We start from the raw sequence: 56,485 nt of genomic DNA, 5'->3' as shown, positions 1-56,485 counted from the left end.
TCTACGACCGGATCACGTACAGCCCGCTCTACGGCGAGCGCATACTGCGCCTCTACGACGACGCCCAGAACGGCCGCCACGACGATCCGGGCCCTTACCAGCAGCCCGTCCCGCCGTTCGCGCTGGGCGGCACGGAACGCTGGCGGCAGGCCAGGCTCACGGCGGCGGGCGACTTCACCGCCGCCGTCCAGGACGATCTCGTGGTGGTGTGGACGGACGGCTCGGCCACCCTCTTCCAGGGGTCGGACGGGAAGGACCCGTCCGTGCCGTTCGTCGCCCAGTACCAGATCGCCAAGCCGGGCAGCGTGTGGCAGCACGCCCGGGCGATCGCCGGCGGAGGCTTCGCCGCCGGCGGCGAGGGCCTCGTGGTGCGCTGGGGCGACGGCGAGGTCAGCCAGTACACGACCGTCGACCGCAGCGGCTTCCACGGCGAGAAGATGCTCACCGCCAAGAACGCCACCTGGCAGAACGCCAAGCTCGTCACCCTCGGCCGCTTCAACGGCGGCCCCCTGCGCGACGACCTGCTCGTCGTGTGGGCGAGCGGCACCGTGTCGATCTACCCCGACCTCGGCGCCAACGCCCTGCGCAAGGAAACCCAGATCGCCAAGAGCGACAAGACGTGGACCTACGCCGGACAGATCGGCACGGGCGACTTCACCGGGGGCAAGTCCTCCGACCTGATGGTCCGCTGGATCGACGGCGAGACCACGATCTACCCGGCGGTCGACCTCAAGGGCCTGCACGGCGAGAAGACGATCCGCCCCGCCAATTCCCCCTGGAGCAACGCCACGGTCCTGACCACCGGCGCCTTCACCCAGAACAAGGCCGCCAACGACGTCCTCGTCCGCTGGAGCGACGGCCGCCTCACCCTGCACCCGAACGTGAACACCGCCGGACTGCACGAGGAGTACCCCCTGGCCTGACCCGGCCTGCGGGCTGCCCGCCGTCGTGGAACGGCCGGGGGCGACGGCATCGTGCCCGTCTCCCCCGGCCGGTCGCGTCCTGACCGTCGCTCTCAGTGTGCAGCGGCGATCTCCTCCCCTGCCTCCATGGGGTGGGTGACGTCCTGGGCCGCTCGGTCCTTGCCGATGTGGTTGAAGAGGAGGTTGAGCACCACGGCCGTCACACAGCCCGTCGAGATGCCCGAGTCCAGGACGATCTTCGCGGTCTCGGGGAAGGAGTGGTAGAACTCCGGCGCGGTGATCGGGATGATGCCGACGGCGAGGGAGACGGCCACGATCAGGACGTTGTTGTCCCGCTCCAGGCCGGCCCGCACCAGGGTCTGGATGCCGCTCGCCGCGACCGAGCCGAACAGCACCACGCCGGCGCCGCCGAGGACCGGGCGGGGCACGACCGCGATCAGCGAGGCGGCCATCGGGCACAGGCCCATCAGGACCAGGAAGCCGCCGCCGGTGGCGACGACGTACCGGCTGCGGATCCTCGTCATCGCGACCAGGCCGATGTTCTGCGCGAAGGCGCTGCACATGAAGCCGTTGAACAGCGGGCTGATCGCCGAGCCGAGGGTGTCGGCGCGCAGGCCGGCCGCGATGGTCTTCTCGTCGGCGGGACGCTCGACGATCTCACCGAGCGCCAGCATGTCGGCCGTCGACTCGGTCATCGAGACCACCATCACCACGCACAGGGAGAGGATCGCCGCGAGTTGGAACTGCGGGGCGCCGAAGTGGAACGGGGTCGGGAAGCCGACGATGTCGGCCTCGCCGACGGGGCTGAAGTCCGTGACGCCGAAGGGTATCGCGATGAGCGTGCCGATGATCAGGCCGAGCAGTACGGCGATCTGCTTGACGAAGCCGCGGGTGAAGCGGCGCAGCAGCAGCACGATCAGCAGGGTGATGCCGGCCAGGGTGAGGTAGGTCGTCGAACCGTAGTCGTCGGCTTTCGGGTTGGGGCCCTGGGCCCACCCGAAGGCGACCGGGAGCAGGGACACGCCGATCAGGGTGATCACGGAGCCCGTGACGACCGGCGGGAAGAAGCGGACCGCCTTGCAGAAGAGGGGGGCGGCGAGGAAGCCGAGCAGGCCGGCGACGATGACCGCGCCGAAGATGATCGGCAGGGCGTCGGACTTGTCGTGGGTGGAGGCGACCACCGCGGTCATGGGGGCGACACCGGCGAAGGTGACGCCGTTGACGAAGGGCAGCCGGGCACCGATCTTCCAGATGCCGAGGGTCTGCAGAAACGTGGCGAGGCCCGCGGTGAACAGGCAGGCGCCGGTGAGGAAGGTCAGGTCGGTGCCGGAGAGGCCTACGGCCGCACCGACGATCAGGGGTGGTGCGACGACTCCGGCGTACATGGCGGCCACATGCTGCAGGCCACTGGTCGCCATCTTGAGGGCGGGGAGTTTTTCGTCTACGGGATGGGCGGCCACAGCTGCTCCTCCGGGCGGCTAACACGTCGTGGGGCGACGTGGATTTCATGGAGGTGGTGCGGGGGTCGTGCGGGACCGTGACGGGGGGTGGCGCGGTGAGCGGTGACACCGTTCCGGGGCGCACGCTCTCACGCGCGCCCCGGAGACGGCTGCCGTGGATCCCGCTCGGATCCACGGTTCCCGGCCGGGAGCCGTCCCTCTCGGCCGGAGACTTGGGGGATCAGGCCTGCGCGCTGATCCGGGCGAGGCGCTGTGCCTCCTCGCGGGTGGAGCGGGCGACGGTGTCCTCGTCGACGGTGAGCAGGCGCCCGTCCTCCACGATCTGGCGGCCGTTGACGAACGAGGCGGTGACCGGGGCGGCCGCGCCGAAGACCAGCGCGGTCACCGGGTCGGCGATGGAGGCGTGGGCGAGGGTGTCCATCCTCCACAGCACCACGTCGGCCAGCTTGCCCGCCTCCAGCGAGCCGATCTGGTCGGCCCGGCCGAGCACCCGCGCTCCGCCGTGGGTGCCGAGGCGCAGTGCCTGGCGGGCGTTCAGCGCGGCCTCGCGGTGCGCGCCGAGGCGGTTGATCAGCAGGGCGTTGCGCAGCTCGGTGTGCAGTTCACCTGACTCGTTGGAGGCGGTGCCGTCGACGCCGAGACCGACCGGGACGCCCGCGGCGAGCATGTCGGGGACGCGGGCGATGCCGGCCGCGAGGCGGGCGTTGGACGACGGGCAGTGGGCGACGCCGGTCTTCGTGCGGGCGAACGCGGCGATGTCGGAGTCGGTCATGTGGACGCAGTGCGCCATCCACACGTCCTCACCGAGCCAGCCCGTCGACTCGAAGTAGTCGGTGGGGCCCATGCCGAACAGCTCGTGGCAGAACTTCTCCTCCTCCACGGTCTCCGAGCCGTGAGTGTGCAGCCGCACGCCGAGGCGGCGGGCCAACTCGGCGCCGTGCCGCATGAGTTCGGTCGACACGGAGAACGGCGAGCAGGGCGCGACGGCCACCTGGGTCATCGCGTCGAAGGAGGCGTCGTGGTGCTTGCGGACGGTGTCCTCGGTCGCCGCGAGCGCGCCTTCCAGCGTCTCCACCGCGAAGTCCGGCGGCAGCCCGCCGTCCTTGACGCTGCGGTCCATCGAGCCGCGGGCCAGCGTGAAGCGCACACCCATCTCGGCGGCGGCCTTGATGATCGCGCCGGACAGGTCACCGGAGCCGTGCGGGAAGACGTAGTGGTGGTCCATGGCTGTGGTGACACCGCCGCGGGCCATCATGGCGAGCGATCCCTGCGCGGCCGAGTAGCACATCTGCTCGTCGATGCGCGCCCACGTCGGGTACAGCGCGACCAGCCAGTCGAAAAGGTTGTGGTCGGTGGCCAGACCCCGGGTGATCCACTGGTAGAAGTGGTGGTGGGTGTTGACCAGACCGGGCGTGGCCAGGTGGCCGCTCGCGTCGATCCGGCGCACCACGTTCTGCAGGCCCTCGGGGGCCTTTCCGGCGCCGACCGACTCGATCCTGTTCCCGGCGAGGACGAGATGTCCCGACACGTACTCGGTGTCGTCCGCGTCCACGGTGGCGATCGCGCAGTTCTCGATCACGATGCGCTGGGCTGCCGATACTGCCATCGTGCTTCCTTGTCTTTCGGTGGCGGCCCGTGGACGAGGGTGAGTCCACGGGGAGGGCACGGCAGGACCCTAGGAGGATTTGAGTGCCGGGGCTGTCTGGCCGCTCCGGGTGCCGAGGTGATGGAAGAACAGGTTGAGCAGGACCGCGACGAGCGCGCCGGCGCTGATGCCGGAGCCGAGCACCGTCTGCGCCCAGGCGGGGAAGTCGGCGTAGAAGGTGGGGGCGGCCAGCGGGATGATGCCCGCGCCGAGCGCCACGGCCACCAGAATGATGTTGGAGCTGTCGTCCAGGCCGGCTTCCGACAGGGTGCGGATGCCGCTGACGGCGATCGAGCCGAACAGCACGATGCCCGCGCCGCCGAGGACCGGCATGGGGACCACGGAGACGACCGCACCGAGGACAGGGAAGGCGCCGAGGACCAGCAGGGTCGCGCCGGCGACGGCGACGACGTAGCGGCTGCGCACCCGGGTCAGCGAGACGACACCGACGTTCTGGGCGAAGGCCGAGGTGGGGAAGCCGCCGAAGACCGGCCCGATCAGGGTGGCGATGCCGTCGGTGCGCAGGCCCCGGGTGATCGTCTTCGCGTTGGCGCGGCGGTCGCAGATCTCGCCGAGGGCGAGCATGCCGGCGGACGACTCGGTCATCAGCACGAGCATCACGATGCACAGCGACAGGATCGCCGCGGGCTGGAACTCGGGCGCTCCGAAGGCGAACGGCGTGGGCAGCGCGGCCACGGGCGCCGACCTGAAGGCGCTGAAGTCGGCCATGCCGAACGGGATGGCGACCAGGGTGCCGACGAGCAGCCCGAAGAGCAGGGCGACCTGCTTGACGAAGCCCTTGCCGAAGCGCTGGATGAGCAGGATGACGGCGAGGGTGAACCCGGCCAGCGCGAGGTACTTCATGGCGCCGAAGTCGGCGGCGGTCTTGTCGCCGCCCTGCGCCCAGCTGACGGGCACGGGCATCAGGGTGACGCCGATGAGCGTGATGACGACACCGGTGACCAGCGGCGGGAAGAAGCGCAGCAGCCGCCCGAAGAAGGGCCCGACGCCCAGGCAGAAGACACCGGCGACCATCACCGCACCGTAGATCGCGGGGAGTTGGTGGCCCTTGTCGTTGGTCTCGGCGATCGCGAGGATCGGGGCGATACCGGCGGAGGAGGCGGCGTTGACGAAGGGCAGCCGGTTGCCGACGAAGCCCTTGACGCCGATGGTCTGGAGAATGGTCGCGACGCCCGCGATGAGCAGGGAGGCGGCGATCAGCCGGGTGCGGGCCGCGATGTCGAGTCCGCAGGCCTGGCCGATGATGAGCGGAGGAGTGACAACGCCTGCGTACATGGCGGCGATGTGCTGGAGCGCGGCGGGGACGAGCCGCGAGAGGTGGAGCTTCTCGTCCACCGGGTGCACGGACGTGACGGCGTCCTCGGTGTGCACCGGCGGGGTGGAACAGGAGCCCTTCACCGGCTCCCTTGCAGGCTGTGCCATTGTGTTCCCTCCGGTGTGGCGTGTCCCCGGGCCCGGCGGCCGGGTCCGGGGACACGCGCCCCGCGTCAGAGGTTGGTCATGTCGACCGGGATGAGCTGCTCGGCGCCGTCCCGCAGGATGGTGGCCTCGATCAGGCCGTAGGGGCGGTCGGCGGCGTAGTACACGGCGCCGTCCTTCGCCTCGTTGTCGATCCCGAAGGGCGACAGGTCCGAGCGGAAGTGGTGCTTGTTGGGCATCGAGAAGCGGATCTCGTCGACCTCGTCGCGCGAGTTCAGCACCCGCACACCCATCTCGAACAGGGTCTGCTGGAGCGAGTACGAGTAGGTCTCGGCGAACGCCTGCAGCGCGTGCTTGCGCACCCCGTTGTACGAGCGGTCCCAGTCCGGGGCGTGCGAGTCGATGCCGTCCCAGTTGTGCCGCCACCAGGTGGAGACGGTGGTGGCGAGGATCCGGTCGTAGTCCTCCTTCAGGGTGGTGTACTTGTCCTTCAGGTAGCCCCAGAACTCGGAGTTGGTCGTGTTCAGGACGGTCAGGTCCTTGAACCCGGAGAGCACCTGGATGCCGTGGCCGTCGTAGGTGATCTCCGCGACGCGGGTCTCCTGGCCCTTGCGGACGAAGGAGTGCGCGATCTCGTCGGAGCCGACGAAGCGGGCGCCGGACTGCGAGGTCTCGATCCGCTCCCAGCCGTACTCCTCGACGCGGATGCGGGCCCGGTGGATGGACGCGGTGTTGTCCACGAAGTGGCGGGCGAGCTTGATGCCGAAGTCCTCGGCGCTCTCGATCCCGTGCTCCTTGGCGAAGGCGTACACCGTGTTCTTGGTGGTGTCGGTGGGCAGGACGTTCGCGTTGGAACCGCTCCGGTGGACCTCCTCCATGTCGCCGGACAGGGCGACGGAGACGTTCAGGTCCTTGATGTGGTGCGTGTCGCCGTCACGCGTGATCTTGACAACGCGGTTCTCTGCCTTGCCGTACTGGTTCTGTCCCAGGACGAAACGGGTCATGGTGTCGGTCAGCTCCCTCGGTAAACGGAGTAGCCGAACGGGTTGAGCAGCAGCGGAACGTGGTAGTGCTCACCGGGCACCACCGCGAAGGCGATGGAGACCTCGGGGAAGAACACCGGCCGGCTGTTCTCGCTGTCCCGGAGCGCGGGGGCGTCCTGCTGGGCCGCGGCTTGTTTCTTGGCGAAGTACGACTCGGTGTCGAAGTCGAGCCGTACGTGGGTGGTCCCCTCCGGCAGGGCCGGGAGGTCCTTGCACCGCCCGTCCGCGTCGGTGGCCGAACCGCCGAGCGCCTGCCAGTCCGCGTCGAGCCCGGAGCGGGCCGACAGGTGGACGGCGACGGCCTCGGCGGGCCGGCCGACGGAGGTGTCCAGGATGTGCGTGGACACCGAACTTTTCGGCGAGGCCGCGGTGCTTGTGCTCATGGCTGCTGTCAGTCCTCTTCGACGAGTCGTGCCAGTCGGATGCGGTTGATCTTGCCCAGCTCGGTGCGGACGATCTCCCGCTCCTGCTCCGGCGAGTTACCGATCCGCTCCTTGACGGCATCCCGCATCTGCTCACCGGTCCGGCCGGTGGCGCAGATCAGGAAGACATGGCCGAACTTCTCCTGGTAGGCCAGGTTCAGTTCGAGCATCTCCGCCCTGAGCTCCTCGGATGCGCCGGCCATGCCGCGCTGTTCCCGGGCCGAGGTGGGATCCCCCGGCTTGGGGCGGCCGATCGGCGGGTGCCCGGCCATGGCCTCCTCGAGGTCCTGCGCGGTCAGCTCCGCCATGGCGGCGTCGCTGGCTGCGTAGAGATCCTCGGGGACGGCGTAGGGGCGGGCCGCGAGCAACCGCTTGGCCCACGCCGTGGACGAGCACGCCTCGTGGAGTGCGGCGAGAGCCGCCTGCTCCTCGAGGGTGTTGAAGCGGGCCAGGCCCGGCGGCGTGGAAGTGGACGTCACGGGAGCCTCCGTGGCCGTAAAGGCCGTCGTGCTGAACGGGCGTGGCAGTAGCTAACGCCGTCCGAAACACCACGTCAACACTTTGTTGAAAAATTGGGGGGAGGAAAACTCCCGTACGCGCGCCGGTCAGGCGTCTTTCTCGCGGTTCAGGTAGTTGTAGACCGTGAAGCGGCTGACGCCGAGCGCCCCGGCCACGGTCTCCACGCCGTGCCGCACGGAGAACGCGCCGCGGGCCTCCAGTATGCGCACGACCTCCTGCTTGGCCTTGCGGTCCAGATCGGCCAGCGGTCTGCCCTTTCTGCGCTCCATGGCGGCCAGGATGTGGTCGAGGGAGTCCGCGAGCTGCGGCAGCCGTACCGCGACCGCGTCGCTGCCCTCCCAGGACAGCACGACGTCCTCCGGAGCGGCCTCGTCCGGCGGCAGCATCTCGCCGCCGATCGCGTCGACCAGCGGCTTCACCGCCGCGATGAACGGCTCGTCGCCGGTGCCGGTCACTCGTCCTCCCCGACCACGTTGACCTGGAGGGAGACGCGGGTCGCGCCGGCCTCGAGAGTCTTGCGCAGCAGCGCGTCCACGGCCGTGAGGACGGCGTCGGCACCGCCCTCCGCGGTGTTGCCGAACGGGCCGACGTCCACGGCCTCCAGCTCGGCCGTCTCGATGACCCGGCGAGCGACCACCGCATGCGCGGGCGCCTCGTCGAGGTCGAAGGGCTCGGTCGTGAACTCCACTCTCAATCGCACGCGCACAACCTAACCCGCGTCCCGGAGGTTCGGGCAGTGCCCAGCACATCCCGCGACGGACCGGCAGCCCCGCCGCGTAGAGCAGGTGACGGCACGACCACAGGGAGGGGTCACGACGTGGCAGGGCAGAGAGTGAGACGGATGCGGGGTACGGCGCTCGCGGTGGCGGCGATGAGCGCGCTGACCGCGTCGCAGGCGCCGGGGGCGGTGCCGGTGCGGGCCGCGGCGCCCGTGCCGCGGGCGCCCGCCGCACACGGTCCGAGCGTCTCCGGCGACACCCCCTACCGCACCGGGCTGCCGCCGCTGCGCACGCGCGGGAGGTCCCGAGCCGGTGCTCCGGTGGCGGGTGGTGCGGTACCCGTGAGCGTGTTCGCCGCCTACCGGCGGGCCGAGGCGCGGCTTGCGCGGGAGGCTCCCGGCTGCCGGCTGCGCTGGCAGCTGCTGGCGGCGATCGGGCAGGTGGAGTCCGGGCAGGCGCGAGGCGGCCGGGTGACGTCCGACGGTACGACGGTGACGCCGATCCTCGGGCCCCGGCTGACCGGCGGCGCCTTCGCCCTCGTGGCGGACACCGACGGCGGTGCGTACGACGGGGACCCGGTGTACGACCGCGCGGTCGGGCCGATGCAGTTCATCCCGTCGACCTGGGCCCGCTGGGGCGCCGACGGCAACGGCGACGGCCGCCGGGACCCGGGCAACATCCATGACGCGGCCCTCGCCGCCGGGCGCTACCTGTGCGCGGGAGGACGCGACCTGTCCGTCCCGGCCCAGCGGGACCGGGCGATCCTCGGCTACAACCACTCGACGGCGTATCTGCGCACGGTGCTGGCCTGGTACGGGTACTTCCTCCAAGGGCACCGCCTGGTGCCGGACGAGGGTTTCGGGGTGGCTCCCTCGACGTCCCCGCGCCCGCCCCGGCCCCGCAGCGAACCGACGCCAAAGCCGACGCCCGAGCCGACGCACGCGCACCCGCCCGCGCCGGTCCCCTCGGCCCGCTCCGGCGCGACCCCGTCGCCCACGCCGCCGGCGTCACCCTCACCCGCCCCGCGGGGAACGGAGGAACCCGCTCCTCCCCTCCCCACTCCTGTCACGGATCTGCCCGGTGGCCTGCTGTCCAGCGGTGATCCGCTGACCGGCAACGGTGCGGACACGATGGCCTCCGCCCCCTCCACAACCGCTGCTACCGGGCGGTAATGTCGCCTCCCGCCGGACGACACCAGCCCGGCGGGTGAGTGCGAAGGGGCCCTCATGGCGACGGACATGCCTGCGGACATACGGGCGGCCCAGGACCGCTGGGAGCGCATGTGGAGCCACCGCGAGCAGCTGCTCAAGGTGGCCCGGCGCCGGTCGATGAGCCAGGAGGACGCCGAGGACGCGGTGCACGAGGCGATGCTGCGCGCCGCGGAGCGGCCGGACCTGGACGACGAGCGTCTGGGCGCCTGGCTGACGACCGTGACCATGCGGCTGTGCGTCGACCGGTACCGCCAGGTCAACCGTGAGGCCCAGGTGCGCACCAGCCCGACACTCATCGCCCCCGGACCGGTGCCGGTGGAGGAGGCGGTGTGCGACCGGGCAGAGGCCAGATGGCTGGCCGTGCGCAGCGGTGAGCTGCCGGCCCGCCAGGCGGAGGCGCTGCGGTTGAAGTCCGAGGACCTCGACGTCGGCCAGGTCGCCACCCGGATGGGGCTGAGCTACCGGACCGTGGAGTCGCTGCTGGCGCGGGCCCGCCGGACGCTGCGCAACTCGCTGGCCGGGACGCTCGGCCTGGCCCTGTTCCTGGCCGGACGGGCCCGGCCGCGGCCCGGCGCAGGCAAGGCGCAGGCCGTCGCGGCGGCGTCGACGGCGGCCACGCTGGCGGTCGCCGGGTGGTTCGTCCTGCCGCACGCGGTCGACGCCGGCGGGTCTCCGACGCCGCCGCGCCCCACCGTGTCCCTCGGCGCTCAGGTGCTGCGTTCCGCCGGCAGCACCGGCACGCCCGCCGCCTCGCAGACGGGCGCGCCGCGTCCTTCGGCGACGGAGGGCGGCCCCCGGGCGACCGGCTCCCGCACCGGAGCATCGCCCCTGTCGCCGGCCGTTCCGTCCCTGCCGTCCCTCCCGTCCGTTCCCTCGGTCCGCTCCGTGGCGCCGCTGCCCACGCTGGCGGCACCCGAGGTGCCGCAGGTACCCGGCGTCCCCGATGTCCCCGGCGTCCCCGCGCTGCCGACCGGGCCCACGCCGCCGCCGGCCCCGACGCCGTCCACGCTCCCGTCCACCCCCGCCGTCCCGTCCGCCCAGCTCCCCGCCCCCACGCCGACCTCACTGCCGTAGAGGCACGTCGCAAAAATTTCCGGTTCCCCGCGACGGACCCCCCGCCCCTCCCCGTAGAGCAGATGTCGGAGCTGCGCCGCGGGCTGAAGGGTGGACCGGATGGGTGTCGAGATCTGTGTGGAGGGGCTGACCAAGTCCTTCGGTCACCAGGTCATCTGGCAGGACGTGTCGCTGACGCTGCCCGCCGGGGAGGTCTCGGTCATGCTCGGCCCGTCCGGTACGGGCAAGTCCGTGTTCCTCAAGACGCTCGTCGGCCTGCTGAAGCCCGAGCGCGGCTCGATCACGATCCAGGGCCGGGACATCACGAAGCTGCGCGAGCACGAGCTGTACGAGGTGCGCAAGCTGTTCGGTGTGCTGTTCCAGGACGGTGCGCTGTTCGGGTCGATGAACCTGTACGACAACATCGCCTTCCCGCTGCGCGAGCACACCCGCAAACCGGAGAGCGAGATCCGGCGGATCGTCCTCGAGAAGATGGACATGGTGGGGCTGATCGGCTCCGAGGGCAAGCTGCCCGGCGAGATCTCCGGCGGCATGCGCAAACGGGCGGGGCTCGCCCGGGCCCTGGTGCTCGACCCGGAGATCATCCTGTTCGACGAGCCCGACTCGGGTCTCGACCCGGTGCGCGTGGCCTACCTCAACCAGCTCATCGTCGACCTCAACGCGCAGATCGACGCCACCTTCCTGATCGTCACCCACGACATCGCCTCGGCCCGCCAGGTGCCGGACAACATCGGCCTGCTGTTCCGCCGTGAGCTGGTGATGTTCGGTCCCCGCGAGCAGCTGCTGACCAGCGACGAGCCGGTCGTGCGGCAGTTTCTGAACGGCCGGATGCAGGGCCCGATCGGCATGGCGGAGGAGAAGGACGCGGGGCAGGTCGAGCAGGAGCTGGCCGGCCTCGTGGAGGGGCCCGTCGGCCGGGAGCTGACGCCGCGGCTGCTGCCGGGTCCGGGCATCACGCGCCCGCCCCGCTGGCAGGCGATCGCCCGGCGCGAGGCCGAGCTGCGCGGGAAGGCGGTGGCCGACGCATGAGGCTGTCCCCGACCGGGGCGCTGAGGCACTCCGGGAACCTCTTCGCGATGGCCCTGGACGTCATCCGCACGCTGCCCCGGCGGCCTTTCCAGGCGCGGGAGTTCATCCAGCAGGCGTGGTTCGTCGCGAGCGTGACGATCCTGCCGACGGCGCTGGTGTCCATCCCCTTCGGCGCGGTCATCGCGCTGCAGATCGGCAGCCTGACCCGGCAGCTGGGCGCGCAGTCCTTCTCCGGGGCCGCCTCCGTGCTGGCGGTGCTGCGGGAGGCCTCGCCGATCGTCACCGCACTGCTGATCGCGGGCGCCGGCGGCACGGCGATCTGCGCGGACCTCGGGGCGCGGAAGATCCGCGAGGAGATCGACGCGATGCAGGTGCTGGGCATCGACCCGATCCACCGGCTGGTCGTGCCCCGCGTGCTGGCGTCGATGCTGGTCGCGGTGCTGCTCAACGGTCTGGTGTCGGTGGTCGGCGTGGCGGGCGGCTACTTCTTCAACGTCGTTCTGCAGCACGGCACTCCGGGCGCCTACCTCGCCTCCTTCACCACGCTCGCCCAGTTGTCCGACCTGTGGGCGGCGGAGGTCAAGGCGCTGGTGTTCGGCGCGATCGCCGCGATCGTCGCCTCGTACAAGGGACTCACCGCGAAAGGCGGCCCGAAGGGTGTGGGTGACGCGGTGAACCAGTCGGTGGTGATCACCTTCATGTTGTTGTTCGTGACGAACTTCGTGATGACCGCGGTGTACTTCCAGGTCGTCCCGCAGAGGGGTTAGCCGATGAGCCTTCTCCAACGCCCCTTGCGCTCCCTCGAAGAGCTGGGCACCCAACTCTCCTTCTACGGGCGCTCGCTGGCCTGGACCGGGCGCACCCTGCGCCGCTACAAGAAGGAGATCCTGCGCCTGCTCGCCGAGGTGAGCTTCGGCCGCGGCGCGCTCGCCGTGGTGGGCGGCACGGTCGGCGTGATCGCCTTCCTGTCGTTCTTCACCGGCACCGAGGTGGGCCTGCAGGGCTACGCCGCCCTCAACCAGCTCGGCACCTCGAACTTCGTGGCGTTCCTGTCGGCGTACTTCAACACGCGGGAGATCGCGCCCCTGGTGGCGGGCCTCGCGCTGTCGGCGACCGTCGGCGCGGGCTTCACCGCGCAGCTCGGCGCGATGCGGATCAGCGAGGAGACCGACGCCCTGGAGGTGATGGGCGTGCCCTCGCTGCCGTTCCTGGTGACCACGCGGATGATCGCCGGGTTCGTCGCGGTGATCCCGCTGTACGTGATCGGCCTGCTGTCCTCGTACCTGGCCGCCCGCACCATCACCACCGGCTACTACGGCCAGTCCGCGGGCACCTACGACCACTACTTCCACCAGTACCTGCCGCCGGCCGACGTGCTGTGGTCCTTCGGGAAGGTGCTCGTCTTCGCCGTCCTGATCATCCTGGTGCACTGCTTCTACGGCTATCACGCGAGCGGCGGCCCGGCGGGCGTGGGCGTTGCGGTGGGGCGGGCGGTGCGCACGTCGATCGTGGCGATCAACGTCCTGGACTTCTTCCTGTCGTTGGCGATCTGGGGCGCCAACACGACCGTGCGAATCGCGGGGTGAACCGAATGAGGGTGTGGAGACTGCGGCTGTACGGCGTGGTGTTCCTCGCCGTGCTGGCGTTGTTGCTGTCGCTGTCCGTCGCCGTCTACCGGCAGGCGTTCACGCCGGTGGTGCGGATCACGCTGGAGGCCGACAGCCTCGGCAACCAGCTCGACCCGCGCGCCGACGTCAAGCTGCGGGGGCTGCTGGTCGGTGAGGTGCGCGCGGTGCACGCCGACGGGACGAAGGCGTCGCTGGACCTCGCGCTCAAGCCCGAGTACGTCGCGCACATCCCGTCCGACGTGCACGCGCGCCTGCTGCCCAAGACGCTGTTCGGCGAGAAGTACGTCGACCTGGTCGCGCCCGCCACCCCTTCCGCGCGGCCGATCCGCGCCGGGGACGTCATCACCCAGGACCGCACCCGGGTCGGCATCGAGCTGCAGCAGCTGATGAACGACCTGCTGCCGCTGCTGCGGACCGTGCAACCCGGCAAGCTCAACGCCACCCTGTCCGCGTTCGCCACCGCCCTGGACGGGCGCGGCGACCGGATCGGCGACCACCTGACCCGCGTGGAGGCCTACCTGCGCCGCCTGAACCCGCACCTGCCGTCCCTGACCGAGGACATCGCCCGCTTCGCCCAGGTCGCCGAGATCTACGGCGACGCGGCCCCCGACCTGATGAACGTCCTGCGCAACACGGTCACCACCAGCCGCACGATCGTCGAGGAGAAGGACCGGCTGGCGGCGGCGCTGAAGGCCACCGCGACCGCCGCGGGCACCGGGGAGGACTTCCTCGCCGCGAACGGCGGCCGGCTGATCACCCTGGGCCGGGTCTCCCGCCCCACGCTGGGCCTCTTCGCCCGGTACGCGCCCGAGTACCCGTGCCTGCTGGCCGGCCTGGTCCGCGAGGAGAAGGCCTCGGAGGAGGCGTTCCGCGGCGGGAAGATGCACATCACGCTCGAAGCGGTACGGCAGCAGGGGGCGTACGAACCCGGTGAGTACCCCCGGTACGCGGAGCGGTCGGGGCCCAACTGCCGTGACCTGCCCCGTCCCCCGGTCCCGGCACCCGGGTTCCCCCTGGACGACGGCTCGCGCAAGGGTGGTTCTCCCTCGCCCGCCGGGGCCACCGCGACCCGGGCCGAGCAGCAGGCGGTCGGGGCACTGGTGGCGCCGGTCATGGGGGTGCCCGCCGACGAGGTGCCGCCGGTGGCGACGCTGCTGTTCGGTCCGATGGCGCGCGGGACGGCGGTGAGCGTCATATGAGGAAGACCGCCGCTCCGCTGATCAAGTTCAGCCTGTTCGCGCTGGTCACCGTCCTGGCGACGGCTCTGCTCGCGGCCACCATCGTGAACATCTCCTTCACCCCCGAGCACACCTACCGGGCGGTGTTCAGCGACGTCACCGGGCTCGAGAAGGGCGACGACATCCGGGTGGCCGGGGTGCGGGTCGGCCAGGTCGAGGACATCCGGATCAAGGACCGGACGCTGGCGGAGGTCGCCTTCACCGTCCGGGCCGACCGGCCGCTGTTCACCGGCACGCACGCCGTGATCCGCTACCGCAACCTGGTCGGGCAGCGGTACGTCGCGCTGACCGAGGGCGCGGGCGACGGCAGCCGGCTGGCGCCCGGCACGACGATCCCGCTGCGGCACACCCAGCCGGCGCTGGACCTCAACGCGCTGCTGAACGGGTTCAAACCGCTGTTCGCCGCGCTGAGCCCGAGCGATGTCAACCAGCTCGCCACCGAGATCATCCGGACGCTGCAGGGCGAGGGCGGCACCGTCAACAGCCTGTTGGTGCACACCGCCTCGCTCACCACGACGCTTGCCGACCGGGACCAGCTCATCGGCTCGGTGATCGACAACCTCAACACCGTCCTGACGACCCTGGACCAGCGCGGCGCCCGCTTCTCCGAACTGCTGACGCAGCTGCGCCGGGTGATCTCCGGGCTGTCCGCGGACCGGGGGCCCATCGGGCAGTCGCTGGTGAACATCGGCGGCCTGACCGGGGCCACGGCGGGGCTGCTGAAGGACGCGCGTCCACCGCTGAAGGACGACATCGCCCGGCTGACCGGTCTCACCGGGACGCTGAACCGGAACGAGAAGACCGTGGAGGGCGTGCTGAAACGGCTGCCGAACAAGCTCAACGCGCTGACCGGGACGGCGTCCTACGGCTCGTGGTTCAACTTCTACCTCTGCGACTTCGACGGCCGGATCGTGCTGCCGAAGACGCGGCAGGTGTTCACTCCGGATATGCACGTGGCGAGGGCGAGGTGCGGAGCGTGAGCCGTGACAGGCGTCCCGAGCCCCTGATCAGGGTGCGCATCGAACCGCCGAGGCTGCCGAAGATACGGCTGCCCCGCCGCACGCCCCGCCCGCCCCGGCCCGAGCCGCTGGTGAAGGTCCGTATCGAACCGCCCCGGATCAGGCTCCCGCGGCTGCGCCGCCCCCGCCTGACCCCGTTCCGCGAACGCAACCCGGTCGTCGTCGGCGCCGTCGGGCTGAGCGTCCTGGCGCTGCTGGCCGTGGCCGCGTTCAACGCCGACAGCCTGCCGCTGATCGGCGACGGCCGGACCTACAGCGCGGCCTTCTCCGAGGCGGGCGGGCTGAAGCCCGGCGACGAAGTGCGCATCGCCGGCGTCAAGGTCGGCAAGGTCGAGGACGTGGACCTGGACGGCGACCACGTCAAGGTCACCTTCAAGGTCAAGGGCGACCCCGCGTTCGGCACCACGACCGGCGCGTCGATCCGGGTGAAGACGATCCTCGGCGCCAAGTACCTCGCTCTGCACCCCGAAGGCCCGGGGCAGCTCAGGCCCGGCAGTGAGATCCCCCTGGGGCGCACGGTCTCGGCGTACGACGTCGTGCAGGCGTTCAGCGATCTGACCACCACCTCGGAGCAGGTGGACACCGGCCGGCTGGCGCAGGCGCTGGACACCATCTCGACCACGTTCCAGGACTCGCCCACCGAGGTGCAGGCGTCCATCCGGGGCCTGTCCCGGATCTCGCGGACGGTGGCCTCGCGCGACAAGGCGCTCGGCGAGCTGCTCCGGCACGCCAACGGAGTCACCGGTGTGCTGGCGGCGCGCTCCAAGGACTTCGGCGCCCTGGTCAAGGACGGCGACAAGCTCTTCACGGAGATCAGCAGGCGGCGCGCCGCGATCCACACCCTGCTGACGACCTCGGCCGCGCTCGGCATCGAGCTGTCCGGCCTCGTCGACGACAACGCGAAGGAGATCGGGCCCGCGCTGAAGGGCCTGAACGGTGTGGTGCAGATGCTCGAACGAAATCAGGCAAGCCTCGATCGGAGCGTCAGACTGCTGGCGCCCTACGTGCGGCTGTTCACCAACACCCTCGGCAACGGCCGCTGGTTCGACTCCTATGTGCAGAACCTGGTCGCCGCCCCGGTGGCGCCGCGGACGGGAGGGACGCGGTGAGGCACTTCAACAAGCGGCCGGCCCTGCTCGTCGCCCTGGCCCTGGTCGCCGCCGCTGCCTTCGTGCTGTGGCCGCGGCCCGAGAACGTGCGGGTCACCGCCTACTTCCCGCGTACCGTCGGCATCTACCCGGGGTCGGACGTCCGCGTCCTCGGCGTCCGGATCGGCAAGGTCGTCTCGATCACGCCGGAGGGCAAGCGGGTGCGGGTGCTGCTGGAGTACGACGCCGGCCGCAAGGTCCCGGCGGGCGCCCGGGCCGCGATCATCAACTCCTCGGTGGTCAGCGACCGTTACGTGCAGCTGCTGCCGGTCTACCACCGGGGCCCGGTGCTGCACAGCGGCGACGTCATCCCCGAGTCCCGCACGGCCGTCCCCGTCGAACTGGACCGGATCTTCGACAGCCTGCACACCACCGCCGAGGCGCTCGGACCGCAGGGCGCCAACAAGGACGGCTCGCTGTCCCGGCTGCTCGGGGTGAGCGCCGACAACCTCGACGGACAGGGCCAGAACCTCCACCAGAGCGTCGAGGACCTGTCCCAGGCGGTCACCACGCTGTCCGACGGCCGCACCGACCTGTTCGGCACGGTGGGCCACCTGCAGGTGTTCACGGCGGCGCTGGCGGCCGACGACAAGAGCGTGCGCTCCTTCACCACCAGCCTCGCCAAGGTAGCCGACCAGCTCGCGGGCGAGCGCAAGGACCTCGCGGCGGCGCTGAAGAACCTCGGCACCGCACTCGGCGACGTGGCCGACTTCGTCAAGAACAACAAGAAGGCGCTCACCTCGGACGTGGCGGGCCTGAGCAAGGTGACGCGGGTGCTCGTCGCCCAACGTGCCGCACTGGAGGAGCTCTTGGACGTCGCCCCGACGGGCCTGTCGAACCTGAACAACGCCTACAACCCGACCGCGGGCACCCTCGACACCCGCAACAACGCGAACCAGCCGCAGGATCCGGCCTCCCTGCTGTGCTCCGTGCTGCGCACGACCGGCGAGAAGAGCGACTGCAAGGAGCTGCGGGAGCTGTTCGACTCCCTGCCCGACCTGCCGCAGGGGCCCGCGGTGACGGGCACGACCGACCGGACGCTCGGCGGGATCCTGGGGGCGAGCGCATGAGCGGGCTGCGCAGGACGGGAGCCGTGGCCTGGGCGGTGGCCGGCTCGCTGCTGCTGTCGGGCTGCGAGTTCAACGGCTGGTACGACGTCCAGCTCCCCGGCGGGGCCGCCGCCGACGGTCACGCCTACCACGTCACGGTGGAGTTCCGTGACGTCCTCGACCTCGTCCCGCAGTCGGCGGTGAAGGTCGGCAACGTCACCGTCGGGGCGGTGGAGAAGGTCGAGCTGGACGGCTGGCACGCGCGCGTGCGGCTGCGGGTCGCCGACTCGGTGAAGCTGCCCGGCAACGCGGTCGCCGACCTGCGGCAGACCAGCCTGCTCGGCGAGAAGTACGTGGCGCTCTCCGCCCCGTCCGGCACCGCGCCGGTGGGCCGGCTGCGCGACGGCGACCGCATCCCGCTGTCCCGCAGCGGCCGCAACCCGGAGGTCGAGGAGGTGCTCTCGGCGCTGTCCGCGCTGCTCAACGGCGGCGGCGTGGCCCAGCTCAAGACGATCACCGTGGAGCTGAACAAGGCCCTCGACGGCCGGGAGACCCGCGTCAGGTCCCTGCTCCGGGAGCTGAACACCTTCGTCGGCGGTCTCGACAAGCAGCGGGGGAACATCGTCCGCGCCATCGCGGCCGTCGACCGGCTCGCCCTGAGGCTCGGGGCGGAGAAGAAGACCATCGCCACGGCCGTCGACACGCTGCCGCCCGCCCTGAAGGTCCTCGCCGACCAGCGGCGCGACCTGACGAAGATGCTCACCGCGCTGTCCCGGCTGGGCAAGACCGGCACCACGGTGGTCAAGGCCTCGCACGACGACACGGTGGCCGACCTGAAGCTGCTCCAGCCCATCCTCCAGCAGCTGAACAAGGCGGGAGACGACCTGCCGGGCGCGCTGGAACTGCTCACCACCTACCCGTTCCCGCGCAACGCGGCAGATGCCGTCAAGGGCGACTACGTCAACCTCCACATCACCGCCGATCTCGACCTGGCCGGCCTGTACGGGAACCTGACCGACAAGCCCGGCGGATCCGGCGGGGGCGCCAAACCGCCCGGCACGCCCGATCTGCCGGACGTACCGGACCTGCCGGACCTCCCCGACGTGCCCGACGTCCCCGCCGTGCCGCCGCCCACCGCCCTGCCGAGCGCACCCGGCGTCCCCTCGCCCTCGGCGCCCGGTGCCGGCGGGGGCCCGCTGTGCCCGCCGGTGTGCACCAGCGCCTACACCACCCGAGGGCGGCCGCCCGAGGGCATCGACCTGGAGCTCGCCGAGCTGCTGCTGAAGGGGGTTCAACCGTGATCACACGGACGGTCAGGGTTCAGCTGCTCGCCTTCGCCACGCTCACCGCCGTCGGCGTGTCGTACGTCGGCGCCGAGTACACCGGCCTGGCGGACGACCTGCTGGACCGCGGGTACACGGTGCGCGCGGACTTCGCCGACTCCGGCGGCATCTTCCCCGGCGCCGAGGTCACCTACCGCGGGGTGCCCGTGGGCCGGGTCGGCGCGCTGCGGCTGACCGGCGCCGACGGGGTGTCCGTCGCCCTGGACATCGACGACGGGGCGCCGCGCATCCCGGCGGACACCCTGGCCGTGGTGGCCGACCGCTCCGCGGTGGGCGAGCAGTACGTCGACCTGCAGCCGCGTACGGGCGGCGGCCCCGCGCTGCGCGACGGCAGCACCATCCCGCGCGGCAGCACCCGGGTGCCGCTGCCCGCCACGGACCTGGTCCTCAGCCTGGACCGGCTGGTCAACTCCGTCGGCAAGGACGACCTGCGGGTCACCGTCGACGAGCTGGGGAAGGCGTTCGCCGGCACGGGCCCCGACCTGGGCCGGCTGGTCGACTCCGGCAACGCGCTCGTCGACTCGGCGTCCGCGTCGCTGCCCGAGACGATCTCCCTGATCGAGAACTCCCGGACGGTCCTGAAGACCCAGGCCGACCAGGGCTCGTCCATCAGGTCCTTCGCCCGCGACCTGGCCACGCTCACCGCCCAGGTGAAGACGAGCGACGGCGACCTGCGCAAGCTGATCGGCAACGCGACACCGGCCGCGCAGCAGGTCAACTCGCTGCTGAAGGACCTCTCCCCGCGGCTGTCGGTGCTGCTGGCCAACCTGATCAGCGGCGGCCAGGTCATGGTGGCCCGCCTGCCCGGCGTGGAGCAGGCCCTGGTCACCTTCCCGGCCCTGGTCGCGGGCAGTTACACCGTCGTCCCGGGCGACGGCACCACCCACTTCGGGCTGGTCGTCAACGCCGACGACCCGCCCGCGTGCACGCGCGGATACGGCACCGCGCGGCGCGACCCCGCGGACACCAGTACCCGCGCGGCGAACACCGGCGCGCACTGCGCCGCCCCGCGCGGCAGCGGCACGTCCGTGCGGGGCGCGCAGAACGCCCCCGGCGCCCGTGCCGGCGGTGCGGACCCGGCGGCGTACGTCACGCCGTACGACCCGGAGACCGGCACCGCGACCGGCCCGGACGGAACGCCCGTCGAGATCGGCTCGGCGGGCGGCCAGCAGACCGTCTTCGGAAAGGAGTCGTGGCAATGGCTGCTCGTCGGACCGATGGCATGACCCGGGCCCTCGCGGCCGGACTCGTCCTGGCGATCGCGCTCACCACCGCGGCCGCGATCTGGCTGGGCGTCGGCCTGGCCGGGCAGCGCGCCGCGGAGCAGCGGCGCCAGGACGTCCTGGCCGCGGCCCGCCAGTCGGCGCTGAACTTCACCTCGCTCGACTACCGGCACTACGACCGGGACAGCGCCACCGTCCTGAAGAGCGCCACGGGCGAGTTCAAGAAGCAGTTCTCGGCGCAGAGCGAGCAGCTGACCAAGCTCGTCGCCGAGAACCGGTCGGTGTCCGAGGGCCAGGTCCTGGACGCGGGCATCGTCCGCTCCGACGCCCGCTCGGCCCGGGTCCTGGTGGTCGCCGACAGCAAGGTCAGCAACACCGCCGCGCCCGAGGGCCAGGCGCGCACCTACCGGCTCCAGATCGACCTGGTGCACCGGGACGGCCGCTGGCTGACCTCCGATGTCGAGTTCGTCGGCTGACCGGCCCGCACCACCCGTGAGGAGAACCATCATGGCGAAGACGACGACCCGGGCCGGCGGCCCGGGAGCCGGTGCCCGGCGCACGATGACCGCGGCGGCCCGCGCGGCGGCCAAGCGCGCCGAGCGCGGCCGTCCCGAGGCGGAGGCCTGCGGCACGGCCGCGCGGGTGACCGAGCGGCCGCCCGTCGGGCGCACCCTGCTCGTCAAGGCCCCGAAGGACGGCTGGCAGGACCCGCCCGAGCCGGGGACCGTCGAGGACGGCGTGGCCGCGGTGGACGACGACGCCGGGAAGGACGGCGCTGCCGGACGGCCGGCGCGGCGTCGGAGGCTGCTCACCGTCCTGGTGTGCCTCCTGCTGGTGGCGGGCCTGGCCGCGGTCGCCGTACAGGGGTGGCGCTACCGGGAGGGAACGCGGGCCGAGCAGGCGCGCACGGAAGCCCTCACGGCCGCGCAGCGGGCGGCGCCCGTGGTGCTGTCGTACGACTACCGGCATCTGGACCGGGACTTCGCCGCCGCGCGCGCCCGGCTGACCGGGTCGTTCCGCGAGCAGTACGCCAAGACGACGGCGAGCCTGGTCGGGCCGACGGCCAGGAAGTACCACGGGGTGGTGACGGCCACCGTCGCGCACCCCGCGGACGGCGGCGCCCCGGCTGCCTCGGTGGTCCGGGCCTCGCCGGACCGGGTCGTGGTCCTGCTCTTCGTCAACCAGGTGACGCAGAGCACCCAGGTCTCGGGCTCCCGCCTGGACCTGAACCGGGTGCGGATGACGATGACCCGTACCTCCGGCGGCTGGAAGGTGAGCGGCGTCGACGCCCTGTGAAACCGCTCCCCGGCCCCTGTTGCGCCCCCGCGTCCGAAGCGCGGGGGCGCTTTTTTGCGGCCGCTCTTGACAGTCACCCCCCGCCACAGGCAATCTTCCATTACGCAGAAACGAACTTCCGTAATACGGAAACTCGACTAACGGAAGGGAGCGCGGCCCCCGATGGGATTCGCAGACCAGCGCTTCAACGTCAACCTGTCGATCCTCTTCACGGAACTCCCGCTCCTGGAGCGTCCCGCGGCCGCCGCCGCGGCCGGCTTCACCGCGGTCGAGCTGTGGTGGCCCTGGATCGAGACCCCCACCCCCGAGCAGTCCGAGCTCGACGCCCTGAAGAAGGCCGTCGAGGACGCGGGCGTCCAGCTCACGGGCCTGAACTTCTACGCCGGGCAACTGCCCGGCCCCGACCGCGGCGCCCTGTCGATCCCGGGCACGGAGTCGGAGAGGTTCCGCGCCAACATCGACGTGGCCATCGCCTTCGCCCAGTCCCTGGGCTGCACCACGTTCAACGCGCTGTACGGCAACCGCATCGACGGCGTGGACCCGGCCGAGCAGGACGCGCTCGCCCTGGAGAACCTCGTTCTCGCGGCCCAGGCCGTCGGCCGGGTCGGCGGGACGATCCTCATCGAGGCCCTCAACCAGCCCGAGTCGCCGAAGTGCCCGATCGTGAGCGCGCCCAAGGCGATCGAGATCGTCGACAAGGTGAACGAGGCGACCGGCCTCGGCAACGCGAAGTTCCTCATGGACCTGTACCACCTGTCCATGAACGGCGAGGACCTGCCGTCGGTCATCGAACAGTACGCGGCCAGGACCGGCCATGTGCAGATCGCCGACAACCCGGGCCGCGGCGCCCCCGGCACCGGCTCGCTGCCGCTGGAGGACCTCCTCGACCAGCTGACGAAGGCCGGTTACGACGGCTGGGTCGGCCTGGAGTACAAGCCGGGCGACAAGCCCAGCGCCGCGGCCTTCGAGTGGCTGCCGCGCGAGGCGCGCGCCGCCCGCTGAACCCCGGGGCGCCCGTGAAGCCGGCGCCACCTCACAGACGCAGTACAGCAGTTAGAGAGGCACCCCCGCATGAGCAACCTTGCAGATTCTTCCCACCCGACCCGCCCGGCGATTGCCTGGATCGGCCTCGGCATCATGGGCTCCCCCATGTCCGAGAACCTGATCAAGGCGGGTTACCAGGTCACCGGCTTCACCCTCGAGCAGGACAAGCTCGACCGCCTGTCCGCCGCCGGCGGCACCGCGGCCTCCTCGATCGCCGAGGCGGTCAAGGACGCCGACGTCGTCATCACGATGGTGCCCGCGTCCCCGCAGGTCGAGGCCATCGCCTACGGCCCGGACGGCATCCTGGAGAACGCCAGGTCCGGCGCCCTGCTGATCGACATGTCCTCGATCACCCCGCAGACCTCCGTCGACCTGGCCAAGGCCGCCAAGGACAAGGGCGTCCGCGTCCTGGACGCCCCGGTCTCCGGTGGCGAGGCCGGCGCCATCGAGGCCGTACTGTCGATCATGGTCGGTGGCGAGCAGGCCGACTTCGACGAGGCCAAGCCGATCTTCGACGCCCTCGGCAAGACCATCGTGCTGTGCGGCCCGCACGGCTCGGGTCAGACCGTGAAGGCCGCCAACCAGCTGATCGTCGCCGTGAACATCCAGGCGTGCGCCGAGGCCGTGGTCTTCCTCGAGAAGTCCGGCGTGAACCTGCAGGCCGCGCTCGACGTCCTCAACGGCGGTCTGGCCGGCTCGACCGTGCTGACGCGCAAGAAGGACAACTTCCTCAACCGCGACTTCAAGCCCGGCTTCCGGATCGACCTGCACCACAAGGACATGGGCATCGTGACCGACGCCGCCCGCAACGTCGGCGCGGCCCTGCCGGTCGGCGCCGTGGTCGCCCAGCTGGTCGCCTCGCTGCGCGCCCAGGGTGACGGCGGTCTGGACCACTCGGCCCTGCTGCGGGCCGTGGAGCGCCTCTCCGGCGCCCAGGTCTGACCCTCCCGGATCTTCCGGGCCGTGGCGGCGTTCGACACCTGTCCCGTCGCGCCCACGCGCCGCCACGGCCCGGAACCACGCATGCCCACCAGTTCAACAAAACGTTGAAATCGACTTCAACAAACTGTTGACGCCCCTGGTCAGGCGTCCTTACGCTCACTGCACCGTCACCAGGCTTCAGCAGTCCCGTTCGGAAGGTCCCCATGTCGAAGCGCGTGCTCACGACCGAGTCCGGCGCCCCCGTCGCCGACAACCAGAACTCCGCCTCCGCCGGCGTCGGCGGTCCGCTCCTGATCCAGGACCAGCAGCTCCTGGAGAAGCTCGCGCGCTTCAACCGCGAGCGCATCCCGGAGCGCGTGGTGCACGCCCGAGGCTCCGGCGCCTACGGCCGCTTCGAGGTCACCGACGACGTCACCGGCTTCACGCACGCCGACTTCCTCAGCGAGATCGGCAAGCGCACCGAGGTGTTCCTGCGCTTCTCCACCGTGGCCGACTCGCTCGGCGGCGCGGACGCCGTCCGTGACCCGCGCGGCTTCGCGGTGAAGTTCTACACCGAAGAGGGCAACTACGACCTCGTCGGCAACAACACCCCGGTGTTCTTCATCAAGGACCCGATCAAGTTCCCCGACTTCATCCACTCGCAGAAGCGCGACCCGTTCACCGGGAGGCAGGAGCCGGACAACGTCTGGGACTTCTGGGCCCACTCCCCCGAGGCCACGCACCAGATCACCTGGCTGATGGGTGACCGCGGCATCCCGGCGTCGTACCGCCACATGGACGGTTTCGGCTCGCACACCTACCAGTGGACGAACGCCAAGGGCGAGGCCTTCTTCGTCAAGTACCACTTCAAGACGGACCAGGGCATCCGCTGCCTGACCGGCGAGCAGGCCGCCGAGCTCGCGGGCAAGGACCCCAACTCGCACCAGACGGACCTGCTCCAGGCCATCGAGCGCGGCGTGCACCCGTCCTGGACCCTCTACGTCCAGCTCATGCCGGCGGCCGAGGCGGCGAACTACCGCTTCAACCCGTTCGACCTGACCAAGGTGTGGCCGCACCGGGACTACCCGCTGCAGCGCGTGGGCCGTCTGGTGCTGGACCGCAACCCGGACAACGTCTTCGCCGAGGTCGAGCAGGCCGCGTTCTCCCCGAACAACTTCGTGCCGGGCATCGGTCCGTCGCCGGACAAGATGCTCCAGGGCCGTCTGTTCGCCTACGCGGACGCCCACCGCTACCGCCTCGGTGTGAACCACACCCTGCTGCCGGTCAACTCGCCGAAGGCCGTTCCGGGCGGCGCCCGGAACTACGGCCGCGACGGCTTCATGGCGCTCAACGCCCAGGGCCGCGACGCGAAGAACTACGAGCCGAACTCCTACGACGGCCCGGTCGAGACCGGCCGCCCCCTGTCGGCGCCCCTCGCGGTCTCCGGTCACACCGGCACCCACGAGGCTCCGCTGCACACCAAGGACGACGACTTCTTCCAGGCCGGTGAGCTGTACCGGCTGATGTCTCAGGAGGAGAAGTCCCGCCTGATCGCGAACATCGCCGGCGGCCTGTCGCAGGTCTCGCGCAACGACGTGATCGAGAAGAACCTGGCCCACTTCCACGCCGCCGACCTCGAGTACGGCAAGCGCGTGGAGGAGGCGGTCCGCGCCCTGCGCGAGGACTGATCCTCCAGGCCATGAGGCTGCGTCCGGACCCGGCGGGGAGGCCGGGATCCGGACGCGCAGGACCCGCCGCCACGCGATCCGGATGAGGGGTGATCGCGGGGCACGGCGGGCAGGGCGAGGACCGCGGCGGCGTGCGAGCCAGTGCGGTGGTGAAGGAAACGTGACGTCCCTGCCGACGTGAGGCAGGTACGCGCGGCTCCGTCGCATCCGCCGCGGTCCCAGCCACTCCCCTCCGGGAGCGCATGGTCCAACGGGGGCGCTTGCTCCAACGGGAGCCGTCGGCACCGGCGGGGCGCTTGCTCCGACGGGAGCCTTTGGCCACCGGTGGGAGCACTTGCCCCCCGGCTGCCAGACGCTCCAACGGCCCCTCCCCCGCGGGCCACAGAGCCCCTTGGGGGCCCATCAGACTCCGTCCGGCGGCGCGAATGTCCTGTCGCGCCCAGTCTCGCGCCGTCGGGCGGCCACAACCCAAGAAGCCTCACCGGCCGAGGGGGGGGGGGGGGGGGGGGGGGGGCCCCCCGGGGCCCCCGGGGGGGGGGGGGGGGGGGGGGGGGGGCGGGGGGGGGGGGGGGGGGGGGGGGGGGGGCCGCCCCCGGCCCCCCCCCCCCCCCCCCCCCCCCCGGGGGGGGGGGGGGGGCGGCCCCCCCCCCCCCCCCCGCCGCTCGGCGTTTTCCGGGGTGCGGCGGCACCGGGGCGGCAGCAGCCTGGAGACATGACGGACGCAACGCAGCACCCGCATGTCGTGGTGCACCCGCCGGCGCTGGACGGCTCGCGGCGGGTCACCGAGGGCGATCGGACCCTGGGCGTCGCCACGCACATCGACGACGTCGCCGAGATCCTGCGGCTGGCCGACCTGTATGTGACGGACGTGGCGCAGAGCGACTTCATCGAATGGCAGGGCGGCGGCCCCGACGACTGGCCCGGCCTGTCGGAACACCACGAGGCCCAGCAGGACGTACACAAGGCGACGTAGGGGCCCTGCGCAAACCCTCAAAACCACCTCTGAACCGGCCCCGCGCAGGCTTCGGCACCCCCTGCCGGCGGGCACATACGGCTCACACGGCGGTCCACCGGCACCGGGGCGGTGGACCGCCCTCCGCGGGGGGTGGTGGGGATGAACGAGCCGGGTGTTCCCCTGGGGCCGTACGAGGCCGCCCTGGTGCGTGCCGGGCCGCGGGCCGCGGTCACGGTCTCCGTGGTCGCCCTGCACCTGCGGGGCATCGTCGATGCCGGACGGCCGGGGACCGTGCGCAGGAACGGGCGCGCGGGGGACGCCGCGGCCGTCCGGCATCCTCTGGAGAAGGCCGTACGCACCGCCCTGTACCGGCCCGCCGGACCGCGGGAGTTGCCCGGCCGGGTCACGGTGCGCCGTGCCCTGGCCCGGATGCGGGCCGATCTCATCACGGCCGGGCTGCTGCGCCCGCTGCCGCCGCGCCGCACCCGGGCCGTGGGCCGGCTGCTCGCGGAGCTGCGCGAGCGTCATCCGCTCCCCGCGGACCCCGAGGGGCTGACCGAGGAGGAGACGCTGTTCGCCGTGGCCCTGTACGGCACGCGGGCGCTGACCGCGCTGTTGCCGCGGTTCTCGCACGCGGCGGGGCTGACGGGCCGCGGCGCCCTCGCGGACGAGGGGCTCTTTCCGTTCGGCGCGGGCAGCGTCCTGCGGGGCATCACCGGCGGTGAGGCCGTCGTCGACGGGGACGCCGGAAGCGAGAACGACCGCGGCGGCGGTACGTCGTACGGCCATCACGGCGGGCACGAACACGGCGGCGGCTTCGGCTGCGGAGGCGGCGGTGGCTTCGACTGACGGCCGCCACGGCCCCTGGGCACACAGAAGGGCGGCCCGTCCCCCCACGGAACGGGCCGCCCTCGCTCGGGCCGGTGTCAGACCGGTGTGTCAGGCCGTGGTCGTCAGACCTTCAGCGGCTTGATGGACGTCGGCGCGTGGGCCGGCTCGGTGGCCAGGTCCTCGAACTCGGTGATGTCGCTGATGTCCATCGTCTTGCTCATCGAGATGTTGGTGATCCGCTCCAGGATCGCCTCGACGACGACCGGCACCTGGTACTCCGCGGCCAGCTTCTTCGCCTGCTCCAGGGCCGCGCCCAGCTGGTCCGGCTCGGTGACCCGGATCGCCTTGCAGCCCAGGCCCTCGGCGACCTTGACGTGGTCCACGCCGTAGACGCCGATCTCGGGCGAGTTGATGTTCTCGAACTCCAGGTTGACCTGGAAGTTGATGTCCAGGCCGATCTGCGCCTGACGGATCAGGCCCAGGTAGGAGTTGTTCACCAGCACGTGGACGTAGGGGACCTTGTGCTGCGCGGCGACCGCCAGTTCCTCGATCATGAACTGGAAGTCGTAGTCGCCCGAGAGCGCGACGACCGGGGACTCCGGATCGGCCTTGGCGACGCCGATCGCGGCCGGGATGGTCCAGCCGAGCGGACCGGCCTGGCCGCAGTTGATCCAGTGGCGCGGCTTGAAGACGTGCAGCATCTGCGCGCCGGCGATCTGGGAGAGGCCGATGGTGGTGACGTAACGCGTCTCGGGGCCGAAGGCCTTGTTCATCTCCTCGTACACGCGCTGCGGCTTCATCGGCACGTTGTCGAAGTGCGTACGGCGCAGCAGCGTGGCCTTGCGCTCCTGCGTCGAGGCGACCCACGCGCCGCGGTCGGGGAGCTTGCCCTCGGCCTTCAGCTCCTTCGCCACCTCGACGAACAGCTCCAGCGCGGCCTTGGCGTCGGAGACGACACCGTAGTCCGGCGGGAAGATCTTGCCGATCTGGGTGGGCTCGATGTCGACGTGGACGAACTTGCGCTCGCCGCGGTAGACGTCGAGCTTGTAGCCGGTGTGACGGTTGGCCCAGCGGTTGCCGATGCCGAGGACGAAGTCCGACTCCAGGAAGTTCGCGTTGCCGTAGCGGTGCGAGGTCTGCACGCCGACCATGCCGGCGTTCAGTTCGTGGTCGTCGGGCAGCGTGCCCCAGCCCATCAGGGTCGGGATGACCGGGGTGTCGGTGAGCTCGGCGAACTCGACCAGCAGGTCGGCGGCGTCGGCGCCGATGACGCCGCCGCCGGCGACGATCACCGGGCGCTCGGAGGCCAGCAGGAAGGAGATCGCCTTCTCGATCTGCGCGCGGGTCGCGGTCGGCTTGTAGACCGGCAGCGGCTCGTACGTCTCGGGGTCGAACTCGATCTCGGTGAGCTGGACGTCTATCGGCAGGTCGATGAGGACCGGGCCGGGACGGCCGGAGCGCATCAGGTGGAAGGCCTGCTGGAAGACGCCGGGGACTTGCGCGGCCTCCAGGACGGTCACCGCCATCTTGGTGACCGGCTTGGCGATCGAGGCGATGTCGACGGCCTGGAAGTCCTCCTTGTGGATCACGTGGGTGGGCGCCTGGCCCGTGATGCACAGGATCGGGATGGAGTCACCGATCGCGGAGTACAGACCGGTGATCATGTCGGTGCCGGCGGGGCCGGAGGTACCGATGCAGACACCGATGTTCCCGGGCCGGGTCCGGGTGTAGCCCTCGGCCATGTGGGAGGCGCCCTCGACGTGGCGGGCGAGGGTGTGGTCGATCCCGCCACCCTGCTGCAGCGCCTTGTAGAAGGGGTTGATCGCTGCGCCCGGCACACCGAACGCCTGGGTGACACCCTCGCGCTTGAGGATCTCGACTGCCGCACGGGCAGCGGTCATACGAGCCATGGAGTTACTCCTGCTTCGGCTGTCGGATTCGCTCTCCCCGTCGCGCCCTGCGGTGAGTTCGTGTCCGCGTCCAGTCCAGCTCCGCCGTCCGGCGTCCGAGCCTTGCCGGACTTTCCGTATTGCGGAAATTAATTTCTACTACGTGGAAGCAATGTAAGGCGCGGGGCGAAGACCGTCAAGAGACGGACAGACGGTGGACAGGTGGAGCACCATGGGAGCGCCGAGCCGACGCGACGCCTGGGGAGGGGGCCATGCCCGAGAGCGTGCCGGTGCGCTGCCCGGCCTGCCGACGCGAGCGGCGCTTCACCGTGCCTGTGTATCCCTGCGCGTGCGGCGCGCCGGTCGTACCGCCGCTGGACCCGCGCGGGGCGCCCATGGCCGTGACGCATCCGGTGTGGGACGAGCAGTGGGTGTCGCTGCGGTGCGGGGCGTGCGGGCGCGAGGGCGAGTGGCCGCAGCCGGAGCTGGGGTGCCCGTGCGGCACGGTGGTGCGTGTTCCGGTGGCGCGGGGAGAGCCCGGGCCGTGGGACGCGGTCGTCGCGGCCGCGCGGCTGCTGCACCGGCTCGGTCACCACGACGTCCGCCGGGCCCGCCGGCGCCCGGCGCACGGCATCGGCCTGGTCGCGCCCGGCCTGGTGGCGCACGTCGACCCGGGCGAGCGGCCGGCCTGTCTGCGGGACGTGGAGTGCCTGTGGCTGACGGCGATGATCCGCTCGGCGCGGGGCGTCCACTTCTCCCGGGCCGGTTACACCGCCGACGCCCGCGCCCGCGCGGACGGCCTGGACATCCCGCTGTTCAGCCTGGACGCGGCGCACGCACCCCGCCCGGTCAACGACGCGGCCCGCGCCTTCACCGCACCGGATACGGCGTCCTGAGCGCGCTCGGCACCGGCCGGTCGCCGGCGCCCGGTGCGCTCAGGCGCCGGCCCGGAGCCGGCGCCGGCAGGGCACGGTGACCGCGCCCGGCAGCGGACGCCAAGCCGGGGAGCGTCATGGCCCCAGGGGTACGCCGAGCACGACGGCGAGGAGCCACAGCCCGGAGGGTCTCCTTCGCGTCGGGTGCGTGCCGTGCCGCACCCGATGCTGTCGTCCACGGCCGCCCCGCCGGTCCGGACGCGGAGCGAACTCCGCTCCCGCGGGCGGAGCCCGGTTCAGCCGGCGTACTTCTGCCGGAGTTCCACCTTGCGGACCTTGCCGGACACCGTCATCGGGAAGGTGTCCAGGAGCTGGAGCCGGCTGGGGATCTTGTAGTGGGCCAACTGCCCCTCGCAGAAGCCGCGGACGTCCTCGAGGGTCGGCGGCTCGGCGGGGTCGCGCGGGATGACGCAGGCCAGTACCTCCTCGCCGTACTTCTCGTGCGGGACGCCGACGACCTGGACGTCGCGGATCTTCGGGTGGCCGTAGAGGAACTCCTCGATCTCGCGCGGGTAGATGTTCTCCCCGCCCCGGATGATCATGTCCTTGATGCGGCCGACGATCTCGACGTACCCGTCCTCGCGCATCACCGCGAGGTCCCCGGTGTGCATCCAGCGTCCGGCGTCGATCGCCTCGGCGGTCTTGTCGGGCTCCTGCCAGTAGCCGAGCATCACGCTGTAGCCGCGCGTGCACAACTCCCCTGCCTCACCCCGGGGTTGGGTGACGCCGGTGGCCGGGTCGACGATCTTCACCTCGATGTGCGGCAGCACGCGGCCGACGGTGCCGGTGCGGTGCTCCAGGTCGTCGTCCATCCGGGTCTGCAGGGACACCGGGGAGGTCTCGGTCATGCCGTAGCAGATGGAGACCTGCTCCATGTGCATCTCGGCGACCACCCGCTTCATCACCTCCACCGGGCAGGGCGAGCCGGCCATGATGCCGGTGCGCAGCGAGGTGAGGTCGTACGCGGCGAAGTCGGGCAGGTTCAGCTCCGCGATGAACATGGTCGGCACGCCGTAGAGCGAGGTGCAGCGCTCCTGCTGGACGGCCTCCAGGGTGGCCTTCGGGTCGAAGGAGGGGGCCGGGATCACCATGCAGGCGCCGTGCGAGGTGGCCGCCAGGTTGCCCATGACCATGCCGAAGCAGTGGTAGAAGGGGACCGGGATGCAGATCCTGTCCTGCTCGCCGTAGGTGATCAACTCGCCCACGAAGTAACCGTTGTTGAGGATGTTGTGGTGGGAGAGGGTGGCCCCCTTGGGGAAGCCCGTCGTGCCCGAGGTGTACTGGATGTTGATGGGGTCGTCGCAGGACAGGGCCTCGTACGTCACGTCCGCGGTGGCGCGGGAGAGCAGCGCGTCCCAGCTCGGGTCGCCGATGTACACGACCTCGCGCAGCTCTGGGCATCTGCCGCGCACTTGGTCGACCATCGCCCGGTAGTCGCTGGTCTTGTGGCTGACGGAGGCGACGAGCAGACGGACACCGGACTGGTTGAGGACGTACTCGACCTCGTGGGTGCGGTAGGCCGGGTTGATGTTCACCATGATCGCGCCGATGCGGGCGGTGGCGTACTGGACCAGGACCCACTCCGGGCAGTTGATCGCCCAGATGCCGACCCGGTCCCCCTTGGCGATGCCGCCGGCGACGAGCGCCCGCGCCAGCGTGTCGACCTCGGCACCGAACCGGGCGTACGTCCAGCGCCGGCCGGAGGGTACGTCGACGAGCGCCTCGCGCTCCGGCCAGGCCGCGACGGCCCGGTCGAGGTTGGCGCCGATGGTGTCGCCGAGCAGGACGGTCCCGCTGGTGCCGTGCGTGTAGGACAGTGCGGTCACCGGAAGTCCTCCTCGCGGCACTCGTCGTCCGACCCCGCGGCCGTGGCCTCGCGCAGCTCGATACGGCGGATCTTGCCGGACACCGTCTTCGGCAGCGCACCGAACTCCAGCCGCCGGATGCGCTTGTACGGTGCCAGCACCTGACGGGAGTGCTCGAAGAGCATCTTGGCGGTGTCCGGGCCGGGCTCGTAGCCCTCGGCGAGGACGACGTACGCCTTCGGCACGGCCAGGCGCAGCTCGTCCGGCGCGGGCACGACCGCCGCCTCGGCGACCGCCTCGTGCTCCAGCAGGGCGCTCTCCAGCTCGAACGGGCTGATCTTGTAGTCGGACGCCTTGAAGACGTCGTCGGCCCGGCCCACGTAGGTCAGGTACCCGTCCTCGTCCCGGGCGGCGATGTCGCCGGTGCGGTAGTAGCCGCCGGCCATCGCCTCCGCCGTACGGTCGGCGTCGCCGTGGTAGCCGGTCATCAGGCCCACCGGGCGTTCGGACAGGTCGAGCGCGATCTCGCCCTCGGTGGCGCCGGGCGCGCCGGAGACGGGGTCGAGCAGCTCGACGCGGTAGCCGGGGCTGGGACGGCCCATGGACCCGGTCTTGAGGTCCTGGCCCGGTGTGTTGGCGACCTGCACGGCCGTCTCGGTCTGCCCGAAGCCGTCCCGGATGGTGCGGCCCCAGGCGCGCCGCACCTGCTCGATGACCTCGGGGTTCAGCGGCTCGCCGGCGGCGACGACCTCGCGGGGCCGGTTGCGCAGCTGGGACAGGTCGGCCTGGATGAGCATGCGCCACACGGTCGGCGGGGCGCAGAACGTGGTCACGCCGGCCCGGTCCATCTCGGACATCAGGCGGGCCGGGTCGAAGCGGCTGTAGTTGTGGATGAAGACGGTCGCCTCGGCGTTCCACGGCGCGAAGAGATTGGACCAGGCGTGCTTGGCCCAGCCCGGCGAGGAGATGTTGAGATGCACGTCGCCGGGGATGAGGCCGACCCAGTACATGGTCGCCAGGTGCCCGATCGGGTACGAGGTGTGGGTGTGCTCGACCAGCTTGGGCCGGGCGGTGGTGCCGGAGGTGAAGTACAGCATCAGCGGGTCGTCGGCGCGGGTCGGACCGTCCGGGACGTACCCGGCCGGGGCCGCGTAGCCGTCCTCGTACGGCTCCCAGCCCTCCGTGGGCAGGCCGCCGACGCTGATCCGGGTGTAGGCCCCGGGCACCTCGGCGAACTTCTCCGTGTCCTCCGCGCGCACGATCACATGCTTGACCCGGCCCCGCTCCACGCGGTCGCGCAGGTCGGCGGGGCCGAGCAGCGGGGTGGCCGGGATGACCACCGCGCGCAGCTTCATCGCGGCGAGCGCGGTCTCCCACAGCTCGGCCTGGTTGCCGAGCATGACCAGCACCCGGTCCTCGGCGGCCACGCCTCGGTCGCGCAGCCAGTTCGCCACGCGGTCGGAGCGGTCGGACAGCTCGGCGAAGGACAGCCGGGTCTCGCTGCCGTCCTCCTCGACGATGTGCAGCGCCGTGCGGTCGTTGCCGTCGGCGATGACGTCGAACCAGTCGAGCGCCCAGTTGAAGTACTCGGGCCGGGGCCAGCGGAAACCGGCGTAGGCGCCTGCGTAGTCCTCGCGGTGCTCCAGCAGGAAGTCCCGTGCCCTGCGGAAGTCGTCCGTCGCCGTCATCTGTCCTCCTGTTGTGCCGGACCATTGCCGGGCGGCTCGGGTACATCGTCTAATCCGTGATGCAGGTCTCACTACCCCCGAAAGGGGGTGGGGGGCCGCGAAACAGCCGCAGTGAGGGGTCGAGCAGGTGACAGCGGACGCGTCCGACGTGGTGGAGATACGCGGTGCGCTGGCGCGGCTGCGCCGCGGCACCGGGCTACCGGTGGCCTTCGGCGGGCTGGTGGACGCCGGGCACCGCCGGATCCGGATCAGCGAGCTGAGCGGCAACGACACCTCGGCGCTGCGCTCCCTCGCGGTGACCTCCGGCAACGGGCTGGGCGGCAAGGCGGTGGCGCTCGCCCTGCCGTGCGCGGTGGCGGACTACTCCTCGTCACGGCAGATCAGCCACGAGTACGACGCGGCCGTCGCCGAGGAGGGTCTGCGCTCGGTGCTCGCGGTGCCGGTGGTGGTACGGCGGCGGGTGCGGGGGGTGCTGTACGGGGCCCTGCGGAGCGCTCAGCCGCTGGGGGACCGGGCGCTGAGCGAGGCGGTGGCGACGGCGCGGGACGTGGAGCAGGCGCTGGTGGTGCGGGAGGAGGCGCGCGAGCTGCTGGCGGCGGCGCGGCCCCAGCGGGCGCGTTCCGCCGGGGGCTGGGAGCAGGTGCGGGAGGCGCACGCCGCCCTGCGGGCGCTGGCTCCGCGGATCGGGGATCCGGCGCTGCGGGCGGAGCTGCTGGGGGTGTGCGGGCTGCTGGCGCCGGCGGGTGGGACGGTGGGGGTGAGCCTGGCGCCCCGGGAGCTGGATGTGCTGTCGTGGGTGGCTTCCGGGGCGACCAATGCGGTGATCGGTGAGCGGCTCCGGCTGCGTCCGGAGACGGTGAAGGCGTATTTGCGGTCGGCCATGCGGAAGCTTGGGGCGCACACCCGCGGGGAGGCGGTGGCGGCCGCGCGGCGGGTGGGGCTTCTGCCGTAGTCGTGCGGCTGCGGGTGCGTCGTGGTTCCTCACGCAGTTCCCCGCGCCCCGTTCTGTGCCTGCGGCGGCCCGTTGCGGTGCGTGGGTGGCTGGTGTCGCGCCTTCGGTCCGTTTGTGGTCGGCGCCGGGGCGGGCGGGCGCGGCACCGGCGTGGCGCGGGGTCCTTGTGGGCAGGGGAAAGAGTGGTCGGCAGCGTTGTCATTCAGGCAGACGGCGCTGTGAATTTTTCGTTGCGCAAGGATGTTGTTATATCCCTCACGACATCGTCCGTCCGAATTTCCTGCGCGGTTGCCTAGAATTTGGCCCGGACACGACACACGGAGGGGAGCGGTAACCGTGCGACGGGACTTCCAGGAGCCTGCCCGATGCCGCCCCGACCTGGTCATCGGCCGGGAGGAGCTGTTCAGCGCGGCGCGTGAGCGGCTCGTGTCCGGAGGCAGCGTGCTGCTGCACGGCCCGGCCGGAATAGGAAAGTCGACCGTGCTGCGGGCATTGGCCGCGGAAAACTGCTTCCAGTCCGGCACCGTGTTGCGCTGCTCGGCCACCGAGTCCGAATCCCATCTGCCCTTCCTCGCCCTCGCCGACCTGTTCGGGCTGGTCCTCGACCGGATCGCCGACCGGCTGCCCGGCGCGCAGCGCACCGCTCTGGAGTCCGCGCTGACCGGGCGGGGCGAGTCGACCCTGCAGCGTGACGGTCTCGCGCTGCGGCTGGCCGTTCTGTCGGCGCTGCGGGCGCTGGCCGAGGACGGGCCGGTGCTGGTGGTGGCCGACGACTTCCAGTGGCTGGACTCGGCCAGCGCCGAGCTGCTCGGCTTCGCCGCCCGGCGGCTCGGCGACACACCCGTGCGCATGCTGTGCGCCGTGCGCACCGAGGCGCAGGAGTACGACCGGTATCTGCGTGCCTGTCCGCCCGACACGCTCGCCGTGCGGCTCGGTCCGCTCACCCGCGGCCAGGTGTCCGCGCTGCTCGACCACCGCGGGTACACCGGGCTGCCGAGATCCACGGTGCGGGACATCCACCGGACCAGTGGCGGCAATCCCCTCTTCGCTCTGGAGCTGGGCCGGGCGCTGGCCGAGAATCCGACGCCGCCGCGGCCGGGCGAGCCGTTGCCGGTGCCGACCTCGCTGCGGGCGCTGGTGCTCAGCCGGCTGGACCTGCTGTCCGACGAGGCCCGCCGCACCCTGCTGGTGGCCAGCGCCGGCGCCCGGCCGACGGCGGCGCTGCTGCACGCGGCCGGGCGGGACCACGCCGAGGCCGAGTGCGCGCGCGCCGCGGAGCTGGGGCTGCTCACGACCGAGCCGGAGGCGCCGGCGGTGCGGTTCGCGCATCCGCTGATCTCGGCCGCCCTGTACGCGGAGGCGCCCGCCCACGAGCGGCGCGCCGCGCACGCCGCGCTGTCCACGGCCGCCTCGGACCCGATCGAGCGGGCCCGGCACCTGGCGCTGGCCACCATCGGCACCGACCCGGACGTCGCCGCCTCGCTGGCCGAGGCCGCGGCGCTCGCCCGGGACCGCGGGGCGCCGTCGGTGGCCGCCTCGCTGGGGCTGCTCGCGGCCCGGCACACACCGGCCGACGGCTCGCCCGCGCCGGACGAGCGGCGGCTGCAGGCCGCGGAGGACGCGATCACGGCCGGCGAGGCGGACCTCGCCCGGGACATCGCCCGCGAGGTGCTGACCCGGGCGGCCGTGCCCGCGGAGCGGGTGCGGGCCTGGATGGTGGTGATCGAGGCGGCCGGGCAGGCCCTCGGTGACGTGGACGCCGTCTTCCCGCAGGCGCTGGCCGACGCCGGTGACGACCCCCGGCTGCTGGCCCTGGTCCACTACCAGCTGGCCTGGCGCGCCCTGGTCGTCGAGGGCGACTTCGCCGAGGCCCGCCAGGAGGCCGCGCACGCCGCGGAGCTGGCCGCGCGGGCCGGGAACCGGCGCACCGAGCTGATGGCACTGTCCTTCCAGGCGTCCACCGAGACCCTGATGGGCCACCCGGACGCCCCGGTCACCGTCAAGCGGGCGTTGCAGGAGCCGCAGGACCCGTATGTGGCGTGCCATCACAACGGCGCCGGCGCGGCCCGCTTCCGCTGGCTGCTGATGAGCGATCAGCTGCCGGAGGCCCGTACGACGATCAGCGCGCTGCTGCGCGAGGTGCGCCGGCGCGGCATGGTCGAGAGCGAGGTGCACTTCCTGCGCGCCCTCGCCGAGACCGAGTTGCTGTCCGGGCACTGCGGGCGGGCCCTGGACCTGGCCCGCGAGAGCCTCAGACTGGCCCGCGACTCCGGCATCGGTGAGGGCGCCTCCGCGATGCTGGCCTCGCTCGCCGAGGCGTCCGCCGGGGACGTGGAGCGGGCGGAGGCGCTGGCCCGGGAGGCCGCCGCGCACGCCGAGGAGGACGGCGACCAGATGTACCTCTCGCGGGCGCTGGCCGCCCTCGGCCACGCGCAGTTGGTCGCCGGGGACGCGCGCGGGGCCGTGGTGTCGCTGCGCCGGGTGCGGGAGCTGGAGGCGGGCCTCGGCATCACCGACCCGGCCCGCGGCCGCTGGCACGGCGACCTCGCCGAGGCACTGGTGCGCATCGGCGAGGTGGGCGAGGCGCAGGAGGTCATCGACACCGCCCGCGAGCACGCGCTGCGGCTGCGCCGGGAGAGCGTGCTCGCGGTGCTCGACCGGGCCGGGGCGCTGGTGCGGGCGGCCCGGGGAGACACGGAGGCCGCGCTCGCGCAGCTGACGTCCGCTCAGGACCGGTTGGCCAAGCTGGGTTACGGCCTGGAGGAGGCGCGGGCCGCGTACGCGCTGGCCCGGCTGCGCGCCGGACGGCCCGGACCGACGTCGTACGACGAGGCGGCACGGCTGTTCCGGCGCTGCCGTGCGCTGCCGTGGCTGCGGCAGGTGGAGGCAGCCGCTCAGGCGGCCACCGCCGCCGCGGCGCAGCGGCCGGCCCCGGCACCGGCCGGGCTGCACACCGCGCTGGACTCGCTGGCCTCGATGGAGCGTCAGGTGGCGGGCCTGGTCATGGAGGGCGCCACCAACCGGGAGATCGCCGCCCGTCTGTTCATCAGCGTCAAGACGGTGGAGGCGACCCTGACCCGGGTCTACCGCAAGCTGGGGATCCGCTCCCGGGTGGACATCGTGCGGCTGGCGGCGGGGCGTCACGCGAAGTGAGGCCCGCGCGGGTTTACTGCCGTCGTGGGTGAACAGCGGGGCGATCGAGGGTTTTCCCTGCCCGACTCCCTTAGGGGGTTCCCTCATTGGGAGGGCGGTGGCACGGGTTCTAGCGTGAGGGACGTGCCGCTCGCCCGGGCACACGGGGGCCGGTCCCGCGTCCCCCGCACACCCGTGCGATACCCCCCACCGGCAACCCCACCGAGGAGACTGATGTTCGGGCTCACCCGTGCGAGATCGACGGCGGGCAGGACCGCCGCCGTCGCCGTCGCGGCCGTCGCCGCGGCAGTCTTCAGCGCTCCCGCCGCCGTCGCCGCGCCGCAGCCCGTCGTGGGCGGCACGACCACCACGACGACGGCGTACCCGTTCATGATGCAGATCACCGACGCCTCGCAGAACCAGTTCTGCGGCGGCACCCTCGTCGCCCCGACCAAGGTGGTCACGGCCGCGCACTGCATGGCCGGCGAGACCCCGTCCGGCGTGCGGGTCGTGGGCGGCCGCACCTACCTCAACGGCACCAACGGCACGGTCGGCCGGGTCAGCAGGATCTGGGTCGACCCGGACTACACGGACGCCTCGAACGGCGACGACGTGGCCGTGCTGACGCTGTCGGCGCCGATGCCGTACACGGCGGCGAAGTACGTCGCGCCGTCCGACACCTCGGTGTACGCGGCGGGCACCACGGCCCGCATCCTCGGCTGGGGCACGACCGCGGAGAACGGCAGCTCCTCCAACCAGCTGCGCACCGCCACGGTCCCGATCGTGTCCGACGCGAGCTGCAAGACTTCCTACGGCTCTGACTTCGTGCAGAGCGACATGGTGTGCGCCGGGTACTCATCCGGTGGCGTGGACACCTGCCAGGGCGACAGCGGCGGTCCCCTGCTCATCGGGGGCGTCCTGGCAGGGATCACTTCCTGGGGGGAGGGTTGCGCTGAGGCGGGTTACCCGGGTGTGTACACCCGGCTGACCACCTTCTCCAGCCTCGTGACCGCGCAGGTCACGTCATGACACGCTCATGACCCCAGAAGACTCCTGAGTATCCCTCAGGTGATTACCAGGGGGGCGTTGCGGGCTTCCACGAGCAGCCCGCACCGCCCCCCTTTCCAATGCCCGACGCGGGCGCAGGGCGTAGGGTCGGCGCATGGTGTCCACCGATCGTGTGCTCGCCTTCGCGGTGATGTCGTTGCTGGTGATCGTGATCCCGGGGCCGAGCGTGCTGTTCGTCATCGGGCGGGCGCTGGCGCACGGGCGCCGCACCGCGGTGGCGACGGCGCTGGGCAACGTCCTCGGGTCGTATCTGCTCGTCGTGGCCGTCGCGGTGGGCGTCGGCTCGCTGGTCGAGCGGTCGGTGACGGTGTATCTGGCGGTGAAGCTGGCCGGTGCCGCGTATCTGGTGTACCTGGGGGTGCAGGCGTTCCGGCACCGCCGGGAGCTGACGGCGTCGGCGATCCGGGCGGCGCCCGGCGGGCCCGCGCGCGGTGATCTGCGCACCGTGCTGGACGGCGCCCTGGTCGGGGTGACCAACCCCAAGGGCGTGGTGTTCTTCGCGGCCGTGCTGCCGCAGTTCGTGGACCACGCGGCCGGCCGGGTGCCGGCGCAGATGCTGCTGCTCGGGCTGGTTCCGATCTCCATCGGCCTGGTCACCGACACGCTGTGGGGCCTGACCGCGTCGGCCGCCCGTGCCTGGTTCGCGCGCTCGGACCGGCGGCTGTCGCTGATCGGCGGTGCGGGCGGGTTCACGATGATCGGCCTGGGGCTGACGGTGGCGGTGACGGGCCGGGCGGACTGAGCGCTCAGCGCCGTACCGTGCCGAAGCGGATGTCGTACGACGACTCCGGGTGCAGCGTCGCGAGCATGTGTTCCGCCTCGGCCGTGATCTGCGCGCGCAGGGTTCTGCCCGGCGCGGTGAACGGCTCGATGACCAGCGCCTGCTGATCCAGCGCCCACAGGCCCGCGAGGAAGCCGTCGAGGAGGAGGGTGCGGTAGGCCTGGTTGCCCTGCCAGCTGCGGCCCCGGTGCTCGGTCGGGACGACCCGGCTGCGGTCGGCGTGGGAGAGCAGCAGGTTGTCGAACTCGGGCAGGAAGCGGGGCGGAGCCGGGGTGTCCGGGTCGGGACGCGGCGCGTCGGGCAGGTCGAACAGCTCGACGCCCCGCTCGTCGCGGAAGGTGAGCAATCGGGGCCTGAGCCGTTCGAAGGCGTCGCGCAGCCGGGTGAGACCGGCCCAGATCTGCATGTCCTTGACCGAGGCGGGGCCGAAGGCGGCGAGGTAGCGCAGGACGGTCGCGTCCGGGCCGGCGGGCGGCTCGGTGGGCCGGCCCAGCCAGTGCTCGGCGGTGGTGAGCGCGACCTGACCGCTCGCGCCCCACAGTCCGCGCGGGGTGACCTGGACGAGCGGCAGGGTGCAGCGGGCGGCGATGCCGAGGGCCTGCGGGTCGGCGTCCGGCCAGTGCGGCTGCAGCGCCTCACGCAGTTGCTTCAGGGTGCGCGGCATTTCTTCGACGAGGTCCCGGGCTAGCACGGCGAGCCGGTCGAGGTCGACGCCCGTCAGCCCCTTGCGGAACGCGGAGAGTTCGCGTGCGCGGGCGGGCTGGACCAGCGGGCGCAGAGTGAGGCAGTCGTCGGCGGTGTGGGTGTGGATGGTGGAGCGCAGGGTGACCATGCGGGCGACGGCACGGTCGGCCATGAGCCGGGAGAGCTGCTCGGGCGCGAAGCCGTCGAGGCGGGCGGCGAGCGCGTAGTAGGGCGGCTTGACGTTCTGCGCCTGCAGTCCGAGGAGGTGGGACACGGCTTCGTGGGCCGTCAACGGCGACCGGGTCAGCAGCAGTTGCCGCTCCAGGGTCGCGCGGTTGAGGGCACGGGCGCCGAGCACGGGAGCCGTCGTCGTCTTGGCCATGCCCGCACGCTAGCCGGAGTTGCGGACACCTTCTGTCCGCGATGCCCTCGCCGGCCCGGATCAGAGCGGCAGTCGTGGGGGCATTCGGGGTGGTCGCACATGCCGGGGCCGACGGGCCGAGGCCGTGGCGGGTGACGTCCGGGACGCCTTCCGGGTGCAGGTCACTCGCATGACCGCGGCGCTCCCGGGGCACTCGGGGCCACTGTGCGAGGACGGATTCTGCTGACGGGGTGGTTCACCTTCCGGGACGGGGAGGCGACCGCCGGTGACGTGCTGGCACTGGACCGGGTGCGCGCCGTGCTGGACCGGGAACGGCTGCCGTACGACGTCGTATGGAGCCCGGGGTTCCGGGCCGATGCCCTGCACCTGGACGACGTACGCACCGAGGACTACACGCATCTGGTGTTCGTGTGCGGGCCGCTGCACGGTCCCCAGGTCGAGGACCTGCACCGGCGGTTCGCGCACTGCGCGCGGATCGCCGTCGGCACGTCCGTGATCGACCCGGGCAGCCGGGCCGTCACCGGTTTCCACCAGGTGCTGGCGCGGGACGCGCCGGGCGCCGAGCCGTCCCTGGACCTGGCCGCCCGCGCCCCCGCGCCGCCCGCCCGGCCGGTGGCCGGCGTGATCCTCACCCACGGGCAGCACGAGTACGGCGGGCAGCGGCGGCACGCCGAGGTCGCCGAGGCGGTCACGGGGTGGCTGTCCGGGCGGGACTGCGCGCGGCTGGAGCTGGAGACCCGGCTGGACTCCCACGACTGGCGGCTGTGCGCGACGGCCGCCCAGTTCGAGGCGGTGCTGGCCCGCCTGGACCTCGTCGTCACGGACCGGCTGCACGGTCTGGTGCTGGCGCTGCGCGCCGGGACGCCGGCGCTGGCGATCGACCCGGTGGCGGGCGGCGCCAAAGTGACGGCACAGGCGCGGGCCTGCGGCTGGCCCGCGCTGCTGCCGGCCGACCGGCTGGACGGTGACGGGCTCGGCCGCTGGTGGCAGTGGTGCCTGGGCGAGGGCCGCGAACGGGCCGGGCACATCACGGCCGGCTTCCGCGCGGCGGACGGCGCGGACGTGTTGCCGGACGCTCTGCGGGTCGCTGCGGCCGGTTAGCCCGTACGGCGGGCGGGGCACCCGCGAAGGACATCCCCTCCGGCATTTCCCCTGGGGGCACCCCCGTAGAAGGCCCCTCCCGACGTTTCCCCTGGAGGCACCGTGTCGATCGGCCGACTCCCCGACCACGAACAACGGATACTGGACGACCTGGAGCGCGACCTGCGACGCGACCGCCGGCTCATGCGACGGCTGCGCACGCTCGAGCGGCCGCGGAGGTCGTGGCCGGCCCGGCTGGCCGCCCATCGGCCGCATCCGCTGACCGTCGCCGCGCTGCTCGCGGTGGCCGTCGGGCTGATGGTGACCGGCATCAGCACCTCCCATCCCGCGGCGATCTGGGCGTTCGCCTTCGTCTGGCCGGTGACGCTGTTCGCGGTGTTCCGGCTGCTGTGCCGGTGGAGCGAGCCATGAGAACGCCCGGGTGGGCATGAGGTGGGAGCGGGGCGGCCGCCCCGCTCCTGCCTGTGCACTCGGGGGTGGCGGTGCGCTCAGCCGACGTAGCGCCGCGCCTTCGACTGCCGCTGTGCGTCCTCCAGCAGCCGCATCCGCGCCTCGACGTCCGCGGGCAGCACCCGCCGCTCGCGCAGGACCCACGGCAGCGCGGCCGCGGCCTCGGCGAAGGCCCGCAGCGACACCGTGTCGCGGGGGACCGTGCGCGCGAGGTGGACGGTGCGGCGCAGCGCGGGGCGGGCCGGCCGGCGCAGCCAGGTGAACCACAGGGTGTTGCGGATGCCGTGCGCCCGGCGCAGGGTGGCGTCCCGCGCAGGGGACGGCTGGTGATGGATCGTCAGATGGTCGGCGTACGTCAGCCACCAGCCGTTCGCGGCCAGGTCGGCGGCGAGCAGCTCCTCCTCGCCGCCGAGCCACAGCCGCGGATGGAAGCCGCCGGCGGCGCGGAAGGCCTCGGTGCGCAGCACGGTCGCGGCGGCCAGGAAGGAGCCGAGTGCCGGTCCGGGCAGCCAGCGAGGGGCGGGCACGGGCGAGTTGCGCAGTTCCTCGGTGATCGGGTCGTCGGTGGAGCCGGGTTCGACGAGGATGCGTGCGGTGACGGTGGCGAGCGAGGGGTACCGGTCGAGCAGGTCGGCGGCGCCGGACAGCGCGCCGGGCGACCACCAGGAGTCGTCGTCGCAGAACGCCACGTACGGGGTGCGGACCTCTCGCACCGCGAGGTTGCGCCCGATGGCGCCGAAATTACGGCCGGGCCGCAGCAGCCGTACCTGCGGATGCTTCTTTGCGACGGCGTCGGGGGTGCCGTCGGCGGAGGCGTTGTCGACGACGATCACCGGTGGCTTCTCGGGGAGTTCGGCCAGATGGCCGAGGGTGCGCAGGAGTTCGTCGCGCCGGTTGTGGGTGATGACGACGACGGTGGCGCGCGGGTCGGTCATGGCTGGGCTCCGTCCAGTGTGCGGGCGGCGCGCTCCAGGTGGGGCGGCAGGGGGCGGCGGGCGCGCAGGGCGGCCGGCAGACGGGTCAGGGTCTCGCGCAGGGCCTGCCGGGCGACGGGGTCATGGCGTGCCTCGGCCGCCAGGTCACGGGTGCGGGCCAGGGCCTGCGGCAGGGGGCGGCGCAGCCAGGCGGTGAGGACGTCGTTGCGGCGCTGGGCGGCCGGACGGCCGGGGCGCGGCGACGCCGGGTCGGGGTGGTGGTGGGCGACGACGTCCGGGCAGTGGGTGACGCCCCAGCCGCGCGCGGCGAGGTCGTAGGCGAGCACGGTCTCCTCGCCCCCGAAGAACAGCACCGGGTGGAAGCCGCCCGCGTCGAGGTAGGCGCTGCGGCGCACCACGCCGGCGCAGGCGAGGAAGCCGAGTACCTGGACGCCGGGCAGGTCGATGGCGGGTCCGAGCGGGGAGCGGGCGAGGACGTCGTTGAGCGGGTCCTCCTCCTCGCCGGGGCCGACGAGGGTGCGTGCCGAGATCAGGCCGAGCCGGGGATGGGCGTCCAGCAGCTTCGCGGCGAGTTCCAGGGAGCCCGCCTCCCACCAGGAGTCGTCGTCGCTGAAGGCGATGTACGGCGTGTTCAGCGCGCGTACCCCTTCGGTGCGGGCGAGCGCGCCCCGGTTCTCGGTCAGCGTGAGTACCCGGACCTGCGGGAAGTCGCGGGCGATCAGGGCGCGGGTGTGGTCGCGGGAGGCGTTGTCCACGACGAGGATCTCGGGCCGCTCGGGCAGTGCGGTGAGATGGCGCAGGGCGCCGGCCAGGCGGTCGGCGCGGTCGCGGGTGGCGATGACGATGCCGAGGTCACTCATGACGGCAGCCGGTCGTAGGCGTGCAGGACGTCGTCGGGGGTGATTCGCAGCAGCGCCGGGTCGGGCCGGCTCCCGTGCGGGTCACCCTGCTGCGGGCCGGGGCGCCAGAGCACCTGGTGGCGCGGGTCGTCCGGCGGTCCCCAGCAACTGGGCGCGACGGGGCCGAACAGGGTCACCGAGCGGGTGGCGTGGGCGACGGCGAGGTGCGCGATGCCGGTGTCGCCGCTGATCACGGCGCGGGCGCCGGCGACCAGGGCGGACAGGCGGGCGAAGGGCAGGCCGCCGCCGAAGGTGTCGGTGTCGGGCAGCCGGGCCGCTTTGGCGAGCCGGGCGACGAGGTCCTCCTCGCCCTCTCCCCCGGTGACCACGACCCGCAGTCCGCGCTCGCGCAGAGCGGTCGCGACGGCGGCGTACCGCTCGATGGGCCAGCAGCGCGACGGTGCCCCGGCGCCCGGGTGCAGTACGACGGCGTCCGGCGCCGGGGACGGTCCGGGCGGTGCGGGCAGCCGCAGGTCCGCGGGGTCGGCTGCGACGCCGTAGTACTCCACGAAGCGGCACCAGCGGTCCCGCTCGTGTTCCTCCGCCCACCACGGCGGCCCGTCGATCTCCGGGGTGCCGGGGTGTGCGAAGGCCCACAGCCGGCGCGGGTGCAGCGTCTGGAGGAGGCGGTGGCTGGGCGGCCCGTTGCCGTGCAGGTCGACGGCGAGGTCGGGCGGCGGCCCGGTCCAGTCGATGTGCCGCGGTACGGCGCGGCCGGGCGCGGCGGCGGGCAGCAGCCGGTCGACGGCTCCCGTGGCGTCGGCGACCGGGGTCAGCCCGGCGGGCGCGGCGAGGATCAGCTCGTGGCCGGGGAAGCCGCGGCGCAGGGCGCGCAGCGCCGGCACCCCGGCCAGCAGGTCGCCCAGGCCCAGGGCGCGCAGGACGAGCAGCCGGGGCCGGGTCACCGGGCGCCCTCCGCAGCGCGGGCGATCAGCGCGGTGGAGGAGCGGCCGTCGAGGTAGGGCAGCAGGACGGCCTGTCCGCCCCACTCCCGCAGCAGCGCCGCCTCGGGCAGGTCGGCGCCGGTGTAGTCGCCGCCCTTGACCCATACGTCGGGGCGCAGTTCGGCGAGCAGCCGCTCGGGGGTGTCCTCGTCGAACACGGCGACCGCGTCGACGCAGCCCAGGGCGCGCAGGACGCGGACCCGGTCGGCGAGGGGGTTGACCGGGCGGCCGTCGCCCTTGCGGCGGCGCACGGAGTCGTCGGAGTTGACGCACACCACCAGGCAGTCGCCGATGCGCCGGGCGGCCTGGAGCAGGCCGACGTGCCCGGCGTGCAGCAGGTCGAAGCAGCCACCGGCGGCGACGACGGTCCCGCCAAAGGCGCGGACGCGGGCGGCCACGGCGAAGGGGTCGCCGGACGCGCCGTCACCGCAGGGCGCACTGGGAGCGGCCGGTGCCGCCGTCCGGCCGGGGGCCGGAGGGGGGAACGCGGCGGCACCGCCGGACCCGACGAAGGCCGTCGCCGCGGCGACGGCGCCCTGGAGCGCCTCGCCCACCAGGGACCCGTCGGCGAGCAGTCCGGCCGCCGTGGCGGCGAAGCGGTCACCGGCGCCGCACGGGTCGCCCTCGTGGGCGGCGGGCGCGGGCACGAGCAGCGGGTGGTCGCCGTAGGACAGCAGTGCGCCGCGCACGCCGAGGGTGACGGAGACGGCGCCGACCCGCCAGTGCCGTACGAGCGCGGCGGCCTGCCCGGCGGCCTGCCTCAGCTCTCCGCCCGGCGTGTCCGCCCCGGCGTCCGTCTGCCGGGCGAAGGCCTCCGCCTCGGAGCGGGCCGGGGTGACGAGCCGGGTGCCCGGCACCGGCGGGCCGCCGCGCGGGTGCGGGTCCCAGACCAGCGGGGGGCGTTCGGTCAGCACGTCCCGCAGGGCGTCCGCCGCGCCGCGGCCGTAGTCGGACACCAGCACGGCCGGGGCCGCGCCCAGCGCGGCGCGGGCCTCCTCGGTGGCCGCGCGGGCCCGTCCGTCGCCGCGGTCCAGGCGGACCACGGGGCGGCCGCGGGCCAGCACACGGGTCTTCTCCGACAGTGCTCCGGTCAGCGGCAGCGGGATCAACTCCACGCGCCCGTCGAGGAGTTCGCGCAGCCGCCCGCTCGCCGGGTCGTCTCCGAGGCCGGTGATCAGGGTGACGGGCCGGCCGTCGGCGGCCGCGAGGTACGCGGCGAGCGCGGCGCCGCCGGGGCGGACGCGTTCCTCACAGCCGGCGACGACCGGCACCGGCGCGTCGGGGGCGAGGCGGTCGGCGCTGCCGGTCAGGTCGCGGTCGAGCAGGGCGTCGCCGACCACGACGAGGGGGGCCTTGGAAGAGCCGTGCGTCGTCATCCGGTCACCTCCCGTGGATGCGCTCCACTGCCGCGTCGAACGCCTGGCAGATCATGTGGACGGCGACCAGGTGGAGTTCCTGCACGGTCGCCGTGGTGGCGGCGGGCACGCACAGCGCCTCGTCGCTGCCCGCCATCAGCGGGTTGGGCGCCGCCCCGGTCAGGGCCCACACGCTCAGCCCGGCCTCGCGGCCCGCGTCGGCGGCGGACAGCAGGTTGGCGCTGGCGCCGGACGTGGACAGCAGCATCAGCACGTCGCCGGGGCGGCCGTGCGCGCGGACCTGGCGGGCGAACACCTCGTCGACGCCGTAGTCGTTGGCGATGGCGGTGGTGGCGGAGGTGTCGGCGTGCAGGGCGATCGCGGAGAACGGCGGCCGGTCGTCGCGGTAGCGGCCGACCAGTTCGGCGGTCAGGTGCTGGGCCTGGGCGGCGCTGCCGCCGTTGCCCGCGGCGAGCAGCCGTCCGCCGCCGCCGAGCACCTTGGCGAGCTGTTCGCCCCACCGCTCGGTGAGGTAGGAGCGTTCCCTGAACTGGCCGAGCGCGTCGAGGAGTTCGTCGCAGTGGGCCGCCACCGGCGACGGTGCGTGGGTGCTCATGCCGCCACCTTTCGCGGGTGCGTGGGCGCTCGTGCCGTCACTTTTCCTGGTTGCGGGGGCACTGGTGCCGCCGCCCTTCGTGTGTGCGGGGGCACTCATCACGCCACCTCCGTGCGCAGGCCGCGTCCGACGGCGACCTGGCGGTAGACCTGTTCGACGCCGTCCGCGACCCGGTGCCAGGTGTAGCGGGCGAGGACGCGTTCACGCGCCGTCTCGCCCATACGGCGGCGCAGTTCGCCGTCGCCGAGGAGGTCCCGTACGGCCTCGGCGACCGCCCACGCGTCCCCGGCCGGCACCCGGCGTCCGGTGACGCCGTCGGCGACGGTGTCCTTGTGGCCGCCGACGTCGGTGGCGACGACCGGCACGCCGCACGCCATGGCCTCCAGTGGCACGATGCCGAACGGCTCGTACACCGGCGTGCACAGCACCAGGTCGGCGCTGCCCATGACGGCGGGCATGTGCGCGGGGTCGACGGCGCCGAGCAGCCGCACCCGGTCGGCGACTCCGGCCCGTTCGGCGAACTTCAGCAGTCGTTCGGCCTCCGGGTCGGTCTCCAGCAGACCGGGCGGCGGGCCGCCGGCGATGAGCAGTTCGGTGTCGGGGATGCGGGTCAGGGCGCGGATCGCTCTGTCGTAGCCCTTGCGGCGCACGAGCCGGCCGCAGGACAGGATCCGGTGCCGCTGCTCGCGCGGCGGCACATGACGGCGGTCGCGGGCCCCGGGGTGGAAGTGGTCCGCGTCCACGCCGCACGGCACCACGGACACCCGTTGCGGGGAGACGCCCATGTCGGCGAGTTCGTACACCTCGTCGGTGCAGGTGGCCAGAACGCGGCCGCAGGTGAGGCCCAACTGCCGCTCGATGCCGACGCGTTCGAAGGGGCTGGTGTCGCGGCGGCCCTGGTGGCGCCGCTTGACGGTGCCCAGGGCGTGGTAGGTCTGTACGACGGGGATGCCGTGGGGGTGAGCGCCGATGCGGGCGGCCATGCCGGACATCCAGAAGTGGGCGTGCACCGTGTCCGGTCGCTCGCGCTGCCAGGCCCGCGCCAGGTGGGCGCCGAAGCCGGGCATGTACGGGAACAGCTCGTCCTTGGGGACGGGCCGGGGCGGCCCGGCCGGCACGTGCTCGACGACGGTGCCGCCGGGCATGGTCACCCGGTCGGGCAGGTCGGTGGAGTCGCGCCGGGTGTAGACGGTGACGTCGTGTCCGCGGCTCGCCAGTTCCTCGCTGAGACGGGCCACATACACGTTCTGGCCACCGGCGTCCACCCCGCCGAGTACCGCGAGGGGGCTCGCGTGCTCGGACACCATGGCGATCCTCATCGGGTCACCTCCTTCAGCAGCCGCTCCCAGTCGTCCAGGAAGCGGGTCAGCCCGTAGCGGGCGAGCGCCGCGGCGCGGGCGCCCTCGCCGACGGCGCGGGCGTGCAGCGGGTCGGCGACGAAGTCCCGTACGGCGTCTTTCAGTACGTCGATGCGGTTGGAGACCACCCCGGCGCCTTCGGGCACCGCCTCGGTCACTTCTGTGGTGGCGAGCGCCACGACGGGCATCCCCAGGTGCATCGCTTCCAGCAGGGACAGGCCGAGGGAGGTCCAGCGGACCGGGTGGAGGTAGAGCCGGCGGCGGGCCATCTGCGCGTGCAGCTCGCGCTGCGGCAGGTCGAAGGTCCGGATGCCGGGCAGGGACAGCCGGTCGGTCTTCATGCCGAAGACGTCCAGCGCGGCGGCCTCGGCGAAGAACGGCAGCAGGTCCGTGCCGGTGGTGCGGCCGCGCCGTACGGGCTCGTTGACGACGACGGCGGCATGCGGCACCTCGCCGGTCCACAGCGGGCCGGGGTCGACGATGCCGTGTTCGACGACGGCGGTCGGGGCCTGGCCGTTGTCCCACATCAGCCGGTTGAAGTGGGTGACGTGCACGATCGGGATCGCCGACTGGTCCGCCATCGGGTGCCGGGTGTCGGGGATGTCGCCGTGCGGGGCGTTGTGCTCCAGGTAGACCATCGGCGGGCGGTGGCCCAGCCACTCGTCCACGAGGGCCAGTTCATGGGGGCGTTGCAGGACGACGAGGTCGATCTGTTCCTCGCGCAGGCGCTCGGGCGGCACTTCGAGCACGCTGTCGGGCCAGTCGAAGGTGCGGGCGCGGCCGAGGCCGTCGGGGCCGCGGTCGGGGGTGACCGGGACGAGGTAGGTGTGCGGGCCCTGGACGAAGGACGTCGTCCAGGAGCCGTGCACGTGCCAGATCAGGATCCTCATGCCTGCATCACCTTCTCCACTGCGGCGACCACGTCGTGGGCGGACACGGACTGAAGGCACGGGTGGCCGGGGACGGGACACGTGCGGGCCCGGCTTCCGGCGCAGGGCGCGCTCTGGTCGCCGAGCAGCACGTACGGCACGCCGTAGGGGCGCCAGCGCTCGGCCGGTACGACGGGGGCGAACAGGGAGACGACGGGGGTGCCGACGGCGGCGGCGAGATGGGCGGGCCCGGTGTTGCCGGTGACGACGGCGGCGGCGCGGGCGAGGACGCCGGCCAGCTCCCGGGCGCCGGTACGGCCGCCGAGGTCCAGCGCCGTGTCTCCGGCGACGCGCGCGGTCAGCTCCCGCTCGCCGCGCCCGCCGGTGACGACGACGCGGTGTCCGGCGGTGGTCAGCTCGCGCACGGCCTCGGCGCAGCGGCCGGGGCTCCAGGCGCGGGCGGGGACGCTGGCACCGGGGTGCAGGACGACGTACGGCTGGTCGCCGGTCAGTTCGCCGGTGTCGGGCGGGGGCAGGACGGCGAGGTGTCCGTCGTCGACCCGCGGAAAGCCCGCGGCCTCGGCGAGGTCGAGAGCGGCCTCCGCCTCGTGGGCGTGCTCGGCGCGCTGGTGGCGTACGTCGAGCAGGGAGCCGGGGTAGTCCACGCTGTCGGCGGCGACGCGCCGCACCCCGGCCAGGCGCAGCACGAGCGCGGTGGGCAGCGGCGACTGGTGGAAGGAGGTCAGGATGAGCCCGGTGTCGGCGTCGAGGGCTTCGGTGAGCGCGTCGATCTCGGTGCGGCGGACGGGCGGCGGGTCGAACCCGGCCCAGGGGGCGTTCCAGACGACGACCTCGTCGACGCCGGGCAGCATGCGGGCGGCGGGCTCGCCGAGCGGCCCGCACAGCAGGGTGACGTGGTCGGCGCGGGCGGCGACGGCACGGATCGCGGGCCCGGCGAGCAGGACGTCGCCGAAGCTGTCGAGGCGGGTGACGACAGCTCTCATCGCGCCTCCCGGTAGGCGTCGGCGACGGGCCGCTCGTCGGCCAGGACATGGCCGTGGGGCGGGCCGTCGAGGAGGGCGCGGACGGCGGTGTGAAGGTTGGGCGCCACGTGCTCGGCGCTCGCCGTCTCCTCGGGGCGGGTCACCGGCGTGGGGACGAGGATGCCGTGGGCGCCGGCCCGGCGGGCGGCCTCGACGTCGGCGCCGATGTCGCCGATGACGGCGAGCCGGCCGGGGGGCGTGCACAGCCGTCCGGCGGCCCACAGGATCATCCCGGGCTGCGGCTTGCGGCAGTGGCAGCCGTCGTCGGGGCCGTGCGGGCAGATCGCGAACACGTCGAACGGGCCGAGCAGTTCGTCGACGCGCTCGTTGACGCGGCGTACGTCGGCCTCGGAGATCAGGCCGCGGGCAACGCCGGACTGGTTGGTGACGACGCCGGTGGCGATGCCGTGGGCGCGCAGCAGCTCGACGGCCTCGCGGGCGCCGGGCATCGGGCGCACACGGTCGGGGTCCCCGTTGTAGGGCACGTCCTCGACGAGGGTGCCGTCGCGGTCGAAGAGCACCGCGCGGATCGCCGTCACAGCGCCACCTCCCGCCAGGGCGCGGCCCCGCGGTGCCGTACCAGGCCGTTCAGCCAGTGCCAGGTGGCCGCGGGCGGGATGAGCACGCTGGTGGCGAGCATGGTGTCGACCTCGTGCCGGGTGCGCGGTCCGGGCGCGATGCGTGCCCAGGCGAACTCGGCGGTGCCGGCCGCCCAGCCCAGCGCGGCGAGGACGGCGGCCTGCCGGTGCCCGGTGAGCGCACAGCCGACGGCGGTCAGCCCGGCAGCGGTGGTGGCGATGTGGCCGCGGATACGGCCGCGCGGGGCGAGGGCCCGGTGCCACCAGTCGGGGCCGTGCAGGTAGCGCATGAGGGCGTCGTCGGCGTTGCCGCGCTGCGCGCGCAGGGACACCCAGCGGTCGGCGGGCCGCACCGGGTGCCGGGTGGTGCGCCGGCCCTGGCGGATGCGCCAGCCGGCGTCCAGCACGCGCAGGGCGAGGTCGGCGTCCTCGCGGAAGGCGCGCTGGAAGCGTTCGTCGAAGCCGCCGAGCTGCTTGAGGGTCTCGGTGCGGTAGGCCATGTCGGCGGTGATCCAGCGGGCCTGCGCCAGGCCGGCCGTGGCGCGTTCCCAGTCGGTGGGCCGCCGGTGCCCGGGCAGGGGCACGGCGATGACGCCCTGTACCGCGCCGGTGTCCGGGGTGGCCTCCTGAAGGTCCTGCACGAGCTGGTCGCACCAGTGCGGGCCGACCTGGACGTCGTCGTCGAGGAAGGCCACCCAGGGCGCGGTGACGGCCTGGGTGCCGGTGTTGCGGGCGGCGGCCGGGCCGCGTCCGCCGCTGGTGACGACGAGGGTGCGCTCGCGCAGGTCGCCGAGGACGCTGAGCGGGTGGTCCAGCGCCTCGGGGTCCGGGTCGGGGCCGGGCCGGTCGTCCACGACGACGATCTCGTCGGGGCGCGGCCCGGTGGCGGCGGCGAGCGCGGCCAGGCAGTCGGCCAGCGTGTCGCGCACCAGGGTGGGGATCACCACGGCGTATGCGGTCATGCGCCGTGTCCCTTCGCGTAGGCCCGGCCCCGGCGCACCGCGTACGGTCCGATCGCCAGCAGGTCCACGGGGGCGGAGCCGAAGCACTCCAGGGCGTCGCGCGGGTCGTCGACCATGGGCCGGCCGGCCGTGTTGAGGCTGGTGTTGACGACGACGGGAAGTCCGGTTCGGCGCTCGAACGCAGCAAGCATGCGGGCGACGAGCGGTTCGGAGCGCTCCTCGACGGTCTGGATGCGGGCGGTGCCGTCGACGTGGACGACGGCGGGGATGCGGTCGCGCCAGGCGGGGTGCACGTCGTGCACGAAGAGCATGTACGGGCTGGGCAGCGGCCCGTCGAACAGGTCGGCGGCGCGTTCGGCGCGCACCATGGGCGCGACCGGGCGGAACTCCTCGCGGCCCTTGACGTGGTTCAGCCGCTCGAGGTTCTCCTCGCGGCCGGGGTGGGCCATCAGCGAGCGGTGGCCGAGGGCGCGCGGGCCGTACTCGCTGCGGCCCTGGAACCAGGCGACGATGCCGTCGCGGGCGAGTTCCTCGGCGACCGCCTCGGCGATGTCGTCGGGGCGCTCGTAGGGCACGCCGGCCGTCTCCAGCCAGGCGCGCAGCTCCTCGTCGCTCCAGCCGCGGCCCAGGTCGGCGCCGGGCATGGGCTCGGTGTCCTCGGCCTGCGCGGCCAGGAAGAGAGCACCGCCGAGCGCGGTGCCGGCGTCACCGGCGGCGGGCTGCACCCATACGTGCCGGAAGGGACCCCGCCGGGCGATCGTGGAGTTGGCGACGCAGTTGAGGGCGACGCCGCCGGCCATGGTGAGGGCCTCGCCGCCGGCCTCGCGGTGCAGCCAGTGCACCAGCTCCAGCAGGGTCTCCTCCAGGGCGGCCTGGGCGCTGGCGGCCAGGTCGGCGTGGTCCTGCGTCCACGGCTCGCCCTTGCCGCGGGCGGGGGCGAAGGCGGCCCAGTCGACGCCGTGGGCCCGGAAGCCGCCGTCGCCGGTGGCGTGGACATGCTGCCGGAGCCGGTCGAGGAAGCGGGGCTTGCCGTAGGAGGCGAGCGCCATGACCTTGAACTCGTCGCTGGAGCGCAGGAAGCCCAGGTGCTCGGTCAGCTCCTCGTAGACCAGGCCGAGGGAGTCGGGCAGGGCCTGGGTGTGCAGGGTGTCGAGCTTGCCGTCGTCGAAGCGTCCGGCCAGGTGGGAGGCAGATTCGCCGCGGCCGTCCAGGACCAGGACGGCGCTGTCGGGGTGCGGTGAGGCGGGCCCGGCGGAGGCGGCGTGCGCCACGTGGTGCGGGACGAAGACGACCCGTTCGGGGTCCAGGCCGGGCAGTGCCTCGGCGAGGAACTCCGGGGCGCGGCGGGCGTACTCCAGGCGCAGCGGGTCCCACGGGTCGTTCAGGCCCATGTCGGCGGCGGGCCGGGCAAGCTTCGGGTCGAAGGAGTACGTGACGGCGTCGAGCTCCTCCGGCCGCAGCCCGGCGTGGTCCAGGCACCAGCGCGACGACAGTTCGGGCAGTTCCCAGGCGGAGAACGGCAGGGGCCGCTTGCCGTGCTTGCGGCGGCTGAAACGCTCTTCCTCGGCGGCGGCGACGGTGCGTCCGTCCACGACCAGAGCGGCGGCCGGGTCATGGAACAGGGCATTGATTCCAAGGATGCGCATGGGGCTTGCTCCGTCCCGGGAGGCGGTCGGGGGCTCTGGGCTGAGCGGGTGCCGCGGTGCAGCTGTCTCAAACACATGAAGACGACTACAGCGCCCAAACAGTGATTTTTCACCCCACATAAGGACAAAATGACCCTCTAGCGAAGGGCTCAGGCGGCCACGGACCGCGAGAACCAGCCGATCGTCCGCTTCAGACCCTCGGTCCAGTCGACCTGGGGCTGCCAGCCCAGCAGCTCGCGGGCGAGCCGGGTGTCGGGGCGGCGGCGGCAGGGGTCGTCGACGGGGCGCTCGACGAAGCGGACCCGGGAGGCGGAGCCGGTGAGGTCGATGATCCGGCGGGCCAGCTCCAGCATGGTGATCTCGTCGGCGCCACCGATGTTGACGGGGCCGGCCTCGCCCGAGGCGGCCAGGGCGAGGATGCCGGTGACGGTGTCGTCGACGTAGCACAGCGAGCGGGTCTGACCGCCGTCGCCGGCCACGGTGAGGGGCATCCCGTCCAGGGCCTGCGCGATGAAGGTGGGCACGGCGCGGCCGTCGCCGGTGCGCATGCGGGGGCCGTAGGTGTTGAAGATCCGCACGACGGCGGTGTCGGTGCCGTGGACGCCGCGATGGGCGGTGACCAGGGCCTCGGCGAAGCGCTTGGACTCGTCGTAGACGCTGCGCGGCCCGTTGGGGTTGACGTTGCCCCAGTAGGTCTCGCGCTGGGGGTGCTCCAGCGGGTCGCCGTAGACCTCGGAGGTGGAGGCGAGCAGGAAGCGGGCGCCGTCGGCGTGGGCCCGCTCCAGGGCGAGGCGGGTGCCGGTGGAGCCGACCTCGAGGGTCTCCAGGGGCAGCCGCAGATAGTCGGCCGGGGAGGCCGGGCAGGCGAAGTGCAGCACCAGGTCGAAACGGCCGGGCAGGGCCTGCCACACGGCCGGGTCGGTGGCGTCGCCGCGGACGAAGCGGAAGCCGGGGCGGGTGTTCAGATCCGCCACGTTGGCCCGGGAGCCGGTGGCGAGATTGTCCAGGCAGACGACGTCGCAGCCGCCGTCCAGCAGCCGCCCGCACAGATGGGACCCGACGAATCCGGCTCCGCCGGTGACCAGCACCCGGCGCCAGGGGTATGCGCTCACGGGGCTCTCCTCACTCTCGCTTCACTTGCGTGTCCGCGCGAGTAACCGGTGAGCAGCGTCACATTCATGGAATCGGGTAGCGATCGATGGGCTATACACTCTGCGTATACACGCTATGTATAGTCGCTCCATGCCTTCACTGAGCAGGAAGACGACAAGAACGGGGACCGCGTTCCGCGGCGCGGCGATCCTTTCGGCCGCCGCCGCCGTGACGCTGGCGCTGAGCGGGTGCACCCGCCTGGACACCACCGCGCCGAGCGACGCCCGCGCCCACCCGGCGGCCACCGTCCAGGCGGCCCGCTACGGCACCGTGGACTGCCGGCAGGCCAAGTGCATCGCGCTCACCTTCGACGCCGGGCCCAGCGAGAACTCCGCGCGGCTGCTGGACATCCTGAAGCAGAAGCAGGTGCCGGCGACGTTCTTCCTGCTCGGCGAGCGGCACATCACGAAGTACCCGGAGCTGGTCAAGCGGATGGCGGCCGAGGGGCACGAGGTGGCCAGCCACACCTGGGACCACAAGATACTGACCGAGATCGAGCCGGACGAGATACGTGAGGAACTCAAGCGCCCCAACGACGCGATAGAGAAGCTCACCGGGCACAGGCCGACGCTGATGCGTCCGCCGCAGGGCCGCACCAACGACACGGTGAACAAGATCTCCAAGGAGATGGGCCTCGCGGAGGTCCTGTGGAGCGTCACCGCGAAGGACTACACGACGAACGACTCCGCGCTCATCCAGAAGCGCGTGCTCGACCAGGCGTCCCGGGACGGCATCATCCTGCTGCACGACATCTACCCGGGCACCGTGCCCGCGGTCCCCGGCATCATCGACGCCCTCAAGGAACGCGGCTACGTCTTCGTGACGGTGCCGCAGCTCCTCGCCCCGGGGAAGGCGGAGCCGGGAGAGGTGTACCGGCCCTGAGGCCACGCGGCGGAGCGCACCCGGACGCGAAAGGGTGAGCGGGCCGGCGGGCGCGCCGCTGAACCGGCCGCATTCCCTAGGATCCCGGCGTGGTCCACTTCCGACTCGAACGTACGGTGCCGCTCCCCCAGCCGGAGGTGTGGCGCCGCCTCACGAACTGGCCCCGGCACGGCGCCGCGGTGCCGCTGACCCGGGTCGTCGTGGTCCCCGCCGGGCCGACCCGGCAGGGCACGGTGGTCGTGGCCCGCACGGGGCTCGGCCCGCTCGGCTTCGCCGACCCGATGGAGGTCACGGCCTGGCAGCCGCCGACGGACGACGGACCCGGCCTGTGCCGCCTGGAGAAACGCGGCCGCGTCGTCCTCGGCTGGGCGGAGCTGGAGACACACCCGGGCCCCGGGGGCCGTACCCGGGTGGTGTGGCGGGAGGAACTGCGCGTGCGCTTCCTGCCCGCGCCGGCCGACCCCCTCCTGCGCACGGCGTCCCGCACGGTCTTCGGCCGCGCGCTGAACCACCTGCTCGCAACGCCGGGCTGACCGCGGGGCGCACCCGAAGGGGGCTTACGCCGTCCCGTCCCGCGGCTGGGCGGCCGCAGTCTCCAGTTTGTCCTGGCGGTCCCGGTCGCCGTCGGTGCGGGTGCTGAGGATCGTGTCGCAGACCTCGCGGAGCTTGTCCGTGGCCTGTTTGGAGAACAGCCCGCACAGGCCGGCGATCCCGGCGAAGCCGTACGGGTTGGTGGCCGCGGGGCCCGAGCTGCCTGTGAACAGGCCGCCGCGCAGCAGGAAGTACACCAGCAGCGCGAGCGCGACCCCGATGCCCGCCCGCAGCAGGTACCACCACAGCCAGCTGGCATACAGCCGCCGGTTGCCGACGTACGTGGCGAACGACGTGGCCGCGTGCACGAAACTGCCCAGCGCGCTGCAGCAGACGACCGCGAGCAGCATCGCCGTGTCGGCGGTGAGCGCCCAGCCGCTGAGCCCGAACGGCGACCACCGCGCCGTGGCGCCCGGCGCCGCGCCCGCCCGGACGACGCCGAGCAGCGCCGGCCACAGGCTGAGCAACGCCCCGCACACCACGACGAGGTCGGTCAGCAGGAAGACGCCCAGGACCGTGGTCGCCCAGGCCGGCATCCGGCGCATCCGGCCCGGTCCCCGCGCCTCACCGTCCGGTTCGTGCCCGGCCGCCCCCGGCTGGTCCGCCGTACGCGGTCCGACCACGCCCACTTTCTCCGGCACCCGCTCCCCCGCCCCTCCGGCTACAGATGGCTCACCTTGCAGGTCAAGCGGCGCGGTGCGCAAGTTCGGTGACGGGCGTTCAGGCCAACGAACCGATCGCCGCCCGCGCCGGGGCGAAGCCCATCGCGGCGACGGCATCCTCGTCGCCAACGAGAAGCGGGGGGGGGGGGGGGGGGGCGGGCGGGGGGGGGGGGGGGGGGGCCCGGCGGGGGGGGGGGGGGGGGGGGGCCCCCGCGCACGCCGCAAGCGGCTGGTGGGGGGGGAGGAGAGTAAACGTCG

Annotated in this window: 53 protein-coding genes (1 of these 53 running past the window's edge); 28 read left to right on the top strand and 25 right to left on the bottom strand. The window is 72.9% G+C overall.

Annotation, left to right across the window (positions count from 1 at the left end; all coding sequences use genetic code 11):
- Window positions 1-923, top strand: the 3' portion of a protein-coding gene (locus ACF1GV_RS38530) for a trypsin-like serine peptidase (protein WP_391690960.1). The gene continues 895 nt to the left of window position 1, outside the view; only the last 923 of its 1,818 coding nucleotides appear in the window; the start codon falls outside the window, past its left edge; its stop codon occupies window positions 921-923.
- Between the two features lie 92 nt (window positions 924-1,015).
- On the opposite strand, the gene ACF1GV_RS38525 is transcribed toward ACF1GV_RS38530, so the two are convergent.
- From ACF1GV_RS38525 to ACF1GV_RS38490, 8 genes are all read right to left on the bottom strand, one after another.
- Window positions 1,016-2,383, bottom strand: a complete 1,368-nt coding sequence (locus tag ACF1GV_RS38525) for a nucleobase:cation symporter-2 family protein (protein WP_391690957.1) — start codon at window positions 2,381-2,383, stop codon at window positions 1,016-1,018.
- 220 nt (window positions 2,384-2,603) lie between these two features.
- Complete coding sequence (locus ACF1GV_RS38520) at window positions 2,604-3,989, bottom strand: 8-oxoguanine deaminase (protein WP_391690954.1); 1,386 nt, start codon at window positions 3,987-3,989, stop codon at window positions 2,604-2,606.
- Window positions 3,990-4,058: 69 nt separating this feature from the next.
- Window positions 4,059-5,471 (bottom strand): nucleobase:cation symporter-2 family protein, encoded by a 1,413-nt coding sequence (locus ACF1GV_RS38515; protein WP_391690951.1) that lies wholly within the window; start codon window positions 5,469-5,471, stop codon window positions 4,059-4,061.
- 65 nt (window positions 5,472-5,536) lie between these two features.
- Window positions 5,537-6,472 (bottom strand): factor-independent urate hydroxylase, encoded by a 936-nt coding sequence (gene pucL, locus ACF1GV_RS38510; protein WP_391690949.1) that lies wholly within the window; start codon window positions 6,470-6,472, stop codon window positions 5,537-5,539.
- An 8-nt stretch (window positions 6,473-6,480) separates the two neighbouring features.
- The gene (uraH, locus tag ACF1GV_RS38505; RefSeq protein WP_391690946.1) at window positions 6,481-6,894 is read right to left on the bottom strand and encodes a hydroxyisourate hydrolase; all 414 of its coding nucleotides are present in this window, start codon (window positions 6,892-6,894) and stop codon (window positions 6,481-6,483) included.
- Between the two features lie 8 nt (window positions 6,895-6,902).
- Window positions 6,903-7,412: a 2-oxo-4-hydroxy-4-carboxy-5-ureidoimidazoline decarboxylase gene (gene uraD, locus ACF1GV_RS38500; RefSeq protein WP_391690943.1), complete on the bottom strand. Its 510-nt coding sequence runs from the start codon at window positions 7,410-7,412 to the stop codon at window positions 6,903-6,905.
- 126 nt (window positions 7,413-7,538) lie between these two features.
- Window positions 7,539-7,907 carry a helix-turn-helix domain-containing protein gene (locus ACF1GV_RS38495; RefSeq protein WP_363262056.1) on the bottom strand — a complete coding sequence of 123 codons (369 nt, stop codon included), beginning with the start codon at window positions 7,905-7,907 and terminating at the stop codon, window positions 7,539-7,541.
- Window positions 7,904-8,152 (bottom strand): hypothetical protein, encoded by a 249-nt coding sequence (locus ACF1GV_RS38490; protein ID WP_363262057.1) that lies wholly within the window; start codon window positions 8,150-8,152, stop codon window positions 7,904-7,906. Before ACF1GV_RS38490 ends, ACF1GV_RS38495 begins: the two co-directional genes overlap by 4 nt.
- Before the next feature lie 141 nt (window positions 8,153-8,293).
- Here ACF1GV_RS38490 and ACF1GV_RS38485 point away from each other — a divergent pair, with 141 nt between their 5' ends.
- The 18 genes from ACF1GV_RS38485 (at window position 8,294) to ACF1GV_RS38400 (ending at window position 26,886) form a co-directional block, all read left to right on the top strand.
- Window positions 8,294-9,343 carry a lytic transglycosylase domain-containing protein gene (locus tag ACF1GV_RS38485; protein ID WP_391690940.1) on the top strand — a complete coding sequence of 350 codons (1,050 nt, stop codon included), beginning with the start codon at window positions 8,294-8,296 and terminating at the stop codon, window positions 9,341-9,343.
- Window positions 9,344-9,397: 54 nt separating this feature from the next.
- Complete coding sequence (locus ACF1GV_RS38480) at window positions 9,398-10,456, top strand: sigma-70 family RNA polymerase sigma factor (protein WP_391690937.1); 1,059 nt, start codon at window positions 9,398-9,400, stop codon at window positions 10,454-10,456.
- A gap of 99 nt (window positions 10,457-10,555) precedes the next feature.
- Window positions 10,556-11,485: an ABC transporter ATP-binding protein gene (locus ACF1GV_RS38475; protein ID WP_391690934.1), complete on the top strand. Its 930-nt coding sequence runs from the start codon at window positions 10,556-10,558 to the stop codon at window positions 11,483-11,485.
- The gene (locus ACF1GV_RS38470; RefSeq protein WP_391690931.1) at window positions 11,482-12,252 is read left to right on the top strand and encodes an MlaE family ABC transporter permease; all 771 of its coding nucleotides are present in this window, start codon (window positions 11,482-11,484) and stop codon (window positions 12,250-12,252) included. The genes ACF1GV_RS38475 and ACF1GV_RS38470 overlap by 4 nt, the downstream gene beginning before the upstream one ends.
- Before the next feature lie 3 nt (window positions 12,253-12,255).
- Entirely contained in the window at window positions 12,256-13,071 is an 816-nt protein-coding gene (locus ACF1GV_RS38465) for an ABC transporter permease (RefSeq protein ID WP_363262063.1), read from the top strand.
- A 5-nt stretch (window positions 13,072-13,076) separates the two neighbouring features.
- A complete protein-coding gene (locus ACF1GV_RS38460; protein ID WP_391690928.1) occupies window positions 13,077-14,312 on the top strand; it encodes an MCE family protein in 1,236 nt (411 codons plus the stop codon).
- Complete coding sequence (locus ACF1GV_RS38455) at window positions 14,309-15,331, top strand: MCE family protein (protein WP_391690925.1); 1,023 nt, start codon at window positions 14,309-14,311, stop codon at window positions 15,329-15,331. Before ACF1GV_RS38460 ends, ACF1GV_RS38455 begins: the two co-directional genes overlap by 4 nt.
- A gap of 167 nt (window positions 15,332-15,498) precedes the next feature.
- Complete coding sequence (locus ACF1GV_RS38450; protein WP_391690971.1) at window positions 15,499-16,479, top strand: MCE family protein; 981 nt, start codon at window positions 15,499-15,501, stop codon at window positions 16,477-16,479.
- On the top strand, window positions 16,476-17,588 hold the full coding sequence (locus ACF1GV_RS38445; protein WP_391690923.1) for an MCE family protein: 1,113 nt from the start codon (window positions 16,476-16,478) through the stop codon (window positions 17,586-17,588). The genes ACF1GV_RS38450 and ACF1GV_RS38445 overlap by 4 nt, the downstream gene beginning before the upstream one ends.
- Window positions 17,585-18,868, top strand: coding sequence for an MCE family protein (locus tag ACF1GV_RS38440; RefSeq protein ID WP_391690920.1), 1,284 nt, complete (start codon window positions 17,585-17,587; stop codon window positions 18,866-18,868). Before ACF1GV_RS38445 ends, ACF1GV_RS38440 begins: the two co-directional genes overlap by 4 nt.
- Window positions 18,865-20,136: an MCE family protein gene (locus ACF1GV_RS38435; protein ID WP_391690916.1), complete on the top strand. Its 1,272-nt coding sequence runs from the start codon at window positions 18,865-18,867 to the stop codon at window positions 20,134-20,136. Before ACF1GV_RS38440 ends, ACF1GV_RS38435 begins: the two co-directional genes overlap by 4 nt.
- Window positions 20,109-20,609, top strand: coding sequence for a hypothetical protein (locus ACF1GV_RS38430; RefSeq protein WP_391690913.1), 501 nt, complete (start codon window positions 20,109-20,111; stop codon window positions 20,607-20,609). Before ACF1GV_RS38435 ends, ACF1GV_RS38430 begins: the two co-directional genes overlap by 28 nt.
- Before the next feature lie 31 nt (window positions 20,610-20,640).
- Window positions 20,641-21,429 carry a hypothetical protein gene (locus ACF1GV_RS38425; protein ID WP_391690911.1) on the top strand — a complete coding sequence of 263 codons (789 nt, stop codon included), beginning with the start codon at window positions 20,641-20,643 and terminating at the stop codon, window positions 21,427-21,429.
- 162 nt (window positions 21,430-21,591) lie between these two features.
- Entirely contained in the window at window positions 21,592-22,431 is an 840-nt protein-coding gene (locus ACF1GV_RS38420) for a TIM barrel protein (protein ID WP_391690908.1), read from the top strand.
- A 69-nt stretch (window positions 22,432-22,500) separates the two neighbouring features.
- Complete coding sequence (locus ACF1GV_RS38415; protein ID WP_391690906.1) at window positions 22,501-23,415, top strand: 2-hydroxy-3-oxopropionate reductase; 915 nt, start codon at window positions 22,501-22,503, stop codon at window positions 23,413-23,415.
- Between the two features lie 203 nt (window positions 23,416-23,618).
- Window positions 23,619-25,082 carry a catalase gene (locus tag ACF1GV_RS38410; RefSeq protein WP_391690903.1) on the top strand — a complete coding sequence of 488 codons (1,464 nt, stop codon included), beginning with the start codon at window positions 23,619-23,621 and terminating at the stop codon, window positions 25,080-25,082.
- Window positions 25,083-25,794: 712 nt separating this feature from the next.
- Window positions 25,795-26,055: a hypothetical protein gene (locus tag ACF1GV_RS38405; protein ID WP_363262074.1), complete on the top strand. Its 261-nt coding sequence runs from the start codon at window positions 25,795-25,797 to the stop codon at window positions 26,053-26,055.
- A gap of 111 nt (window positions 26,056-26,166) precedes the next feature.
- On the top strand, window positions 26,167-26,886 hold the full coding sequence (locus ACF1GV_RS38400) for a TIGR04222 domain-containing membrane protein (RefSeq protein WP_391690900.1): 720 nt from the start codon (window positions 26,167-26,169) through the stop codon (window positions 26,884-26,886).
- A 104-nt stretch (window positions 26,887-26,990) separates the two neighbouring features.
- Here the strand turns inward: ACF1GV_RS38400 and gcl are convergent, their stop codons facing one another.
- Entirely contained in the window at window positions 26,991-28,778 is a 1,788-nt protein-coding gene (gcl, locus tag ACF1GV_RS38395) for a glyoxylate carboligase (protein ID WP_391690897.1), read from the bottom strand.
- 251 nt (window positions 28,779-29,029) lie between these two features.
- On the opposite strand from gcl, the gene ACF1GV_RS38390 reads away from it, so the two are divergent.
- On the top strand, window positions 29,030-29,653 hold the full coding sequence (locus tag ACF1GV_RS38390) for a hypothetical protein (RefSeq protein ID WP_391690894.1): 624 nt from the start codon (window positions 29,030-29,032) through the stop codon (window positions 29,651-29,653).
- Window positions 29,654-29,928: 275 nt separating this feature from the next.
- Here ACF1GV_RS38390 and ACF1GV_RS38385 read toward each other — a convergent pair whose 3' ends face one another.
- Window positions 29,929-31,518, bottom strand: coding sequence for an AMP-binding protein (locus ACF1GV_RS38385; protein ID WP_391690891.1), 1,590 nt, complete (start codon window positions 31,516-31,518; stop codon window positions 29,929-29,931).
- Complete coding sequence (locus ACF1GV_RS38380; RefSeq protein ID WP_391690888.1) at window positions 31,515-33,185, bottom strand: AMP-binding protein; 1,671 nt, start codon at window positions 33,183-33,185, stop codon at window positions 31,515-31,517. The genes ACF1GV_RS38385 and ACF1GV_RS38380 overlap by 4 nt, the downstream gene beginning before the upstream one ends.
- Before the next feature lie 127 nt (window positions 33,186-33,312).
- On the opposite strand from ACF1GV_RS38380, the gene ACF1GV_RS38375 reads away from it, so the two are divergent.
- The 4 genes from ACF1GV_RS38375 to ACF1GV_RS38360 all read left to right on the top strand — a co-directional run bounded on the left by ACF1GV_RS38375 (window position 33,313) and on the right by ACF1GV_RS38360 (window position 39,079).
- Window positions 33,313-34,137, top strand: a complete 825-nt coding sequence (locus ACF1GV_RS38375) for a response regulator transcription factor (RefSeq protein WP_391690885.1) — start codon at window positions 33,313-33,315, stop codon at window positions 34,135-34,137.
- 336 nt (window positions 34,138-34,473) lie between these two features.
- A complete protein-coding gene (locus ACF1GV_RS38370; protein WP_391690882.1) occupies window positions 34,474-37,290 on the top strand; it encodes an AAA family ATPase in 2,817 nt (938 codons plus the stop codon).
- Window positions 37,291-37,503: 213 nt separating this feature from the next.
- Complete coding sequence (locus ACF1GV_RS38365) at window positions 37,504-38,298, top strand: S1 family peptidase (RefSeq protein ID WP_391690879.1); 795 nt, start codon at window positions 37,504-37,506, stop codon at window positions 38,296-38,298.
- 133 nt (window positions 38,299-38,431) lie between these two features.
- Window positions 38,432-39,079, top strand: coding sequence for a LysE family translocator (locus ACF1GV_RS38360; protein WP_391690876.1), 648 nt, complete (start codon window positions 38,432-38,434; stop codon window positions 39,077-39,079).
- Window positions 39,080-39,083: 4 nt separating this feature from the next.
- Here ACF1GV_RS38360 and ACF1GV_RS38355 read toward each other — a convergent pair whose 3' ends face one another.
- On the bottom strand, window positions 39,084-40,184 hold the full coding sequence (locus ACF1GV_RS38355; protein ID WP_391690873.1) for a winged helix DNA-binding domain-containing protein: 1,101 nt from the start codon (window positions 40,182-40,184) through the stop codon (window positions 39,084-39,086).
- 204 nt (window positions 40,185-40,388) lie between these two features.
- Here ACF1GV_RS38355 and ACF1GV_RS38350 point away from each other — a divergent pair, with 204 nt between their 5' ends.
- Together ACF1GV_RS38350 and ACF1GV_RS38345 are read left to right on the top strand one after the other, a co-directional pair.
- Window positions 40,389-41,285, top strand: coding sequence for a polysaccharide pyruvyl transferase family protein (locus ACF1GV_RS38350; RefSeq protein ID WP_391690871.1), 897 nt, complete (start codon window positions 40,389-40,391; stop codon window positions 41,283-41,285).
- A 102-nt stretch (window positions 41,286-41,387) separates the two neighbouring features.
- Entirely contained in the window at window positions 41,388-41,696 is a 309-nt protein-coding gene (locus tag ACF1GV_RS38345; RefSeq protein ID WP_391690868.1) for a DUF3040 domain-containing protein, read from the top strand.
- 77 nt (window positions 41,697-41,773) lie between these two features.
- Here ACF1GV_RS38345 and ACF1GV_RS38340 read toward each other — a convergent pair whose 3' ends face one another.
- From ACF1GV_RS38340 to ACF1GV_RS38285, 12 genes are all read right to left on the bottom strand, one after another.
- Complete coding sequence (locus tag ACF1GV_RS38340; protein WP_391690866.1) at window positions 41,774-42,670, bottom strand: glycosyltransferase family 2 protein; 897 nt, start codon at window positions 42,668-42,670, stop codon at window positions 41,774-41,776.
- Window positions 42,667-43,530: a glycosyltransferase family 2 protein gene (locus tag ACF1GV_RS38335; RefSeq protein ID WP_391690862.1), complete on the bottom strand. Its 864-nt coding sequence runs from the start codon at window positions 43,528-43,530 to the stop codon at window positions 42,667-42,669. Before ACF1GV_RS38335 ends, ACF1GV_RS38340 begins: the two co-directional genes overlap by 4 nt.
- Window positions 43,527-44,474, bottom strand: coding sequence for a glycosyltransferase family 9 protein (locus ACF1GV_RS38330; RefSeq protein WP_391690859.1), 948 nt, complete (start codon window positions 44,472-44,474; stop codon window positions 43,527-43,529). The genes ACF1GV_RS38335 and ACF1GV_RS38330 overlap by 4 nt, the downstream gene beginning before the upstream one ends.
- A complete protein-coding gene (rfaE2, locus tag ACF1GV_RS38325) occupies window positions 44,471-45,889 on the bottom strand; it encodes a D-glycero-beta-D-manno-heptose 1-phosphate adenylyltransferase (RefSeq protein ID WP_391690856.1) in 1,419 nt (472 codons plus the stop codon). Before rfaE2 ends, ACF1GV_RS38330 begins: the two co-directional genes overlap by 4 nt.
- A 4-nt stretch (window positions 45,890-45,893) precedes the next feature.
- Window positions 45,894-46,484 (bottom strand): SIS domain-containing protein, encoded by a 591-nt coding sequence (locus ACF1GV_RS38320; RefSeq protein ID WP_363262092.1) that lies wholly within the window; start codon window positions 46,482-46,484, stop codon window positions 45,894-45,896.
- A 98-nt stretch (window positions 46,485-46,582) separates the two neighbouring features.
- Window positions 46,583-47,803, bottom strand: coding sequence for a glycosyltransferase (locus ACF1GV_RS38315; RefSeq protein ID WP_391690853.1), 1,221 nt, complete (start codon window positions 47,801-47,803; stop codon window positions 46,583-46,585).
- On the bottom strand, window positions 47,800-48,732 hold the full coding sequence (locus ACF1GV_RS38310; protein WP_391690850.1) for a glycosyltransferase: 933 nt from the start codon (window positions 48,730-48,732) through the stop codon (window positions 47,800-47,802). Before ACF1GV_RS38310 ends, ACF1GV_RS38315 begins: the two co-directional genes overlap by 4 nt.
- Entirely contained in the window at window positions 48,729-49,715 is a 987-nt protein-coding gene (locus ACF1GV_RS38305; RefSeq protein ID WP_391690848.1) for a glycosyltransferase family 9 protein, read from the bottom strand. Before ACF1GV_RS38305 ends, ACF1GV_RS38310 begins: the two co-directional genes overlap by 4 nt.
- Window positions 49,712-50,293, bottom strand: coding sequence for a D-glycero-alpha-D-manno-heptose-1,7-bisphosphate 7-phosphatase (locus ACF1GV_RS38300; RefSeq protein ID WP_391690845.1), 582 nt, complete (start codon window positions 50,291-50,293; stop codon window positions 49,712-49,714). Before ACF1GV_RS38300 ends, ACF1GV_RS38305 begins: the two co-directional genes overlap by 4 nt.
- Window positions 50,290-51,294 (bottom strand): glycosyltransferase family 2 protein, encoded by a 1,005-nt coding sequence (locus ACF1GV_RS38295; protein WP_391690842.1) that lies wholly within the window; start codon window positions 51,292-51,294, stop codon window positions 50,290-50,292. The genes ACF1GV_RS38300 and ACF1GV_RS38295 overlap by 4 nt, the downstream gene beginning before the upstream one ends.
- Complete coding sequence (locus tag ACF1GV_RS38290; RefSeq protein ID WP_391690840.1) at window positions 51,291-52,940, bottom strand: carbamoyltransferase; 1,650 nt, start codon at window positions 52,938-52,940, stop codon at window positions 51,291-51,293. Before ACF1GV_RS38290 ends, ACF1GV_RS38295 begins: the two co-directional genes overlap by 4 nt.
- Before the next feature lie 149 nt (window positions 52,941-53,089).
- The gene (locus ACF1GV_RS38285) at window positions 53,090-54,052 is read right to left on the bottom strand and encodes an NAD-dependent epimerase/dehydratase family protein (protein ID WP_391690837.1); all 963 of its coding nucleotides are present in this window, start codon (window positions 54,050-54,052) and stop codon (window positions 53,090-53,092) included.
- Window positions 54,053-54,182: 130 nt separating this feature from the next.
- Between ACF1GV_RS38285 and ACF1GV_RS38280 the strand changes: the two genes are divergently transcribed.
- Together ACF1GV_RS38280 and ACF1GV_RS38275 are read left to right on the top strand one after the other, a co-directional pair.
- Window positions 54,183-54,974, top strand: coding sequence for a polysaccharide deacetylase family protein (locus ACF1GV_RS38280; protein WP_391690834.1), 792 nt, complete (start codon window positions 54,183-54,185; stop codon window positions 54,972-54,974).
- Window positions 54,975-55,063: 89 nt separating this feature from the next.
- Entirely contained in the window at window positions 55,064-55,507 is a 444-nt protein-coding gene (locus ACF1GV_RS38275) for an SRPBCC family protein (RefSeq protein WP_391690831.1), read from the top strand.
- A gap of 24 nt (window positions 55,508-55,531) precedes the next feature.
- On the opposite strand, the gene ACF1GV_RS38270 is transcribed toward ACF1GV_RS38275, so the two are convergent.
- Window positions 55,532-56,206, bottom strand: a complete 675-nt coding sequence (locus tag ACF1GV_RS38270) for a hypothetical protein (RefSeq protein ID WP_391690828.1) — start codon at window positions 56,204-56,206, stop codon at window positions 55,532-55,534.
- Window positions 56,207-56,485 lie beyond the last annotated feature (279 nt).

The sequence above is a fragment of the Streptomyces sp. NPDC014006 genome (assembly GCF_043088925.1).
Taxonomy (GTDB): Bacteria; Actinomycetota; Actinomycetes; order Streptomycetales; family Streptomycetaceae; genus Streptomyces.
Note: the sequence above shows the minus strand (reverse complement) of the source record. Positions and strands in the feature narration are given on the sequence as shown.

Excerpts from the sequence above, each read along its gene's own strand:
- ACF1GV_RS38520 (WP_391690954.1), bottom strand. The coding sequence starts at position 3,989 with ATGGCAGTATCGGCAGCCCAGCGCATCGTGATCGAGAACTGCGCGATC.
- ACF1GV_RS38515 (WP_391690951.1), bottom strand. The coding sequence starts at position 5,471 with ATGGCACAGCCTGCAAGGGAGCCGGTGAAGGGCTCCTGTTCCACCCCG.
- pucL (WP_391690949.1), bottom strand. The coding sequence starts at position 6,472 with ATGACCCGTTTCGTCCTGGGACAGAACCAGTACGGCAAGGCAGAGAAC.
- uraH (WP_391690946.1), bottom strand. The coding sequence starts at position 6,894 with ATGAGCACAAGCACCGCGGCCTCGCCGAAAAGTTCGGTGTCCACGCAC.
- ACF1GV_RS38485 (WP_391690940.1), top strand. The coding sequence starts at position 8,294 with ATGCGGGGTACGGCGCTCGCGGTGGCGGCGATGAGCGCGCTGACCGCG.
- ACF1GV_RS38480 (WP_391690937.1), top strand. The coding sequence starts at position 9,398 with ATGGCGACGGACATGCCTGCGGACATACGGGCGGCCCAGGACCGCTGG.
- ACF1GV_RS38475 (WP_391690934.1), top strand. The coding sequence starts at position 10,556 with ATGGGTGTCGAGATCTGTGTGGAGGGGCTGACCAAGTCCTTCGGTCAC.
- ACF1GV_RS38470 (WP_391690931.1), top strand. The coding sequence starts at position 11,482 with ATGAGGCTGTCCCCGACCGGGGCGCTGAGGCACTCCGGGAACCTCTTC.
- ACF1GV_RS38465 (WP_363262063.1), top strand. The coding sequence starts at position 12,256 with ATGAGCCTTCTCCAACGCCCCTTGCGCTCCCTCGAAGAGCTGGGCACC.
- ACF1GV_RS38460 (WP_391690928.1), top strand. The coding sequence starts at position 13,077 with ATGAGGGTGTGGAGACTGCGGCTGTACGGCGTGGTGTTCCTCGCCGTG.
- ACF1GV_RS38455 (WP_391690925.1), top strand. The coding sequence starts at position 14,309 with ATGAGGAAGACCGCCGCTCCGCTGATCAAGTTCAGCCTGTTCGCGCTG.
- ACF1GV_RS38440 (WP_391690920.1), top strand. The coding sequence starts at position 17,585 with ATGAGCGGGCTGCGCAGGACGGGAGCCGTGGCCTGGGCGGTGGCCGGC.
- ACF1GV_RS38430 (WP_391690913.1), top strand. The coding sequence starts at position 20,109 with ATGGCTGCTCGTCGGACCGATGGCATGACCCGGGCCCTCGCGGCCGGA.
- ACF1GV_RS38425 (WP_391690911.1), top strand. The coding sequence starts at position 20,641 with ATGGCGAAGACGACGACCCGGGCCGGCGGCCCGGGAGCCGGTGCCCGG.
- ACF1GV_RS38420 (WP_391690908.1), top strand. The coding sequence starts at position 21,592 with ATGGGATTCGCAGACCAGCGCTTCAACGTCAACCTGTCGATCCTCTTC.
- ACF1GV_RS38415 (WP_391690906.1), top strand. The coding sequence starts at position 22,501 with ATGAGCAACCTTGCAGATTCTTCCCACCCGACCCGCCCGGCGATTGCC.
- ACF1GV_RS38410 (WP_391690903.1), top strand. The coding sequence starts at position 23,619 with ATGTCGAAGCGCGTGCTCACGACCGAGTCCGGCGCCCCCGTCGCCGAC.
- ACF1GV_RS38405 (WP_363262074.1), top strand. The coding sequence starts at position 25,795 with ATGACGGACGCAACGCAGCACCCGCATGTCGTGGTGCACCCGCCGGCG.
- gcl (WP_391690897.1), bottom strand. The coding sequence starts at position 28,778 with ATGGCTCGTATGACCGCTGCCCGTGCGGCAGTCGAGATCCTCAAGCGC.
- ACF1GV_RS38390 (WP_391690894.1), top strand. The coding sequence starts at position 29,030 with ATGCCCGAGAGCGTGCCGGTGCGCTGCCCGGCCTGCCGACGCGAGCGG.
- ACF1GV_RS38380 (WP_391690888.1), bottom strand. The coding sequence starts at position 33,185 with ATGACGGCGACGGACGACTTCCGCAGGGCACGGGACTTCCTGCTGGAG.
- ACF1GV_RS38365 (WP_391690879.1), top strand. The coding sequence starts at position 37,504 with ATGTTCGGGCTCACCCGTGCGAGATCGACGGCGGGCAGGACCGCCGCC.
- ACF1GV_RS38360 (WP_391690876.1), top strand. The coding sequence starts at position 38,432 with ATGGTGTCCACCGATCGTGTGCTCGCCTTCGCGGTGATGTCGTTGCTG.
- ACF1GV_RS38355 (WP_391690873.1), bottom strand. The coding sequence starts at position 40,184 with ATGGCCAAGACGACGACGGCTCCCGTGCTCGGCGCCCGTGCCCTCAAC.
- ACF1GV_RS38340 (WP_391690866.1), bottom strand. The coding sequence starts at position 42,670 with ATGACCGACCCGCGCGCCACCGTCGTCGTCATCACCCACAACCGGCGC.
- ACF1GV_RS38335 (WP_391690862.1), bottom strand. The coding sequence starts at position 43,530 with ATGAGTGACCTCGGCATCGTCATCGCCACCCGCGACCGCGCCGACCGC.
- rfaE2 (WP_391690856.1), bottom strand. The coding sequence starts at position 45,889 with ATGACGACGCACGGCTCTTCCAAGGCCCCCCTCGTCGTGGTCGGCGAC.
- ACF1GV_RS38320 (WP_363262092.1), bottom strand. The coding sequence starts at position 46,484 with ATGAGCACCCACGCACCGTCGCCGGTGGCGGCCCACTGCGACGAACTC.
- ACF1GV_RS38315 (WP_391690853.1), bottom strand. The coding sequence starts at position 47,803 with ATGAGGATCGCCATGGTGTCCGAGCACGCGAGCCCCCTCGCGGTACTC.
- ACF1GV_RS38310 (WP_391690850.1), bottom strand. The coding sequence starts at position 48,732 with ATGAGGATCCTGATCTGGCACGTGCACGGCTCCTGGACGACGTCCTTC.
- ACF1GV_RS38305 (WP_391690848.1), bottom strand. The coding sequence starts at position 49,715 with ATGAGAGCTGTCGTCACCCGCCTCGACAGCTTCGGCGACGTCCTGCTC.
- ACF1GV_RS38295 (WP_391690842.1), bottom strand. The coding sequence starts at position 51,294 with ATGACCGCATACGCCGTGGTGATCCCCACCCTGGTGCGCGACACGCTG.
- ACF1GV_RS38290 (WP_391690840.1), bottom strand. The coding sequence starts at position 52,940 with ATGCGCATCCTTGGAATCAATGCCCTGTTCCATGACCCGGCCGCCGCT.
- ACF1GV_RS38280 (WP_391690834.1), top strand. The coding sequence starts at position 54,183 with ATGCCTTCACTGAGCAGGAAGACGACAAGAACGGGGACCGCGTTCCGC.